General features: G+C 69.9%; 57 protein-coding genes, 3 tRNA genes and 1 other RNA gene (1 of these 61 only partly in view). 32 read left to right on the forward strand and 29 right to left on the reverse strand.

The features are described 5' to 3' along the window. Nucleotides 1-353: 353 nt before the first annotated feature. On the reverse strand, nt 354-2,972 hold the full coding sequence (locus tag IC605_RS25025; RefSeq protein WP_216321021.1) for a S8 family serine peptidase: 2,619 nt from the start codon (nt 2,970-2,972) through the stop codon (nt 354-356). 426 nt (nt 2,973-3,398) lie between these two features. On the opposite strand from IC605_RS25025, the gene metK reads away from it, so the two are divergent. Next, on the forward strand, nt 3,399-4,640 hold the full coding sequence (metK, locus tag IC605_RS07190) for a methionine adenosyltransferase (RefSeq protein WP_216321024.1): 1,242 nt from the start codon (nt 3,399-3,401) through the stop codon (nt 4,638-4,640). Between the two features lie 408 nt (nt 4,641-5,048). After that, nucleotides 5,049-6,812 carry a hypothetical protein gene (locus IC605_RS07195; protein ID WP_216321027.1) on the forward strand — a complete coding sequence of 588 codons (1,764 nt, stop codon included), beginning with the start codon at nt 5,049-5,051 and terminating at the stop codon, nt 6,810-6,812. A 315-nt stretch (nt 6,813-7,127) separates the two neighbouring features. Here IC605_RS07195 and coaD read toward each other — a convergent pair whose 3' ends face one another. The 5 genes from coaD to IC605_RS07220 form a co-directional block, all read right to left on the reverse strand. After that, nucleotides 7,128-7,655: a pantetheine-phosphate adenylyltransferase gene (gene coaD / locus IC605_RS07200; RefSeq protein ID WP_216321029.1), complete on the reverse strand. Its 528-nt coding sequence runs from the start codon at nt 7,653-7,655 to the stop codon at nt 7,128-7,130. Further along, nucleotides 7,652-8,200, reverse strand: a complete 549-nt coding sequence (locus IC605_RS07205; RefSeq protein ID WP_216321032.1) for an RsmD family RNA methyltransferase — start codon at nt 8,198-8,200, stop codon at nt 7,652-7,654. Before IC605_RS07205 ends, coaD begins: the two co-directional genes overlap by 4 nt. Nucleotides 8,201-8,267: 67 nt before the next feature. Then, nucleotides 8,268-8,708 carry a superoxide dismutase gene (locus IC605_RS07210; RefSeq protein ID WP_216321036.1) on the reverse strand — a complete coding sequence of 147 codons (441 nt, stop codon included), beginning with the start codon at nt 8,706-8,708 and terminating at the stop codon, nt 8,268-8,270. 216 nt (nt 8,709-8,924) lie between these two features. Beyond that, nucleotides 8,925-10,091, reverse strand: coding sequence for a S1C family serine protease (locus IC605_RS07215; RefSeq protein ID WP_216321040.1), 1,167 nt, complete (start codon nt 10,089-10,091; stop codon nt 8,925-8,927). After that, nucleotides 10,088-10,474, reverse strand: a complete 387-nt coding sequence (locus IC605_RS07220; RefSeq protein WP_216321043.1) for a hypothetical protein — start codon at nt 10,472-10,474, stop codon at nt 10,088-10,090. Before IC605_RS07220 ends, IC605_RS07215 begins: the two co-directional genes overlap by 4 nt. Nucleotides 10,475-10,691: 217 nt before the next feature. Here IC605_RS07220 and IC605_RS07225 point away from each other — a divergent pair, with 217 nt between their 5' ends. Both IC605_RS07225 and IC605_RS07230 read left to right on the forward strand, forming a co-directional pair. Then, nucleotides 10,692-11,393, forward strand: a complete 702-nt coding sequence (locus tag IC605_RS07225) for an XRE family transcriptional regulator (protein ID WP_216321046.1) — start codon at nt 10,692-10,694, stop codon at nt 11,391-11,393. 18 nt (nt 11,394-11,411) lie between these two features. Continuing rightward, nucleotides 11,412-11,873 carry a gamma-glutamylcyclotransferase family protein gene (locus tag IC605_RS07230; protein WP_216321050.1) on the forward strand — a complete coding sequence of 154 codons (462 nt, stop codon included), beginning with the start codon at nt 11,412-11,414 and terminating at the stop codon, nt 11,871-11,873. A 108-nt stretch (nt 11,874-11,981) separates the two neighbouring features. Here IC605_RS07230 and rpsO read toward each other — a convergent pair whose 3' ends face one another. Continuing rightward, a complete protein-coding gene (gene rpsO / locus IC605_RS07235; RefSeq protein WP_216321053.1) occupies nt 11,982-12,257 on the reverse strand; it encodes a 30S ribosomal protein S15 in 276 nt (91 codons plus the stop codon). Between the two features lie 192 nt (nt 12,258-12,449). On the opposite strand from rpsO, the gene IC605_RS07240 reads away from it, so the two are divergent. The 3 genes from IC605_RS07240 (at nt 12,450) to IC605_RS07250 (ending at nt 13,252) form a co-directional block, all read left to right on the forward strand. Then, nucleotides 12,450-12,534 (forward strand) — tRNA-Leu (locus IC605_RS07240). A gap of 84 nt (nt 12,535-12,618) precedes the next feature. After that, an RNA gene (ffs, locus tag IC605_RS07245) (signal recognition particle sRNA small type) lies at nt 12,619-12,717 on the forward strand. Between the two features lie 31 nt (nt 12,718-12,748). Further along, nucleotides 12,749-13,252: an arsinothricin resistance N-acetyltransferase ArsN1 family A gene (locus tag IC605_RS07250; protein ID WP_216321057.1), complete on the forward strand. Its 504-nt coding sequence runs from the start codon at nt 12,749-12,751 to the stop codon at nt 13,250-13,252. A 13-nt stretch (nt 13,253-13,265) separates the two neighbouring features. On the opposite strand, the gene IC605_RS07255 is transcribed toward IC605_RS07250, so the two are convergent. After that, nucleotides 13,266-14,222, reverse strand: a complete 957-nt coding sequence (locus IC605_RS07255) for an aminoglycoside phosphotransferase family protein (RefSeq protein WP_216321060.1) — start codon at nt 14,220-14,222, stop codon at nt 13,266-13,268. Nucleotides 14,223-14,397: 175 nt separating this feature from the next. Here IC605_RS07255 and IC605_RS07260 point away from each other — a divergent pair, with 175 nt between their 5' ends. Then, complete coding sequence (locus IC605_RS07260; RefSeq protein ID WP_216321063.1) at nt 14,398-14,757, forward strand: tRNA-binding protein; 360 nt, start codon at nt 14,398-14,400, stop codon at nt 14,755-14,757. A 120-nt stretch (nt 14,758-14,877) separates the two neighbouring features. Here the strand turns inward: IC605_RS07260 and IC605_RS07265 are convergent, their stop codons facing one another. Next, the gene (locus IC605_RS07265) at nt 14,878-15,258 is read right to left on the reverse strand and encodes a hypothetical protein (protein ID WP_216321064.1); all 381 of its coding nucleotides are present in this window, start codon (nt 15,256-15,258) and stop codon (nt 14,878-14,880) included. Nucleotides 15,259-15,481: 223 nt separating this feature from the next. Here IC605_RS07265 and IC605_RS07270 point away from each other — a divergent pair, with 223 nt between their 5' ends. From IC605_RS07270 to IC605_RS07280, 3 genes are all read left to right on the forward strand, one after another. Then, nucleotides 15,482-16,129: a carbonic anhydrase gene (locus IC605_RS07270; RefSeq protein ID WP_246580573.1), complete on the forward strand. Its 648-nt coding sequence runs from the start codon at nt 15,482-15,484 to the stop codon at nt 16,127-16,129. A 126-nt stretch (nt 16,130-16,255) separates the two neighbouring features. Next, on the forward strand, nt 16,256-17,029 hold the full coding sequence (locus IC605_RS07275) for a transporter substrate-binding domain-containing protein (RefSeq protein WP_216321066.1): 774 nt from the start codon (nt 16,256-16,258) through the stop codon (nt 17,027-17,029). A gap of 68 nt (nt 17,030-17,097) precedes the next feature. After that, a complete protein-coding gene (locus tag IC605_RS07280) occupies nt 17,098-17,763 on the forward strand; it encodes an amino acid ABC transporter permease (protein WP_216321069.1) in 666 nt (221 codons plus the stop codon). Nucleotides 17,764-17,830: 67 nt separating this feature from the next. On the opposite strand, the gene IC605_RS07285 is transcribed toward IC605_RS07280, so the two are convergent. Next, a complete protein-coding gene (locus IC605_RS07285; protein ID WP_216321070.1) occupies nt 17,831-19,027 on the reverse strand; it encodes an MFS transporter in 1,197 nt (398 codons plus the stop codon). Nucleotides 19,028-19,057: 30 nt separating this feature from the next. On the opposite strand from IC605_RS07285, the gene IC605_RS07290 reads away from it, so the two are divergent. Together IC605_RS07290 and IC605_RS07295 are read left to right on the forward strand one after the other, a co-directional pair. Continuing rightward, nucleotides 19,058-19,750 carry a hypothetical protein gene (locus IC605_RS07290; RefSeq protein ID WP_216321073.1) on the forward strand — a complete coding sequence of 231 codons (693 nt, stop codon included), beginning with the start codon at nt 19,058-19,060 and terminating at the stop codon, nt 19,748-19,750. Nucleotides 19,751-19,813: 63 nt separating this feature from the next. Further along, the gene (locus IC605_RS07295) at nt 19,814-20,518 is read left to right on the forward strand and encodes an IclR family transcriptional regulator (protein ID WP_216321076.1); all 705 of its coding nucleotides are present in this window, start codon (nt 19,814-19,816) and stop codon (nt 20,516-20,518) included. 142 nt (nt 20,519-20,660) lie between these two features. On the opposite strand, the gene IC605_RS07300 is transcribed toward IC605_RS07295, so the two are convergent. From IC605_RS07300 to IC605_RS07315, 4 genes are all read right to left on the reverse strand, one after another. Next, nucleotides 20,661-20,736 (reverse strand) — tRNA-Phe (locus tag IC605_RS07300). 16 nt (nt 20,737-20,752) lie between these two features. Next, a tRNA-Asp gene (locus IC605_RS07305) sits at nt 20,753-20,828 on the reverse strand. A 103-nt stretch (nt 20,829-20,931) separates the two neighbouring features. Continuing rightward, nucleotides 20,932-21,693, reverse strand: a complete 762-nt coding sequence (locus IC605_RS07310; RefSeq protein ID WP_216321079.1) for a metallophosphoesterase — start codon at nt 21,691-21,693, stop codon at nt 20,932-20,934. An 11-nt stretch (nt 21,694-21,704) separates the two neighbouring features. Further along, a complete protein-coding gene (locus IC605_RS07315; RefSeq protein ID WP_216321082.1) occupies nt 21,705-22,304 on the reverse strand; it encodes a single-stranded DNA-binding protein in 600 nt (199 codons plus the stop codon). A 478-nt stretch (nt 22,305-22,782) separates the two neighbouring features. Between IC605_RS07315 and IC605_RS07320 the strand changes: the two genes are divergently transcribed. The 6 genes from IC605_RS07320 (at nt 22,783) to IC605_RS07345 (ending at nt 28,694) form a co-directional block, all read left to right on the forward strand. After that, a complete protein-coding gene (locus IC605_RS07320) occupies nt 22,783-23,673 on the forward strand; it encodes an ABC transporter ATP-binding protein (RefSeq protein ID WP_216321085.1) in 891 nt (296 codons plus the stop codon). 35 nt (nt 23,674-23,708) lie between these two features. After that, nucleotides 23,709-24,506 (forward strand): ABC transporter permease, encoded by a 798-nt coding sequence (locus tag IC605_RS07325; RefSeq protein WP_216321088.1) that lies wholly within the window; start codon nt 23,709-23,711, stop codon nt 24,504-24,506. Between the two features lie 26 nt (nt 24,507-24,532). After that, nucleotides 24,533-25,114, forward strand: coding sequence for a DUF1349 domain-containing protein (locus tag IC605_RS07330; RefSeq protein ID WP_246580558.1), 582 nt, complete (start codon nt 24,533-24,535; stop codon nt 25,112-25,114). After that, nucleotides 25,111-26,268: a sensor histidine kinase gene (locus IC605_RS07335; protein ID WP_216321092.1), complete on the forward strand. Its 1,158-nt coding sequence runs from the start codon at nt 25,111-25,113 to the stop codon at nt 26,266-26,268. The genes IC605_RS07330 and IC605_RS07335 overlap by 4 nt, the downstream gene beginning before the upstream one ends. Next, nucleotides 26,265-26,867 (forward strand): response regulator transcription factor, encoded by a 603-nt coding sequence (locus IC605_RS07340; protein ID WP_216321095.1) that lies wholly within the window; start codon nt 26,265-26,267, stop codon nt 26,865-26,867. The genes IC605_RS07335 and IC605_RS07340 overlap by 4 nt, the downstream gene beginning before the upstream one ends. A gap of 114 nt (nt 26,868-26,981) precedes the next feature. After that, the gene (locus IC605_RS07345) at nt 26,982-28,694 is read left to right on the forward strand and encodes a P-loop ATPase, Sll1717 family (RefSeq protein ID WP_216321099.1); all 1,713 of its coding nucleotides are present in this window, start codon (nt 26,982-26,984) and stop codon (nt 28,692-28,694) included. Between the two features lie 114 nt (nt 28,695-28,808). Here the strand turns inward: IC605_RS07345 and IC605_RS07350 are convergent, their stop codons facing one another. Further along, nucleotides 28,809-29,921, reverse strand: a complete 1,113-nt coding sequence (locus IC605_RS07350) for a YbfB/YjiJ family MFS transporter (RefSeq protein ID WP_216321102.1) — start codon at nt 29,919-29,921, stop codon at nt 28,809-28,811. A 35-nt stretch (nt 29,922-29,956) separates the two neighbouring features. Continuing rightward, nucleotides 29,957-31,186, reverse strand: a complete 1,230-nt coding sequence (locus IC605_RS07355; protein WP_216321105.1) for a cytochrome P450 — start codon at nt 31,184-31,186, stop codon at nt 29,957-29,959. Nucleotides 31,187-31,256: 70 nt separating this feature from the next. On the opposite strand from IC605_RS07355, the gene IC605_RS07360 reads away from it, so the two are divergent. The 3 genes from IC605_RS07360 to IC605_RS07370 are packed head-to-tail and all read left to right on the forward strand — an operon-like array spanning nt 31,257 to nt 33,362. Next, on the forward strand, nt 31,257-31,817 hold the full coding sequence (locus tag IC605_RS07360; protein WP_216321108.1) for a UbiX family flavin prenyltransferase: 561 nt from the start codon (nt 31,257-31,259) through the stop codon (nt 31,815-31,817). Further along, nucleotides 31,814-32,497: a 2-C-methyl-D-erythritol 4-phosphate cytidylyltransferase gene (ispD, locus tag IC605_RS07365; protein WP_216321111.1), complete on the forward strand. Its 684-nt coding sequence runs from the start codon at nt 31,814-31,816 to the stop codon at nt 32,495-32,497. Before IC605_RS07360 ends, ispD begins: the two co-directional genes overlap by 4 nt. Then, nucleotides 32,487-33,362 carry a 4-(cytidine 5'-diphospho)-2-C-methyl-D-erythritol kinase gene (locus tag IC605_RS07370; protein WP_216321114.1) on the forward strand — a complete coding sequence of 292 codons (876 nt, stop codon included), beginning with the start codon at nt 32,487-32,489 and terminating at the stop codon, nt 33,360-33,362. The genes ispD and IC605_RS07370 overlap by 11 nt, the downstream gene beginning before the upstream one ends. A 44-nt stretch (nt 33,363-33,406) precedes the next feature. On the opposite strand, the gene IC605_RS07375 is transcribed toward IC605_RS07370, so the two are convergent. Then, entirely contained in the window at nt 33,407-34,204 is a 798-nt protein-coding gene (locus IC605_RS07375; protein ID WP_343216535.1) for a peptidylprolyl isomerase, read from the reverse strand. A gap of 101 nt (nt 34,205-34,305) precedes the next feature. On the opposite strand from IC605_RS07375, the gene cmk reads away from it, so the two are divergent. Next, nucleotides 34,306-34,935, forward strand: a complete 630-nt coding sequence (gene cmk, locus IC605_RS07380) for a (d)CMP kinase (RefSeq protein ID WP_216321117.1) — start codon at nt 34,306-34,308, stop codon at nt 34,933-34,935. 115 nt (nt 34,936-35,050) lie between these two features. Here the strand turns inward: cmk and IC605_RS07385 are convergent, their stop codons facing one another. From IC605_RS07385 to IC605_RS07410, 6 genes are all read right to left on the reverse strand, one after another. Next, nucleotides 35,051-35,449, reverse strand: coding sequence for a hypothetical protein (locus tag IC605_RS07385; RefSeq protein WP_216321120.1), 399 nt, complete (start codon nt 35,447-35,449; stop codon nt 35,051-35,053). Between the two features lie 87 nt (nt 35,450-35,536). Beyond that, nucleotides 35,537-36,985: a S8 family peptidase gene (locus tag IC605_RS07390; RefSeq protein ID WP_216321124.1), complete on the reverse strand. Its 1,449-nt coding sequence runs from the start codon at nt 36,983-36,985 to the stop codon at nt 35,537-35,539. A 9-nt stretch (nt 36,986-36,994) separates the two neighbouring features. Continuing rightward, the gene (locus IC605_RS07395) at nt 36,995-38,656 is read right to left on the reverse strand and encodes a hypothetical protein (protein WP_216321127.1); all 1,662 of its coding nucleotides are present in this window, start codon (nt 38,654-38,656) and stop codon (nt 36,995-36,997) included. A gap of 374 nt (nt 38,657-39,030) precedes the next feature. After that, nucleotides 39,031-40,284, reverse strand: a complete 1,254-nt coding sequence (locus IC605_RS07400) for a M16 family metallopeptidase (protein WP_216321130.1) — start codon at nt 40,282-40,284, stop codon at nt 39,031-39,033. Next, nucleotides 40,281-41,543, reverse strand: coding sequence for a M16 family metallopeptidase (locus IC605_RS07405; RefSeq protein WP_216321133.1), 1,263 nt, complete (start codon nt 41,541-41,543; stop codon nt 40,281-40,283). The genes IC605_RS07400 and IC605_RS07405 overlap by 4 nt, the downstream gene beginning before the upstream one ends. A gap of 43 nt (nt 41,544-41,586) precedes the next feature. Then, on the reverse strand, nt 41,587-42,504 hold the full coding sequence (locus IC605_RS07410) for an RluA family pseudouridine synthase (protein WP_216321136.1): 918 nt from the start codon (nt 42,502-42,504) through the stop codon (nt 41,587-41,589). Between the two features lie 158 nt (nt 42,505-42,662). Here IC605_RS07410 and IC605_RS07415 point away from each other — a divergent pair, with 158 nt between their 5' ends. Next, complete coding sequence (locus IC605_RS07415) at nt 42,663-43,298, forward strand: M23 family metallopeptidase (protein ID WP_216321139.1); 636 nt, start codon at nt 42,663-42,665, stop codon at nt 43,296-43,298. Here the strand turns inward: IC605_RS07415 and IC605_RS24495 are convergent. From IC605_RS24495 to IC605_RS07425, 3 genes are read right to left on the reverse strand one after another with little or no spacing between them, the layout of a single operon-like run. Continuing rightward, nucleotides 43,182-44,144 (reverse strand): NUDIX domain-containing protein, encoded by a 963-nt coding sequence (locus IC605_RS24495; protein WP_246580559.1) that lies wholly within the window; start codon nt 44,142-44,144, stop codon nt 43,182-43,184. The genes IC605_RS07415 and IC605_RS24495 overlap by 117 nt on opposite strands. After that, nucleotides 44,141-44,773, reverse strand: coding sequence for a nucleoside deaminase (locus IC605_RS24500; RefSeq protein WP_343216536.1), 633 nt, complete (start codon nt 44,771-44,773; stop codon nt 44,141-44,143). Before IC605_RS24500 ends, IC605_RS24495 begins: the two co-directional genes overlap by 4 nt. Before the next feature lie 29 nt (nt 44,774-44,802). Beyond that, nucleotides 44,803-45,408 carry a GGDEF domain-containing protein gene (locus IC605_RS07425; RefSeq protein ID WP_216321142.1) on the reverse strand — a complete coding sequence of 202 codons (606 nt, stop codon included), beginning with the start codon at nt 45,406-45,408 and terminating at the stop codon, nt 44,803-44,805. Nucleotides 45,409-45,673: 265 nt separating this feature from the next. Between IC605_RS07425 and groES the strand changes: the two genes are divergently transcribed. Together groES and groL are read left to right on the forward strand one after the other, a co-directional pair. Beyond that, entirely contained in the window at nt 45,674-45,961 is a 288-nt protein-coding gene (gene groES, locus IC605_RS07430; protein ID WP_216321144.1) for a co-chaperone GroES, read from the forward strand. 121 nt (nt 45,962-46,082) lie between these two features. Further along, the gene (gene groL / locus IC605_RS07435; protein WP_216321146.1) at nt 46,083-47,729 is read left to right on the forward strand and encodes a chaperonin GroEL; all 1,647 of its coding nucleotides are present in this window, start codon (nt 46,083-46,085) and stop codon (nt 47,727-47,729) included. A gap of 153 nt (nt 47,730-47,882) precedes the next feature. Here the strand turns inward: groL and IC605_RS07440 are convergent, their stop codons facing one another. From IC605_RS07440 to IC605_RS07450, 3 genes are all read right to left on the reverse strand, one after another. After that, nucleotides 47,883-48,182 carry a hypothetical protein gene (locus tag IC605_RS07440; RefSeq protein ID WP_216321148.1) on the reverse strand — a complete coding sequence of 100 codons (300 nt, stop codon included), beginning with the start codon at nt 48,180-48,182 and terminating at the stop codon, nt 47,883-47,885. A gap of 82 nt (nt 48,183-48,264) precedes the next feature. Then, nucleotides 48,265-49,092, reverse strand: coding sequence for a DUF72 domain-containing protein (locus IC605_RS07445; RefSeq protein ID WP_216321150.1), 828 nt, complete (start codon nt 49,090-49,092; stop codon nt 48,265-48,267). A gap of 80 nt (nt 49,093-49,172) precedes the next feature. Beyond that, nucleotides 49,173-49,589 (reverse strand): response regulator, encoded by a 417-nt coding sequence (locus IC605_RS07450; protein WP_216321153.1) that lies wholly within the window; start codon nt 49,587-49,589, stop codon nt 49,173-49,175. Nucleotides 49,590-49,746: 157 nt separating this feature from the next. Between IC605_RS07450 and hisF the strand changes: the two genes are divergently transcribed. The 6 genes from hisF to IC605_RS07480 form a co-directional block, all read left to right on the forward strand. Further along, nucleotides 49,747-50,538 (forward strand): imidazole glycerol phosphate synthase subunit HisF, encoded by a 792-nt coding sequence (hisF, locus tag IC605_RS07455; RefSeq protein ID WP_216321156.1) that lies wholly within the window; start codon nt 49,747-49,749, stop codon nt 50,536-50,538. Then, a complete protein-coding gene (hisIE, locus tag IC605_RS07460) occupies nt 50,535-51,197 on the forward strand; it encodes a bifunctional phosphoribosyl-AMP cyclohydrolase/phosphoribosyl-ATP diphosphatase HisIE (protein ID WP_343216537.1) in 663 nt (220 codons plus the stop codon). The genes hisF and hisIE overlap by 4 nt, the downstream gene beginning before the upstream one ends. A 26-nt stretch (nt 51,198-51,223) precedes the next feature. Beyond that, a complete protein-coding gene (locus IC605_RS07465; protein ID WP_216321159.1) occupies nt 51,224-52,015 on the forward strand; it encodes a phosphodiesterase in 792 nt (263 codons plus the stop codon). A 141-nt stretch (nt 52,016-52,156) separates the two neighbouring features. Next, complete coding sequence (locus IC605_RS07470) at nt 52,157-52,987, forward strand: DUF4394 domain-containing protein (RefSeq protein WP_216321162.1); 831 nt, start codon at nt 52,157-52,159, stop codon at nt 52,985-52,987. A 71-nt stretch (nt 52,988-53,058) separates the two neighbouring features. Next, nucleotides 53,059-53,631: a 5-formyltetrahydrofolate cyclo-ligase gene (locus IC605_RS07475; protein ID WP_343216538.1), complete on the forward strand. Its 573-nt coding sequence runs from the start codon at nt 53,059-53,061 to the stop codon at nt 53,629-53,631. A 90-nt stretch (nt 53,632-53,721) separates the two neighbouring features. After that, nucleotides 53,722-53,760: the 5' end (the start) of an ABC transporter ATP-binding protein gene (locus IC605_RS07480; protein WP_216321166.1), read on the forward strand. The gene runs 759 nt beyond the window's last position; the window shows 39 of its 798 coding nt (coding positions 1-39); it begins with the start codon at nt 53,722-53,724; its stop codon lies beyond the right edge, outside the window.

The raw sequence follows: 53,760 nt of genomic DNA on the forward strand, positions 1-53,760 counted from the left end.
GTCAACCTTCGCTGGCAACGCCGACTGCACCTCTCCGCGATCTGAAGCCAAGGGCAGGACAGCGGGGCGACGGTTCACGTCGCCCCGCTGCCTCTTCAGCTACTGCGCAACAAGTCTTCAGTTCCAGCAAGGCTTCGGGCGGCGCGTCCAACCTCAGAATCCACCCGTCCGCCCACGCGACCACCTCCTCCCAAGTCACGGTCCCAAGCTGAGCGGCCCAGGCGAGCGCGAGGGCTTCGGTCGGCAGCGGACTTGCGGAAGGCACGCCGCAGATTAGAGCGGCCCCTCCCCGTCGCTAACAAGGAGACGCAGCTCCCCCCAGTGGAGGAACTGCGCCGGAAAGAGGCTCTACCTCAGGGCCGCGCGATGGTGATGACGGGTGAGGTCCAGGTCTCCAGGTGGGCGGGGTTGTTCTCGTCGCCGAGAGCCTTGAGGACGGTGAGCCTGACGACGTACTGCCCGTTGGGCACGTCCTTGCGCTTGTCCTTGTCGTTGCCCACGCCGTTGCTGCCGCGGCTGTGGCTGACGGTGCCGTCCCAGTCGTAGGCGAGAAGGCCGGTCGCGGTGCTGTTGCGGCCCAGGTACTCCTGGGTGAGCAGGTTGAAAAACTGGGGATGCACGGGCTTGCCGCTGGCGGCGTCGTACACGTCCATCTTCAGGAAGCGGGCGAAGTGGTCGAGGTGCAGCAGGAAGGAGGGCACGTCGCCGTTCTGGAGGGTGAAGGTCCCGCCTTCCGCCGTGGGCGTGAAGGTGCCGTCCGCGTTCGCCCGGGCAAGGCGGGGCGGGGTGGTCAGGACCTTGAGGGCCTGGTAGTCGCCCTTGAAGCCCGCGTAGGGCACCCGCAGCGTGGTGCCGCCGCCCTGGGGCGTGAAGACGAGGTAGCCGCCGTACTGGCTGAGGTCGGGGCCGTTCGGGGTGATCGTGACGGTCACGGTCGCGCTGCCGCCGGGCTGCACGGTGACGGTGTTCGTGTTGAAGCTCACGCCCGCGGGCGCGTTGGCGAAGCTCACCGTGTAGTTGCCCGTCGTGCTGATCGCCCCGACGTGCGAGAGCGTGTAGGTCACCGCGCTCCTGCCCGTGTTGGTGACGGTCAGGGTCTGCGTCTTGCTCGCGCCGTTCTCACTCTCGCCCAGGGAGAGCTTGCTGGGGGTGACAGTGGCGGTCGTCCCCACCGCCTTCACGATGTTGATCATGCCCGCGCCCTGACGGTGCACCATGTCGAGCAGCCTCGTCGCCGGGTTGCCCGACCACAGGTGCGGCTCAGCGGTGTTCTGGAGCAAGGTCCGCACGTCGGCGGCCTTCACCGCCACGCCCGCGTCCCGCTTGGCCTGGAGCAGCAGGGCGACCGCGCCCGCCACGTGCGGGGAGGCCATGCTCGTGCCGCTGATGGTGTTGTACCCGCCGCCGGGGAGGCTCAGCGGCCAGGTCGAGCGGATCAGGCCGCCGGGGGCACCGAGGTCGGGCTTGAGGCTCAGGTCGGCGGCGAGGCCGTACGAGGAGAAACTGGAGATCAGGTCACCCGTGGGGTTGCGGTACGAGCCCTGCCCCGGGGTCCAGGTGAGGGTCGCGCCGCCCGCCGTGATCGCGGCGTCGAGGGCCTTGCCGTCGGTGTCCGAGATGCCCACCACGGGAACCGTGATCGCGGGCGTGCCCGTCACGCTGGCGGCGAGGGGTCCGGCGGCGTTGTTGTACAGCACGACCGCCGCCGCGCCCGCCTGCTGGGCGTTGTAGGCCTTGACGTAGAAGGAGCAGGTCCCGCGCCGGATCAGCACGGCCTGGCCGCTCAGGCTGTTCGCGGGCAGGGCCGCGCAGCCGTCGGCGGTGCTGGTCGGGGTGCCGGTCTTGGCGAGCGGCAGGCTGCCCGAGGTGGGCGGCGTGGGCGAGGGCGAGGCAGGCTGGTAGCCGATCTTCTGGCCGTTCACCACGAACTCGCCCAGCAGGACGTGGGTGTTGTCGAAGGACGCCACGCCGATGACCTTTTCGCCCACGCCGGGGGCCCCCGCCGCGAACGCGCCGCCCGTGCCCGAGTTGCCGATGGAGGCGGTCACGACGACCCCCTGATCGACGAGGTTGGAGGCCGCCACGGCGGTGGGATACTGCGGCCACGACTGGAAGGCCGCCCCGATGGACATGTTCAGCACGTCCATCCCGTCGGCGAGGACGCGCTCCATCGCCTGAATCATGATGTCGGTCTGGGTCGAGCCCTCGCAGCCGAAGACGCGGTAGGCGCCGAAGGTCACGTCGGGCGCCACGCCAGTCGCCCCACCCGCGCTGGCGGCCTTCGCCCCGATGATGCCCGCCACGTGGGTCCCGTGCCCCCCGCAGTCGTCCGGGGTGTCCTGCCCGGGCACCGGCTGGTTCTCGCCGGTGAAGGCGTCGCCCACGAAGTCGTAGCCCGCCACGATGCGCCCCCGGAAGTCGGGGTGGTCGAGGTCGATCCCGGTGTCCATCACGGCGACCTTGATCCCCTTGCCCGTCAGGCCCAGCTCGTTCTGCGCCACGTCGGCGCCCGTCTGGGCGAGGGCGGTGGCGAGTTCGGGCTCGTTCACGATCTGCTCTTCGGGCAGCGTGACGTTGAGCACCGGGAACACGCCGCGCACCGTGGAGAGGTCCTTGAGCTTGCCCAGCTCGGAGGGCTTCACCCGCACCGACACGCCGTTCCACAGCCGCTCGAAGGTCAGGCGCTCCTGGAACTTCACGCCCAGTTGCCGGGCCTGATCGCGGAAGGCCTGCCGCTCGCGGGCGATGGCGGCCCCGTTCCCGCCCTTGCTGGTGGGGCGCTCGCTGAGTTCCACGAACCACAGCTCGGGCGTCTCGTTCTGGGCGGGGGTCGTCGGGGTAGAGAGGGCACCCAGCGACGCCTGGGCCGGGGCTGCCCCACCGGGCCCGGTCGCCTGCTGGGTCCCGCAGGCCGCAAGCGTCAGGGAAAGGAGGGTGAGGGCGGCGCCGCGTCTGAACGGGGTTGAAGGCATGTCTTCTCCTCGGGAAGGCCAGCGACGGCCCTTCCCCCAATAGCGAATACAGGGGCGAACATATGGACGAACGGGACCACGGGGGTCCCACCTGGCGGGTGTCTCCGAACGGCTGTTTGAGCTGCGGCCGACTATAGAGGCTGGGGAGACTGAGAAGCATGAAGTCTGCCGGTCAGCTTCTCATGCTGGGGGGAGGAGGCGCGGGGAGACGGCTTCTCCACGTGAGGAGAATCGAGGTCGGATGAAAGCGCCCGGTCCGGACCGTTCCCCGGGGCATGGGCGCCTTTCGTCCTTTTCCCGGTCGCCCGGGTGCGTTAGGCTGCCCCGGTGCCGCCTCCCACCTTGGGGCGGACCGTGCGGGGACCGGGGCGACATCCCTCTCCAGGCCGTTCTGCGAGACGCCTCCCCGCGCGCACAGGAGCAAACATGCGGAAGTTTTACACGTCGGAGTCGGTGTCAGAAGGCCACCCGGACAAGCTCGCGGATTTCATCTCGGATTCCCTGCTCGACGAGTTCCTGCGGCAGGAGCCTTCGAGCCGCGTCGCAGTCGAGACGCTGGTGACCACGGGCATGGCCGTCGTGGCGGGCGAGGTGCGGGCGGACAAGGCCCACGTGGACGTGCAGAAGATCGTCCGCGAGGCCGTCAAGGCGGTGGGCTATACCCGCGCGATCTACGGCTTTGACGCCGAGTACAGCGCGGTGCTGACGACCATCCACGAGCAGTCCCCGGACATCGCGGGCGGGGTGGACCACTCCGAGGAGTGGCGCGCGATGACGCCCGAGGAACGCGCCCGGCCCGAGCACCGCTTCTCCGAGGTCGGCGCGGGCGACCAGGGCCTGATGTTCGGCTACGCGACGGACGAGACGCCCGAGCTGATGCCGCTGCCCATCTCGCTCGCGCACGGGCTGACCCGGCGGCTGGCCGAGCTGCGCAAGGCGGGAAGGCTGCCCTACCTCCGCCCCGACGCCAAGGCCCAGGTGACGGTCGTGCGCGACCTTCCCGCCACTGCGGCGGGCGTCCACGACGCCACCCGGACCTTCGTGGACACGGTGGTGATCAGCACCCAGCACGGTGAGGACGTGAGCCAGGAGCGGATTCGGGCGGACATGATCGAACACGTGATCCGCGCCGTGATTCCCGCGGGGCTGCTGACGGACGAGACGAAATACTTCATCAACCCCAGCGGCAAGTTCGTGCTGGGCGGGCCGCACGGCGACACGGGCCTGACCGGGCGCAAGATCATCGTGGACACCTACGGCGGGGCGGTGCCGCACGGGGGCGGGGCCTTCAGCGGCAAGGACCCCACCAAGGTGGACCGCTCGGCGGCGTACTACGCCCGCTACATCGCCAAGAACGTGGTCGCCTCGGGGCTGGCGCGGCGGGCGCTGGTGGAGGTCGCCTACGCCATCGGGCGGGCGCACCCCGTCTCGCTGCGGGTGGATACGTACGGGACGGGCACCGTGAGCGACGACCTCCTCGCCGACCTCGTGCGCGAGCACTTCGACGCGCGGCCCCAGGCGATCATCGACCAGCTCGACCTGCTGCGCCCGATCTACGCGCAGACGGCGGCCTACGGGCACTTCGGGCGGCCCGAGTTTCCCTGGGAGCAGACCGACCGGGCGGAGTTGCTGAGAGCGGCGGCGGCAGGGCGCAAGCAGCTCGTCTGAGGTTCAGCCTGGAGGGGGCGGCGACCGGGAAGGGCCCTGGTCCGCCGCCCCCTCTTGTGGTCCCCCGGCCCGCGCGGGCCAACAGTCGCCGGGCCTCACGGGGCCGATCCGGCGGGTCTAGTGGAGAACGCGGATGGCGGGAGGACAGCGCGGCAGTATGCTGATCGTATCGACGGCCCAGGGGTCCCGGCGGGGGGCGGAACCGGGCCGGACAACCGGGAAAGGAGCGTGAGGACGGTGAACACCGGACTTGGCCCTTGAGGGCCGGGCCCCTCCGTTTGGACGCCTTCCCTCCGGGGAGGGGGCGTCGTTCTCGGGGTCGCCGTCGAGGGTTCGGCGCAGCCGCCGCCCGCGTCGAGCCTGACGGGGTCCGCCGGAAGGACAGGCGCGGCACGACAGGAGGCGATCATGATCTCGGCAACGCAACGTCTCGACGACCTCGGCCTGAGCAACCGCGAGCTGCTCGAACTCAACCTCCAGCGCCGTCAGAAGTTCCGGAAGTCGCCCGAGGCCATCTACCACTGGTGGCGCCGCTGCACGGTCAGGGTGCTGCTGGTGACCGACGGCGGCCTGAACTTCGGCCCGGGCGACTTCGGCCTCTCCACCTTCGTTCACATCCTGCAAAACGACGCGCCCACCCGCGTGCGATTCGAGCTGACGCTGGCTCACATCCGGCCTAACGTGACGGACGCGGACGTCATGCTGGGGGCCCCCGGCATCGCCCGCAGCCTCAAGGGTTTCCGCTTCGACGACCCGGCGCATTTCAGGCCCGACATGTACGACCAGGTCTGGCTGTTCGGGATCGAGACGACCTACGCCGGGATGCCGGGGCGGGGCACCTTCCTGGCGAACGCCGAGGTGCAGAACATCGCCGACCACATGAACCGGGGCGGCGGGGTCTTCGCCACCGGGGACCACGGCTTCCTGGGGCGGGCGCTGTGCGGGGCGCTGCCGCGGGTGCGCGGCATGAGGCACTGGGGAGACTTCCCGTCAAGCGCCGACGCGACCAATGAGGTCAGCATGACCGGCCCCCGCCGGAACGACACCAACCAGAGCGGGAACGACCCAGGCACCCAGTTCAGCGACCAGAGCGACGACCTGCCGCAGCGGCTGGAGCTGGTGCTGTACAGCACTTTCGCGGGCTTCCTGCGAAACGCGCGTTACCCGCACCCGGTGCTGTGCGGGCGGCTGGGCCGCATCGACGTGCTGCCCGACCACCCGCACGAGGGGGAGTGCCGGGTGCCGGACGACGTCACCCAGGCCTTCGGCGGGAGGGACGAGTACCCGCCGGACGGCGCGGGCACGCGGATCGTGCCGGAGGTGATCGCCCACAGCCGGGTCCCGGCGGGCAACACCGCCGACAAGGCGGGCAGCAAGACCGCGACCATCCCACACACCTTCGGGGCGATCAGCGCCTACGACGGGCACCGGGCCGGGGTGGGCCGGGTGGTCTGCGATGCGACCTGGCACCACTTCGTGAACGTCAACCTGATCGGCGTGCTGGAGGGCGGTATTTTCGACCAGTTCGACACCCTGGGCGGCGACCAGCATATCGGCGAACATACCTCGAAGCACGACGGGTTCCTCAGCTCCGACGCCGGGCGGGACATTCTGGACCGGATCAAGAACTACTACACCAATATCGGCGTGTGGATCGCGCCGCGTGAGCGCCACGCGTGCTTCAACCTCTACGCCTGGTGGCAACTGGTGTACGCCGACCGCATCATGGAGGCGGCCCTGGCGGACCCGGAGGTGCCCCTGCAACAGGTTTCGGCGGCCACCCTGCTCTCCATCGGGATTCACGCCCGCGACGCGTTCGGCCGCCGCGCCAGCCGCTGTCAGACCCTGGAATGGTTGATCGACTGGCTGCGGAAGCCCTGGCCGGAGGTCGTGCTGTGGATTGACCCCTGGGACCCGGTGACGAGACTGCGGCTCGACAAGGAGGAGGGCCCCCTGCCGGTCGTGGACCCCATGCCGCTGGTGGACGTCGCCCTGGGGGCCGCGCTGGTGTCCCTGCGGCAGGCCTTTCCCTACCCCCCGGCTAAGCTCACGGAACGAGAGGACCGGCGGGCCCTGGAAATTACCCTCGCGGGCGCCCGCGCCGGACTGGACCTGGCCTTGCGGGACGTCGCCCCGCACCTTGAGGCCTTCAACCGGCTGGTGAGGCGTTAGAGCATCGGACGAAAGAGGAGGTGTCACCCTGACTTGTCAGGCGGCGAAGCAGAGTGAAGCGAAGGGTCCCCTCCAGGGCAGAGGAGAGGCTTCGCTTCGTCGGGCATGACCGCGTTCTTGTGTCACACGCTTCAGGGCGACGCACCCAATGCGTCGCCGCAGGTCTCAGGCGCCGACTCCACGGCGCGCCGCCCACTTTTTCGCCACTCGCTCTGCTGGGCGGCTTCGCAGGTCCGCTCTGAAAGGTTGCCGTTGTCTGGCGACCTTGACCTTTCTGCGGTTTGCCCTGGGCGGCACCGAACGGCCCGAAAACCCTCAGCCCCCCGCCTGTTCCCCGCGCATCTCGGTCTCCCGCCCCTCGTACACCTCGGCGAACTTGCGCCTCAGGGCGGCGGCGCTCGCGCGGGGCACCATCTCGGAGATGTCGCCGCCGTAGCTGGCGATCTCCCTCACCATCGTGGAGCTGACGAAGCTCCAGCGGGTCGCGGCCATGATGAACACGGTCTCGACCTCGCCGATCTGGCGGTTGAGGTGGGCGATCTGGAGTTCGTACTCGTAGTCGCTGACCGCCCGCAGGCCGCGCACGATGATCCCCTTTTGCTGCTGGCGCATGTAGTCCACGAGCAGGCCGCCGAAGGAGTCCACGCTGACGTTGCCGAAGTGGGCGGTCGCCTCGCGCAGGATGCCGAGCCGCTCGTCGAGGTCGAAGAGGTGGCGGCCCTGCTTGCGGGCGTTGTGCATGACCGTCACGGTCACCTGATCGAAGATGCGCGACGCCCGCGTCAGCACGTCCATGTGCCCGCTCGTGATGGGGTCGAAGGAGCCGGGAAAGACGGCGTTCATGTGAGGTCGAGTGTATCCCCCACCACAGGCCGCGTGTACAGCGTGAGGACGTTGCTGCCGTACACCCGCTCCTCGCGCCGGGAGCCGGGGTGCTCGGGCAGACGCACCTGACCCGGATGCTGGCACACGAGCAGGCCGCCGGGCGCCACGACCCCCGAGGCGAGCAGCCTCCCCGTCAGCCGCCCGATATCCTGCACGTAGGGCGGGTCGCTGAACACCACGTCGAACTCGCCCACGCGCCCGAGCAGGGCCTCCGCATTCCCGCGCAGGATGCGGACGGTCAGCCCCAGGCTCTGGGCGTTCTCCTCCAGGGTGCGGACGGCGCGGGCGTCCTTTTCGATCAGCGTGACCTCGTAGCCCCGGCTGGCCGCCTCCAGCCCCACGGCCCCGCTGCCGCCGTGCAGGTCGAGGAAGGTGCCCTCCGGCTGCCGGGTGGCGAGGAGGTCGAAGAGGCTTTTGCGGATGCGGGCGCCGCTGGGCCGGGCACTGGGGGGCACGTGCAGAACGCGGCCCTTCGCGCTGCCGCCCAGGATTCGCAGGCTCATGGGGGGTAGGGTAACGCAGGCGCGCCCCGAAGTCCGCAGGGGACCGGGGCGCGCAGAGGGGCGGGCGTTACCGCATCATCTTGACGGCGGCGCAGGCCACGCCCGCGTCGGCCGGGGTGCCCGCCGCGTCGCTGGCCGTGTGCACGTTGAAGTACGTCGCGCTTACCACGTCGGCGCGCGGGGCGTCGCCCATCAGGGTGAGCCTCCCGCTCGCGTCGGTCTGCCCGACGACCTTGCTGCTCATGATGGCCGGGCCGTTGCTGCTGCACGGATCGGCACTCGCCGTGCCCTGGTTGTGGTAATGCGCCACGTAGACCTGGTTGGGGAGCAGGCCCATGACCTTCGCGTCCGTCATCACCCGCTCACCGGACACCTTGCTCATGACCGTGCCGCTCGGGGTGAGGGTCCCGGCGGCGGGCTGCTTGCCGAGGGTCGCGGTCGTTCCGCCCATCATCATGGTGCAGGAACCGAGGGCGAGGGGCAGGGCGAGCGCGAGAAGCTTATGCATGGGTGAAACCCCTTTGGAGAGAACGTCGAAGATCGGGCGAACTGGACGTGAGCAGTCTGCCCCTCTTCCAAGCTCGACAGTGTTGGCCCGCGTTCATTGTCGGGGAGGGGTGAATGTCCGCCGGGGGGGTCTCTTCGGGGGTGCCGTGCAGGCCGCCCGGAAGAGGAGGCGCCGGACGGCGAGGCATCCTCCCATCCGGCGCGGGGTGTGGGCACGTCAGTTCTGAATCTGCGGCCGGGCGGCCAGGGTGAGCCTGACCTCGATCCTCTTGCCGCCGCGCAAGACGGTGAGGGTGACCGTCTCGCCGGGGCGGTAACGGCGCACGGCGTACTGGAAGTCCGAGAAGTTGGCGATGGCCTGACCGTTGACGGCGGTCACGAGGTCGCCGGAGACGCGCTTGCCCTGCTCGTTCAGGGTCAGGGGCTGGAGGCCCGCGCGGGCGGCGGGGCTGCCGGGCACCACGTTCGTGAAAAAGGCGCCGGGCGTGTCGCCGAGGCCGAGGTCGAAGACGCGGTTGAACTCCGAGAAGCGGTCGGCGGGCAGCGCAAAGGCGAAGTCGAGCTGCGGGTTGAGGGCGATCCCGATAACGGGGGCGTCGAGCTTCTCGCCCCGGCGCAGGGCGGCGAGCTTGGCGCTCGTCCTCGTCACGGGCACGGCGTAGGCGGTGATGCGGCCCGCGCGCGCGCCGGGGCCCACGCTGATGTAACTCACCACCCCCATCACCTCGCCCTGCGCGTTGATGATCGGCCCGCCGCTGTCTCCCGGCACCAGTTGCGCGTTCAGCTCCAGCGTGCCGGGCGGGAAGTCCGCGCGGCCCGCGTCACTGTCGAGGCCGGTGAGGCGACCGGTTTTCTGAACCAGGAAGTCGCCGCCGCCGTTGCCGATGGCAAGCGCCGTGTCCCCCACCCGGGGTCCCGTCGCGGCGAGCGGCATGGAGGGCGTCCCGGCGGGCACGTTCACCCGGATCAGGGCGAGGTCGGACTGGTCGTCGTAGCCGACCACCTGCACCGCGTAACGCTTCTTGTCGAGCGTCTGCGCACTCAGCGTCTTCGAGGCGAAGACCACGTGGTACGCCGTGAGCGCGTAGCCGTCGCCGATCAGAAAGGCGGTGCCCACCCCGTTCGGCTCCCGGCAGTTGGTCGGCGGGCAATCCTCGATGCGCAGGGTAGCCGGGCGCAGCTTGCGGTACAGGTCGTCGAGGGTGACCCTCTCCGCCTGGCTCAGCGGCGCGGGGGTGGCGGCGCGGCGCTCGGCGGGCGTCGTGCCGGAGGAGGGGGCCGCCGTCTGCGCCCGAGCAGGGGAAGTCGAAGAAACCACACCGCCGAGCAGCAGGGCGGACAACACCATCAGGCCGCGCGCGGCGGCGGGGCGTACGACGTTCATGCTTCAGTGTGATTGTTTGACTCCAGGTGGTATGTGCCATGTCTCCCCTTCCGGCGCGGCGGGTCCCCCGGGTCCAGGGCAGCCAGCCCCAGCCGCCGCTCGATCACGCCCCCGAGCCGCGTCAGGATGCCCGGCCCGCTCCAGCCCGTCACGCACGCGGCGGCGAGCAGCAGCGCCGGAGCGGGGGCGGGCCGCCACAACACCGTCAGCAGCGCGACCACCGTCAGCGCCGCGATCCCCGCCGCCGCCGCGTGCGCCAGCACCCGCCGGGCCCGCGGCGGCGCAGGGCGGGCGAGCTGCCGCGCGAGCTGCGTCACACTCCCCGCCCCGAACGCGGTGCCCAGCAGCGGAAGAAGATCGAGGAGGGGGGCAAGGTCGCTCATGGAAAGCCTCCTGGGGCAGGTGAGGGTGAGACCGGCGCCCCCCTCCCCCGCGCAGGAGGACGGGTCACGCCGGACGAAGGGGAGGACGGGAGGCGGGGTGTGGGCGCGGCCGCGAAGCGGGGCGGCGGGGATACGCCATCAACATAATATGCCTAGAGTCATATCGTCAAGCTCCACCATTCCAGTTGGGGCATTTCGCACAGGCTAGACTCGGTGCATGACCGCTCCCCTCTCCGACCTGCCCCGCTGGCTGCGCGAGCGCCGGGCGGGCCTGGGCCTGCGCCAGGACGAGGTGGCCCGCCTGACGGCCCTGCACGGGGGCGAGGCGGGCAGCGTGACCCAGCCGTATCTCAGCCGCCTGGAGCGCGGGACGAGGCCGCTGGGGGCCCTGACCCCGGCGCGGCAGGACGCCCTGCGCCGCGCCCTGGAGATCAGTGCGGGCGAGTGGGTGGCGCGCACGGGGCTGCCGCTGCTGACCACGCCGGGAGCCGGGGGCGAATTGCTGGGCACCCTCGACCTGATCCGGGTGCCGGTGCGGGCGCTCGCGTCGGCGGGCTTGCCGCTCTCGGAAGACCACGGCAGCGTGATCGACCACGAACTCGTCCCGGCGCGCGAGCACCGACCAGGAATGCTCGTGCTGGAGGTGCAGGGCGACTCCATGAGCACGGGCGAGGGCGGCGCGGGCGGCATCCGTCCCGGCGACCGCATCTACGTGGACCCCGGCGACCTCGACCTGCGCGAGGGCCGCGTCTACGTCCTGCACGTTCCCGGCCTGGGCCTGACCGTCAAGCGGCTGCGGCGGTACGGCCCCCACGTCTGGCTCACGAGCGACAACCCCGACCACCCCCCCGTCAAACCCGAGGAGGCCACCGTCGTCGGGCGGGTGTACTTCCACCAGCCCCGGGGCAACCGCCTGTGACCCCGCTGCCCCGCTAGCATGGCCCGCGTGCCCGAACAGCCCCTCACCCGCGTCTTCGTCTACGGAACCCTGATGCCCGGCGAGCGCAACGCCCACGTCGCCGCCCAGGGTGGGACCTTCGAGGCCCGGCCCGCCCGTCTGCCCGGCTTTCGCCTGCTGCACCTCCTCCCCGAGGCGTACCCGGCGGTCGTGCCCGGCGGCGCGGGGGAGAAGGTCTGCGGCCAGGTCCTCACCTATGCCCGGGAGGACTGGGGGGTCGCCCTCCCCTTCCTCGACGCGCTGGAGGGCGTGGACGAGGTGCCGCCCCTCTACACGCGCGAAGAGGTGACGGTGACGCTGGAGGGGGAGGAGACGTGTGCCGCCTGGGTCTACGTGTATGCGAACGCCGCGCGCCTCGCCCGTCCCGGCGTGGTCCCGATCCCGGACGGCGACTGGCGGGGGGCGCCGGACCGCGCCCGTCCTCGTCCAGAGGACCGCTAGGCCGAGTTCCAGGGTCGATCCCGGCGACTGGAAGCTGGCGACTGGCGACCCCACACCAAAGGAAAACCGCCCCCGGACGAGCCAGGAGCGGTGGGGCCGGGACAGCCTTCAGCGAACGATGCGCTGGCCGCGGCGGATGCTCAGGCGGTCGGTGAGGGCGATGTAGCCGTCGTAGTCGGTGCGCTCCAGGTACTTCAGGAGGCGGCGGCGCTGGCCGTTGAGGAGTTGCAGGCCGCGCTGGCCGTGCTTGTCCTTTTTGTTGGCGGTCAGGTGCGTGGAGAGGTTGTTGATGCGCTCGGTGAGCAGCGCGATCTGCACGGTGGTGCTGCCGGTGTCCTTCTCGCTCTGGGCAAAGGTCTGGATGGTCTGCTTCTTGTCGATCATGTGGTCCCTCTCGTGTTGTGAAGTCCCGCGCGGACCAGCCGGGCCAAAGGGTCTGTCGGAAGAAGTTCCACGGACAGACCTGCCCGACCGCTCACGGCGGCAGCGGGTAGCTTAGCACGCCGGGGCCGGGAGGCACGTTCGGCAGTTGACAAGGCGGGGGGCGGCCCCTATCATTCCTTTCGCTTCACCGTTGCTGGGGTGGCGGAATTGGTAGACGCACTAGCTTGAGGTGCTAGCGCCGCGAGGCGTGTGGGTTCAAGTCCCATCTCCAGCACCAACGGGCCGCCGGAATCTTCAGGGTTCCGGCGGCAGCCTTTGGCCCCACCGCGTCGCCGGAACGTGTGCTACACTCCGCGTCGCATTGCTGGCGCAACGCAGCGGGGACGCCTGAACCTGGTCAGGGCCGGAAGGCAGCAGCCATAAGGGATGATCTCTGGGTGCCGTTGCTCACCGGCAATGCTTTTTTGTGCTCCCCGTGCCATCCTCCCCACATGCCTGCCACCCGCGCGGCCACGCCGGACGACGCCCCCGCCGTCACCCGCATCTACAACGAGGGCATCGCCGACCGGATCGCCACCTTCGAGACGAGGAACAGAACAGAGGATGAGGTGGCCGAACGCCTGCGCGGGCCGCATCCCGCCGTGGTGGCGCTGGACGGGAACGGGGAAGTCGTCGCCTTCGCGTGGAGCGGCCCCTACAGCACCCGGGAAGTGTACGCGACCATAGGAGACCACGGAGTCTACGTGGCGCGGGAGGCGCGGGGGCGGGGGTACGGCGAGACCGCCCTGCGCGAGCTGATGACGGCGGCCCGGGAGGCCGGATTGCACAAGCTCACCAGCCGCGTCCTCGTGGAGAACACGGCCAGCCGCCGCCTCCATACGCGCTGCGGCTTCCGCGAGGTCGGGACCCACCGCCGCCACGCCCGTCTGGACGGCGAGTGGCGGGACGTGGTGACGGTGGAGGCGCTGCTGGACGAGGTGGAGGGACCGCCATGAGCAGGGGAGTCAATCATGTCCCTTTGAGCAACCTTCCGGCCACGGCCAGAAACGGGGCGCCGAGGTCCGGCAGGCCGTGGTGCCCCAGGTAGAGCCCGGAGGAGACCCGTTCCAGATACGCCCACTGCCAGATCGCCTCAGCGTCGGTCGCAGTCGCCTGTGCCATCTGGTCGCACCAGGAGCGCAGTTCCGAGTGCGGATGTCTGAAGGCCAGAAGCTCCGTGTTCCAGCCGCGCAGGGCGACCCCGAGGTCGTACTCCGGTTCGCACAGGAAACCCTCGGGGTCCACGAACACATAACCCGTCTCCGCACCTGGACGGGCCCGCTCCACCCGCAACAGGTTTCCCGCGTGGGGGTCACCGTGGACCACGACCTGTCGCGCGGGGTCACGCGCCTCCCACCTCTCACGGGCGTAGCGCAACGCCTGGTCGACCGCCGCCTGAAGACCCTGCTCTCCCCTCTCCTCGGCGAGGTCGCGCACGAGGGCGAGGAGCCCGGCGGCCTTGTGGCCGGATTCGCCCGGCGGGGGCAGGCAGAGTTCTCGCGGCACCTGCCAGGCCTGCCGCAGCGTCCCGGCGGTGATGGACAGCACGGCGGACACGCTCTGCACCACCTCATCCACAGGTGCCCCGAGGGATTCCAGGAGGAGGGCGCCCCGGTCGAGGTCGTGGGCCAGAACCTGAACGTACCCGTGACCCCGCGCCGCCACGAGGGTGGAGACCTGGGTGGTCAGGATGGGTTCCGGCAGGGCCAGCTTGAGGACGGCCCGCCGCCCGTCACGGGTGGTAACGCGGCGGACAGAGGAACGGCTGCCGCCGGGCAGCGGGTCGCCCAATCCAAGCTCCCACTCGCAGCATTGTCGCCGCAGCAGGCCGGGCAGCGCGTCCAGCCACAGGCGGCCGTGCGCCCCCAGGCTTTCCGCGTAGGCGCGCACGGTGGGCTGCACGGTGACCGCAGGGGCCTCTTCCACGATGGCGAACCCTACCACGCGCGGGCGAGACCGGACTCTGGGAGGACCACGGATGTTCCCGCACTGGTCCTGCTGTCTCTTGCCCAGGCTGGTCCACCTCCGGCTAATGTTCGGACGGCGGATTCGTCCAGGTAGCGTGCTTTCAAACGAGAAGAACCAAGGAGCGTGATGTGGCATGGCGACGGAATTGAAAACCACCGTGACGTACGAGGACACCCTGGGTCGGCTGGACATCCGCCTGGGGCGCGTGGTGGAGGTCGAGGTGGAGCCGAGCGCCCCGAAAGCGTCCTACCGGTTGACCGTGGACTTCGGGAAGTACGGGCGCCGGGTCAGCGTGGGCCGCTTCACCGGGCACCCGCCGGGGGAGCTGCTGGGGCGCCAGGTGGTGGGGGTGCTCAACTTCGAGCCGCGCCAGATCGGCGACGTGACCTCGGAGGTCCTCATTCTTGGGGTGCAGGTTCCAGGGGCCGCGAGCGGGGAGGCGACCGTCCTGACGCCCGCTCGGGAGGCCAGGCTCGGCGGCAAGGTGTTCTGAGAGAGGTAGCCCCGTCAGTTGAGGGGCTACCTCCCACCTCACCAAAGCTGCTCGGTTGGGATGACTTGGGGGATAGGCCCTCGACTTGTTGAAGACGTGTGCGGAGGGGCAGCCTGGCCCTCACCGCGTTTTTGGGATCAGCACCAGCGACTGCGTTTCCTTCACCAAGGCGAGTCCTCGCAGCCGCTCGGGGTCAAGGTCACCCGCCTTCGCCAGCGCCTCGGCCTTCTTGCGGTCGATGGTGGCGACCTCCAGCGCGGCGGCGTCGCCAAACACGTCGCGGAAGGGCTCGACGGGGTACTCCACCCGGCGCGAGACCTTGAGTTCGGCCCGGTAGAGGTCCGTCTCGGCGCGGGCCCCGGTGGCGAGGGCCGCCTTGATCCGGGCGGCGAGTTCGTCGCGCTCCAGTTCCAGCCCCAGCAGCGTGTCGCGCAGGGTGGCGTAGCGTTCGAGCAGTTCGTCTAGCGTCAGGTCCACGGTGGGGTCGAGCGGCGCCGTCATGGACCCAGCCTAAAACAGCCGCGCTCCCTTGGCAGGCGTGGACGCACGTTATCCCGGGTCAGCCAGGTTGAACGGCGGGCCAGGGACAAACTAGTTCCGTCATCCCGGGCACCGCCCGTCTTAAGATGGGCGGGTGAGCGACTCGGCGCCCGACAGGCCCTCTCCCCCTCCGACCTCCGACCTCGAACGGCGCGTGCTGGCCGCCATCCGCCGGGGCGCGAGCATGGCGGACATCGCGGAGCTGCGCCCGGCGCGGATGGCCTCGCCGGAAGACGCCATCCAGGCCCTTCAGGACGGCAACGCCCGCTTCTTCTCCGGGCAGGCCACCCGTCCCGAGGTGGACGCCAACCAGCGCCGGGCACAGATCATGGGCCAGACGCCCTTCGCGGCGGTTCTCGCGTGCAGCGACAGCCGGGTCCCCGTGGAGATCGTCTTCGACCAGGGCCTCGGCGACCTCTTCGTGGTGCGGGTGGCGGGCAACGTGGTCGGCGACGCGGGGCTGGGCACGCTGGAGTACGCGACCGAGCACCTCGACGTTCACCTGATCGTGGTGATGGGGCACGAGGGGTGCGGGGCGGTGGCCGCCGCCATGCTGCCGGAGGAACAGGTCGCCCGGGAGCCCGAGAACCTGCGCAAGCTCATCGCCCGCATCCAGCCCTGCGTGCGGGACCTTCCCCCCATCCGCGACAAGAAGGCCCGGATGCGCGAGGCGGTGCTGAACAACGTCCGCTGCCAGGTCGCCATGTTGCGCGAGCAGCCCGTCATCCAGGCCGCCGAGGCGCGCGGCCAGATTCGCGTCATCGGCGCCTACTACGAGATCGGCTCCGGCGCCGTCGATTTCCTGATCGAGGAGGAAGACCTGCGACCGTGAACGTTGCGTCAACCCACTAACCGAAGCAAAGCACTTTACAAAACAGAGCGTGAGGACTAGAGTGGGAGGTCGCGTGGCGCCCTATCTCAGACGAGCGGCGCCCTCTGCATCTGTAACGGAGGAACCATGCAGCGGACCATCCTGACCATTCTCGCGCCCCTGCTTCTGGTGGGCGGCGCCCAGGCCCAGACCAAGCCCAGCACCCTGACGCCCGGCGTGCTCAAGATCGGCATGGAGGGGACGTACGCGCCCTTCACCTACAAGGACGAGAAGGGGCAGCTCGTCGGCTTCGACGTGGACATCGCCAAGGCGGTGGCGGCGAAGCTGGGCCTCAAGCCCGAGTTCGTGCTCACCGAGTGGAGCGGCATCCTGGCCGGGCTCCAGGCGAGGAAGTACGACGTGATCGTGAACCAGGTGGGCATCACGCCCGAGCGGCAGCAGGCCATCGGGTTCAGCCGGGCCTACGCCTACAGCAGCCCGCAGATCATCGTGCGGAAGAACGCTAACACCTCGTTCAAGACGCTCACCGACCTCAAGGGCAAGCGGGTGGGCGTGGGGCTGGGGAGCAACTTCGAGAAGCAACTGCGGGACGCGGGCGGCATCAACGTGGTGACGTACCCCGGCGCCCCCGAGTACCTGCGCGACCTGATCTCGGGCCGCCTCGACGCCGCGTACAACGACCGCCTGCTGGTGGGTTACCTGATCAAGCGCGACAACCTCCCCGTCAAGGGCGCGGGCGTGATCGGCCAGCCCGAGCCCGTGGGCATCGCCCTGCGCAAGGACAACACGGCGCTCAGGGCCGCCGTCGACCGGGCGCTGACCCAGATCAAGGCGGACGGTACGTACGCGAAGATCAGCCGCCAGTGGTTCGGGCAGGACGTGAGCCAGCCCGGGAAGTAAGCCCTCTGGGCGGCGGGACGCGGGGAGGAAATGCCCCGGGCGTCCCGTCGCCGTTTAAGGTGAGCCCCGTGGACCTCTCCTTCATTCTGCAAAGCGCCCTCCAGGCCCTGCCCGTCCTGATCCAGGGGGCGGGCGTCACGCTGGCCTTCGCGCTCGCGGCGATGGTGCTGGGGCTGCCGCTGGGCTTTCTGGTGGCCCTCGCGCGGCTCTCCAGGTTCGCCTTCCTGCGAGGGTTGACGGGCCTGTACGTGTCCTTTATCCGGGGGACGCCCCTGCTGGTGCAGATTTTCGTCATCTACTACGGGCTGCCGAGTTTCGGGATCACGCTCAGCCCGGTCGTGGGCGGCGTGCTGGCCCTGACGCTCAACGCGGGCGCCTACCTCTCGGAGACGATCCGGGCGGCGATCCTGTCGGTGGGGCGGGGGCAGCGGGAGGCGGCGTACAGCCTGGGGCTGACGGGGGCGCAGACGATGCGCTTGATCGTGCTGCCGCAGGCGCTCCGGGTGGCCGCGCCCAGCCTGGGCAACAGCCTGATCGGGCTGGTCAAGGACACCTCGCTCGTCTCCGTGATCACGGTGGTCGAACTGCTGCGAAGCGCCCAACTGGTGATCGCCCGCACCTTCGAGCCCTTCGGCCCGTACATTATGGCGGCCCTGCTGTACTGGGCGATCAGCGGGATACTGGAGGTCGTGCAGCGGCGGGTGGAGCGGCGGCTCTCTCGCGGGACGGTGTAGGAAAGGAAGAAACAGGGGGAGGGGGACGCAGGTCGACGTGTCCCCCTCCTCCTTGTTTTGATCCCCGTCAGGTCGCTGCCCGCCGCGCCTGCGCCCGCACCGCCGCCGTCCAGGTCAGCGCGAGGAGGGCGAGCAGGGCGGTAAGGGTGAGCATCAGCGTTCCCGTCTCGACACGCCACGCCGCCAGCGCCGCGCCGAGGGTCAGGCCGACCGCGTTCACACCCATCAGCGCGCCGATCACCCGGCCCCGCAGACCGTCCGGCACGAGTTGTTGCGAACGGGTGGTGGCGGCGACCTCCAGCAGGCCCAGCCCCAGGCCGAAGACGGCGGCGGCGCCCCACCACGCGGGCACCGGGGTCAGCGCGAAGCCCAGCGTGCCCAGAACGAGGACCCAGCGGCCCGTGCCGATCAGCAAGTCCAGACTCCGCCGGGCGGCGAGCGGAGTGACGAGGGCGATGCCGACGAGGACACCGCCCGAGATCAGCATCTCGAAGACGGCGTAGTCGGGCGCACCCCGCCCGAAAGCCGTCATGTGGAGGGGCGCGCGGACGTTCATCACGTTCATGGCGAGGTTGAGCGCGAAGCTCATGGCGAGGAGGGCGAGCAGGAGGGGCGAGCGGCGGATCACCCGCAGGCCCTCCAGAGCGTCACTCAGCGGCTGAATCCTTCCGCCCGCCGCCCCCTCCAGCCGGGGCAGGGCGAGGGCGGCGACGAGCAACCCCAGGATGAGGGGTGTGGCGACGAGCAGCGTCCCTCCCGCACCGAACCCGTGGACGAGCACCCCTCCGACCCCGTAGCCCACGAGGGGAGCGCCCATCAGCGCCCCGCTGTTCAGGCTGTTGGCGCGCGGCAGCGGGGCGGCGGGCACCAGACGCGGCACGAGCGCGGCCCCCGTGGCGTAGGCGAGGGTGGAGAGCAGGCCGTTCAGGAAGGCCAAGGCGGCGAGGAGCGAGAGCGGAGCCGTTCCCACCAGGGCCAGCCCGCCCACCGCCCCCACCGCGAGCGCCCGCAGTCCGGCGCTGAGGGCGAGGAGGAGGCGCGGCGGCAGCCGGTCGGCGAGCCCGCCCAGCAGCGGCGCCAGGAAACGCGGCAGGCTCCCGCACAGCACCACAAGGCCGACGGCCCCCGCGCCTCCCCCGGCGTCCAGCGCCAGGAACGGCAGGGCGACGGCGACGGCGGAGTCGCCCAAGGCAGTCGCGCTCAGCCCTGCCCAGTAGGTCCAGAACGAGCGCGGCAGCGTGGTCGTCGCATGGGTGGTGGTCATGGCCCCAGCGTCCGGCGTACCCTGCCGAAAATGCCGCAGACGATTTTGGGTTCCTTCGAGGGCGATTGGTTCGAGGTGGGCACGCCGGAGCAGGCCCGGTTGCTGAGCGATCCCGTGGCCCTGCGCCACCTGGAACCCTTCCTCGGGCGGACGTTGGGGGCGGGGGCGGCGGCGCGGGAGGCGGGCGTGAGCGTGGAGCGAATGCTCTACCGGGTGCGGCAATTTCTGGGGGCCGGGCTGCTGGAGGAGGTGGGCATGGAGAGACGCGCCGGGCGACCCGTGCGGCTCTACCGCGCGCCCGCCGGGCTTCGGGTGCCCTTCCACCTCACCCCCTTCGCGGACCTGGAGGCGCAGATCGCGCAGCACGGTCGGCCCTTCGACCGCCTGCGGGCCCGTGCCGGGGCAAGGCGCCTCGCGGAGTTGGAGCTGGGGACCCGCCTCCTCTACCGCGACTCCAGCGGCGAGGTCCATTCCGAGGTCCTCCTCCCCGAGGGCCGCACGCTCGCCGAGGTACGCGGAAAGCACTTTGGCGGCGACTACATGGGGGTGCTGTGGCTGGACGACGACGCGGCGCGGCGAGTGCAGGCCCACCTCGACGCCCTGCGCGAGGAGTTGAGCGGGCAGGGCACCGAGCGGGAGGGCACCCGGCCCTACCTCGTCCAGACGGCCCTGCTGCCGCTCAACCCCAGGGACCGGGAGGAACTGCTGGGGCCGCCCGGGTGACCGAGCCTTCGGGCTTCCGTCATGATCACGGCTTAAGCATGGTCGTCCCTGTAGGCTGGACGGGTGCTGTCCTTACAGAAAGCCGCGAGCATCCTGGGAGCCTTCAGCGCCGAGCAGCCCGAGTGGGGGGTGCGGGCGCTCGCGGCCCATCTGGGGGTGCCCCGGGCGACGGCGCACGCCTATCTGGCGGGGCTGACGGAGGCGGGCTTCCTGCGGCGCACGCCTGCCGGGCGCTACCGGCTGTCGTGGCACATCGCGGAGATGGGGGCGCAGCTCACGGCGGCGCTGCCGTGGTTTCCGGCGGCGCGGGCGCTGATCACCCGGCTGGCCTTCGGGGTGCGGGCGGTGGCCTTCTTGTGCATCCTGGAGGGCGAGGAGGTCGTGTGCGCGATCCGCGAGCGCCACCCCGACGCGGACATCGACCTGCCGCTCGACATCTACCTGCCCGCCACGGCCACGGCGAGCGGCAAAATCCTCTATACCCACGCCGACATCCAGCCCCGCGAGTTCAGCGCCTGCACCGAGAGCAGCATCACCACCCCCGACGAGTGGCGCACCGAGGTCGCGCGGGTGCGGCGGCGGGGCTACGCCTACTCCATCGAGGAGTGGGTCGAGGGGCAGTGCACCCTGGGCGTGCCCTACCGCCACGGCGATCAGGTCGTCGCCGCCATCGGCGTGCAGATGAGCGCCGAGCGTTACCTGCGCGAGGAACGCCTCGTCCGCGAGCACGTGCTGGGCATCGTCCGTGAGGCGCAGGAGCTGTTGTGATCCCCGACGACCCGACCCGGGGCCCACCTACCACGCCGTTTCCCGGCAGGTCCGTCTAGCCAGGCCGCCCCTTCCAGATGGGACTGGACCAGCGCCGACCACGATACAAATGGAAAACCCCGCGCGGGGCGGGGCTTGTTCTTGGTGGCCAGGGCCGGACTTGAACCGGCGACCCAACGATTTTCAGTCGTTTGCTCTACCAGCTGAGCTACCTAGCCGCGCCCCGGGGGGCGTTGGCGGTCCGGACGGGATTTGAACCCGCGACCTACTGCGTGACAGGCAGTTATGCTAACCGCTACACTACCGGACCCCATGCGCCGCAAAAGCAGCGGGGTTAAGGATAGCCGCGCCCCCCGGGCTTGTCAACACGCCCACAGTTCATCCCCCGTGGCAGGGCACTCAGGCCCCCCTCCTCAGAAGGGGACGGCGCGCACGCCCTGGACAGGCTCGGGCAGCGCGGGGTCGAGGAGCAGCTCTAGGTACTCCCGGTGGGGGAGCGCGTCGATGATGGCAAAGCCCGCCTCGCGGTCGAGGAGGATGCCGCCGCCGGGCTGGGTGTGGCCGTACACGCCGAACCTCAGGCCCGCCCGGCGGACATACTCAGGGGTCTCGCGAAACCAGCGTTTGGTACTGGGGTCGGCGTAGAAGAGGTCGTCGTAGTGGGTGTGCGCGGGCAGGGGCGAGACGTGCGCGAACTGCACGCTCCCCACGCGGAGTTCGCGGGGAAACCCCCCCATCCAGCCGCGCAACTCTCCGGGCAGGGGCTGGCCCCCGTGCGCCGGGTCGAATTCCACGTGAACGAGCCCGCCGCTCGTGCCGAGGACGAGGCGGGGGTCGAGCACCGCGTCGTCGTGGTTGCCGAGCACGCTGTGGACGGCGTGGGGCGCGGCCGCCTGATAGGCACGCAGCCGCTCCAGATGCCTCACCTGTTCGCGCGCCGCGAGAAAGAGGTGCTCCGGATCGCGGGGGTTGAAGCGGGGCAGCCCCGTCAGGCGCTCGTAGTCCCGCGTGCTCTTGGGGTGAACGAGGTCGCCCATCAAGACCACCTGATAGAGCCCGGCCTCCACCGGGGGCGTCGGACGAAAGTGCGCGTCCACGCAACTCGCCGCCCTGAGTGCCCCCCACAGGCCCTCCCAGTCGGCGTGAACGTCCCCGACAGCGATGAACTTGCGCACGCGAAGCCTCCCTAGCCCTTCAAGATCGCCTGGAGTTCCTTATAGATGGCGCGGCTTTCTTGCACCGTCTCGCCGTAGCCGCGCAGGAGCACCCGGGTGGCCTCGCCCCCCTTGCCCGCCGACTTGAGCTGTTCGAGCAGCTCCTCGATGTGGCGCCGGGCCTTGTCCATCTGGGGATCGCGGGGGGGCTCGGGTACTCGGGCCGGGGCGCGTTGGGCGGGCGCCTCCCCCATCTCCGCGTCGAGATCGCTGGTGTTCGCGCCGTCCTCCGGGTCGTACTCCACCCACTGCCCCTCGGCCGGGGTGGGCACGCCGAAGAAGCGCGCCGCGTCGGCCAGAGCGCGCAGCTTGGCGTCTTGAAGGGTGTGGCCGCCGCTCATTCCCTCGCGCGCCGCGCCCCCCACGGTCAGGCGGGCGCGGACCACGGGGGGCTGAACGCTCTCGCAGGCCCACCCGAGAGACCAGCCCTCGTCCACGGGGTCGAGGTGGGCGGCGAGGGCGTCGGGGTCGGGGGCGAGGGTCACGCGGGCCTGGTCGCCGCGCACCTCGGCCACCGCCCAGGCGGTGAGGGTGGCGCGCAGGGCCTCTCGCGTACGGTCAGGGTCGGCCATAGGTCCCGAGTCTAGCGGGCGCAACCGGGGGACGGAAAAGGCGAAACCCCGACCTGGGGCCGGGGTCGCCGCCATGCGGGTCTGGACGCGGCGGGCACGCACGGGAGGCTTCAGCTCAGGTGAGGGGCTGGATCAGTTCGAACAGCAGCTCGAGCATAGTCAGGATTGCTGTGATAAGCAGCACCCATTCCAAGATTCGCTTCGGTTGAACCGGTTTCCTTTTCCTGGTAGGCTTCTTGTGAGGCAAGAGAGCACCACCTTTCCGGGCATTCGCTGTTGTCGCAGCGTTTGCCCTTTCCTCTTTGTCGAGGAGTGGCCCCTCTCGCTCCCGCTTGTCATGCAACCCGCCCGCAGGCCAGGGCAGTCTATCCCACCAGGGGCCCGGCGTTGGGACGAGGATGACCGCCTGACAATTGTCACGCCGCCCCCCTGACGCCCGGCACTGGGGACCTCCAGCCGGGCGGCGCACCATACGTCCATGAACGCCATAGAGCTGAGCGGGGTGGACAAGCGGTTCGGGGCGGTGGAGGCGCTGCGCGGCCTGACGTTGGACGTGCGGGCGGGCGAGCTGACGGCGCTGCTGGGACCCAACGGGGCGGGCAAGACGACCGCGATCAGCCTGATGCTGGGGCTCGCGCGACCCACGGTGGGCACGGTGCGGGTGCTGGGCGGCGATCCCCACGCCGGGGGGGTGCGCTCGTACATCGGCTCCATGCCGCAGGAGAGCGCCATCCCGCAGGCCCTCACGGTGCGCGAGGCGGTCACGCTGTTCGCCCGGTTGTACCCGGAGCCCCTGACGGTGGACGCGGCGCTGGAGTTGGCGGACCTGCGCCCGATGGCGAACCGCCGGGCGGGGGCGCTGTCAGGCGGGCAGGCGCGGCGCCTCGCCTTCGCGCTCGCGGTCGTGGGCGACCCGCAGGTCCTCTTCCTGGACGAGCCAACGACGGGCATGGACGCCGGGAGCCGCCTCGCGTTCTGGCACGCCGTCGAGGGGCTGAAGGCCGAGGGCCGCACCATCCTCCTCACCACGCATTACCTGGAGGAGGCCGAGCGCACCGCCGACCGGGTGGTCGTGATGAACGCGGGCGCCGTCCTCGCCGACGGCACGCCCGAGAGCCTGCGCGGGCGGGTGGCGACGGGGCGGGTGCGCTTCACCTCCGACCTCGTGCTGAGCGAGCTGCGCGCCCTGCCCGGGGTCGAGGCAGCGGAGGTCGATACGCGCGGCCACGCTGACCTCCGGACCCGTGAGCCGGAGGCACTGGTGCGGGCGCTCGTCGTGTCCGGCGTTCCCTTTACCGAGCTGGAGGTCACCCGCGCGAGCCTGGAGGACGCCTTCCTGAGCCTGACCACCCCGACCGTCCGCGCCTGAGCCTGCCTCTCCCCTTTTCTCAAGAGGTGACTCCCATGACGACCCTGACGACCGCCGCCCCCGCCACCCGCCGCGCGCCCCTCCTCCCCGCCCTGGGGCAACTGGTCCTGGCCGAACTGCGGCGGATGCGGCGCAACCCCCTGTTCTTCATCGGCACGGTCGGCTTCCCGATCATGTTCTTCGGGCTGTTCGGCCTGCCCGCCGTGAGGGAGACGACGGACGCCGGGGTCAACGTGGGCCAGCTCCTGCTGGTGAACTTCGGGACATATTCGCTGCTCAGCCTCGCCATGTTCTCGTTCGGGTCGGCGGTCGCCACCGAGCGGACGGGTGGGTGGCTGCGATTGCTGCGGACCTCGCCCATGCCGACGTGGATGTACCTCGCGGGCAAGGTGGTCGCGGCCCTGTGCTTCAGCGCCCTGAGCCTGACGCTGCTGTACGCCTTCGGGCACTTCGCGGGGGGGATCACCCTCCCGCTGGGGCTGGCCCTCAGCCTGCTCGTCAAGCTGCTGGCAGGCATGGTCGCGCTGATCGCCGTGGGGCTGAGCATCGGCTTCCTGGCGAACCCGCAGGCCGCGCAGATTCTGGCGAACATCGTCAGCGTCATCATCGCCTTCGCGTCGGGGCTGTTCGTGCCGCTGGACCAGCTCCCGGGCTTCATCCAGAAGATCGCGCCGTACCTGCCGAGCTACCACCTCGCGCGGATCGGGTGGGGCACGGTAGCCGGCCAGACGGGCGGCGAGGGGACGCACTGGCTGTGGCTGGCCGGGTACGTGGTCGTCTTCGGGGCGCTGGCGATCTGGGCGCTGCGGCGGGACGAGGCTCGCGGGCAGTGAGCAGAAGAGCGGAGGATACTGTGCCCATGTGGCGCGAGATGACGTGGCACGCCCCGCCGCCCCACGCGGCGATAGGTGAGGACGGCGCGCTGGAGGTCCGCACGGGGAACCGGACGGACTTCTGGCGCGCCACCCACTACGGCTTCACCCGGGACGACGGCCACGCGCTCCTGGCGGACGCGCCCCCCGAGTTCACGGCGAGCGTGCGGGTGCGCGGCGAGTACGAGGAACTGTACGACCAGGCGGGGCTGATGGTCCGTGCGAATGAGGCCCACTGGCTCAAGGCGGGGGTGGAGTTCGTGGGCCGCCAGCAGTGGAGCGCGGTGGTGACCCGGGACGCCTCCGACTGGAGCGTGACGCCCACCGGGGACCACCCCGAGACCACCTTCCGCGTCACCCGCCGCGCCGACGCCCTGATCGTCCACGCCAGGCCGGAGGGGCAGGAGAGGTGGACGCTGCTGCGGGTCGCCCTCTTCCCGCCGGAGTTGCCCGCCCGGGTCGGGGTGATGGCGTGCAGCCCCCAGCGGGCGGACTTCCACGTCACCTTCCGTGACTTCCGGCTGACGGCCCCCGACCCGCGCCCCCTGCACGAGATGGCGGGACCATGAGCGCCCCGGCCTCTCGCCCGCGCCGCCGCGCGCTGATCTGGGACCTGTTCCCGTTGTTCTGGCTGGCGTTCCTGGCCTTTCCGGTCGCCGGGTTTCTGGAGCACCGCCGGACGGCCGGGGAGACGCTGCTGTTCGTCTCGCTGATCACCCTGTTTCTCGGGGTGTACGTGATCGTCTTTCGCTTTCGCCTCCCCTCCAACCGGAGCGCCGCCCTTCAGGAGCGGTGGGCCGTGGCCGGATGGGTCTTGAGCCTGGTGACCTACTTCGTCCTCTTCCCCATTACGGACGGCACGGGCAGCGCCTTCCTGATCTACGGGGCGAGCATGATCGGTTTCCAGCCGAGGACGGCCCTGGCCCTGTGGTTGGCTTTCCTCAACATGGCGGTGATGGTCTTCCCCTTCTGGACGGGTACATACCAGCCCGAAGACCTGTGGTGGCTGGCGCCCAACCTCGTGTTCACCCTCGTCGCCGTCTACGCTAACCACGCGAGCTACGGGCAGCGGATCGCCCGCGCCCAACTGGAGGTGGTGCAGCGCGAGAAAGAAAGGCTGGCCGCCGACGCCGAGCGCGAACGGATTGCCCGCGACCTGCACGACCTGTTGGGGCACACCCTCTCGGTGATCGTGCTCAAGAGCGAGCTGGCGGGCAAGCTGGCCGAACGTGACCCCGCCCGCGCCGCCCAGGAAATCCGCGAGGTCGAGCGCATCAGCCGGGAGGCGCTGACGGAGGTGCGCGCCGCCGTCCACGGCTACCGGGGCAGCGGCCTGAACGCCGAACTCGCCCGCGCGAAGGTGGCCCTCGACGCGGCGGGCGTGCGGCTGAACGTGACGGGGCCCCTTCCCGACCTCCCCGCCCCCACCGAGGCGGGCGCCGCCATGCTGCTGCGCGAGGCCGTGACGAACGTGGTCCGGCACGCCCACGCGCAGGAGGTCGAGGTCACGCTGACCCGCACCAAGGGGGGCCACCGCCTCGTCATCCGCGACGACGGCGTGGGCGGCGAGGGGCCCGAGGGCAGTGGCCTGACGGGGATGCGCGAGCGGCTGCGGGCGCTGGGCGGCCAGCTCACCCGCGACGGCACGCGCGGCACGACCCTGACCGCCGACTTTCCCGACGAGGTGGGCGGCGAGGCGAGCCCCGGCCTGGTGACCGCATGATCCGCGTCCTGCTGGCCGAGGACCAGTCCCTCGTGCTGGGGGCTCTCTCCGCGCTGCTCTCGCTGGAGGACGATCTGGAGGTCGTGGGCACGGCGACGGACGGGGAGGCGGCGCTGGGGCTGGTGCGGACCCTCTTGCCCGACGTGCTCGTCACCGATATCGAGATGCCGCGGCTGAGCGGGCTGGACCTCGCCGCGCGGGTGCGGGAGGACTTTCCCGGGGTGCGGGTGGTCATCGTCACGACCTTTGCCCGGAGCGGCTACCTGCGGCGGGCGCTGGACGCCGGGGCGCGCGGCTACCTGCTCAAGGACGCGCCCGCCTCGGAACTCGCGGAGGCCATCCGCCGCGTCCACGCCGGGGGCCGCGCGATTGCCCCCGCGCTGGCCGAGGAGGCGTGGGGCGAGCGTGATCCGCTGACCGACCGCGAGCGTCAGGTGCTGCGCGAGGCCGAGGCCGGGGCGAGCACCGCCGCCATCGCCGCGCGGCTGGGGCTGTCGGAGGGCACGGTCCGCAATTATCTGTCGGAGGCGATCAGCAAGGTGGGCGCTGGAAACCGAGCCGAGGCGGCGAGAAAAGCGAGAGAGAAGGGGTGGTTGTGAGGGGGTAAAATTTGCGAATCTGGCGAACCTGCTCATTCCGGTGCAAAGTTCGCCCTGAGGTACAATTAATGATTAGTTTGTTGACATCTCTCCTTACTTGATATAGTACGCCATATGGCGAAAAAGGGCAGGCGGGGACAAGGCAAATCCTCCATCATAAATGTTAATCGTCAAGCAAACGACTTTAGATTTGGGGGTACTACTAATGTTGGTACAGCAGACGCAGAACAGGATCGTCTTCTGTCCGATACATTCTATGATAACGGAGCTCTTGAATTAGTTCTTCAAGTCGATTCACCAGAGAGTATTATTGTTGGAAGGACCGGAGCCGGAAAAACGGCTTTGATAGAACGTTTAAATGACATAAAACCTAGGGTCATCAATATTAATCCAGAAGAACTAGCTTTAGGCTATTTAGTTGATAGCACTTTACTAAGATTCTTTTACGACTCTGGAATAAAAATGGACATGTTTTATAAGCTTTTATGGAATCATATATTTATTGTCGAAATTCTAAAAGTCAGATATGACATTAACAATGAAGTATCCCGTGCTGGTATATTAGATCGTTTTAAAGACCTTTGGACGCGCAATAGGGGCAGGAGTGAAGCCGTGAACTACCTGCTAGATTGGGGAGATAAATTTTGGCTTGGTACAGAAGCTAGGGTAAGAGAAGTGGTGAATAAGCTTGAGAATCAAGTGCAAGAAAGTGTTAGCGCAGACGCCAAAAAAGCAATACCAGGATTGATAGATCTATCTGCAAAAGCAGACAAAAAGAACGATACTAAAGTAGGAGAGGAGATTAAAGCCGAAATTATTACTAGAGGCCGAGAGGTAGTGTCAAGGATACAGACACAAAGAATACAAGAGTTGATAAGACTGCTTCAGGACGAGGTCTTGTCGGACAGACAAAAGCAATTCTTTATAACAATTGATAAGCTAGATGAAAACTGGGTAAATGACGAGCTGCGCTACCAACTTCTGAAGAGTCTTATTGAGGTTTCAAGAGACTTAAACAACAGAGTAGATAACCTTAAAATCGTGATTGCACTAAGACAAGATTTGATTGCACGTGTTTTTGAAAAGACTCAAGATTCTGGGTTCCAAGAGGAAAAGTTTAAATCTTTGTACATAGACTTGTTTTGGTCTTCCAGAGAATTAGAGAATTTATTGGAGTTAAGAGTAAATAAGGTTATTTCCAACAGACCCACGGCAAGAAGTATTACAATGCGTGATGTTCTTCCTCAATTGGTAGGGGGAAAGAAGCCTCTTGAATATCTGATTAACAGAACCATGCTCAGACCTAGGGATTTAATTATTTTCTTCAATAACTGCGCTAGGGCAGCGGCTGGCAAATCCGTGATTGGAGCACAAGATATTTTCCAAGCCGAGATTGAATACTCACAAAGTCGATTTGAAGCATTAGGTTATGAATGGGGCACGGACTATCCGAATATTACAAATTTGATAGAATTGCTGAGGAAGTATCCTGCTAGTTTTACCATAAGCGATGTCGCAGATAAGTTTCGAGAATCGGCATTAGATTTTGTTACCCGCAATCCCAAGCACGACTACATATACAGCCTAATCAATGATAGATACACAGATAACGATCCAAGAATAGTTGTCGAGTTGTGTTTCGATATTTTATACAAAATAGGTGTTCTGGGAATTAAACCCTCGGGTCAATCCAATATATACTGGTCATTTAAAAGACCCTCTTATGTTTCACCCTCTGCAAAGGCGAAGGCAATCTACTATATTCACCCCTGTTTATGGAGTGCACTATCTATCATACCAATAGAGGCGAAAGTTGGCGTGTATTAGGGCGTAAATCGATCAAAAAACAAGTCGATAGTTCTTCACCATTCATACTCATCTACAGAGAGCCAATAATTTAGGCAACAAAATTATACTGACGAAGTAAAAGGTTGAGGACTTTCACCTCTGCCCCCACGCCAGCCCCGCTCCCGCCAGCAGCACGAGCGCCGAGACCCCCAACCCCAACCTCAAGCCGCCCGCGCCGTCCGACAGGGCGCCCGTCAGCAGCGGCCCCAGCGTCTGCCCGGCGGCGAAGATCACCGTGAAGGCGGCGATGCCCCGGCCCCACGCGGGTTCGGGCAGGGTGCGCCGCGTGAGGATCGTGGTGAAGGTGACGACGGCGAGGAAACTCCCGCCGAACAGCAGGCCCGACAGCAGCAGCGCCGCCGGGTGGGTGGAGAGCAGCGGCAGCGTGGCCCCGACCGCGAGCGTGAGCATCTGCGCCGCCATCGCCCGCGCCCCGGGCAGGTGCGTGGCGGGCCGCTGCCACGCGAGCGGGTTGAGGATGACCGCCACGCCGAGCACCGCCCAGAACGGGGTGATGAAGTTCCCCTCCCCCACCGAGCGCAGGAATGCGACGATAAAGGTCATGTAGGCGATGTACCCGACCCCGAAGCAGGCATAGGCGGCAAAGGCCCGGGTCAGAGGGGCGAGAGAGGCACGGCCCGACCCGGAGGCGGAGGCGGCCCGGTCCGGCAGACGCGCCAGGGCGGGCAGCGTGGCCCCCAGCGCGAGGAGCGACACGGCGCCGAGGGCCGCCCACGCTCCCCTCCACCCGTGGGCCAGCAGCGGCGGCAACAGCAGGGCCGAAGCGAGGATGCCCACCCCCGCCCCGCCGTAGAACACGCCGAGGAGGAGGGCGCTGCGCTGTGGATGCGCCCGCGCAGCGAGCGAGGCAAGGGCCCCGCCCGTCACAAAGATGAAGGCGCCCCCCAGCCCCGCCAGGAATCGCAGGGCGAGGAGCGCCGGGGCCCATCCGGTGAGCGCGCAGGCGAGCAGGGCGAGGGCGGTGACCCCCATGCCGAGCGTGAAGACCCGCCGCAATCCAAGCCGGGCGGCGATCCCGGTGGCCGTCAGCGCCCCGGCGAGGTAGCCGACGGCGTTCGCGGCGTTCATCGCCCCCGCCAGCGTGAAGGACCAGCCCAGGTCCGCGCGCATGGCGGGCAGGAGCAGGGCGTAGGCGAAGCGGGCGAAGCCCAGGGCGACCGCCCCGCCGAGGGAGAGGAGGGCCATTCTCCACAGGGTCCGGGAGAAGGGTTCGGGAGCGGTCAACGGAGGTGCAGGCGCAGTTCCCGCAGCCCGCGCAGGGTGAAGTTCGGACGGTAGGCGAGGGGCTGCTCCGGCACCCGGTAATGCGGAAAACGGGTGAGCAGCCGGGTCAGGAAAACACTTCCCTCCAGCCGCGCGAGGCCCGCGCCCAGGCAGTAGTGCGCCCCCGCCGCGAAGCCCAGGTGCGCGCGGGCGTTCGGGCGGGCGAGGTCGAGGGCGTGGGGATCGGCGAACACGCGCGGGTCGCGGTTGGCCCCGGCCAGGCTGACGCTGAGAAAGGTCCCCGCCGGAAGCTCGGTCTCCCCGAGCGTGAGGGGCCCGGTCGTCACCCGCCCCGTCCCCTGCACCGGGGAGAGGAAGCGCAGGAGTTCCTCGACCGCGCCCCCCGCGCGCTCCCCCGGGTTCTCGGCCAGCCACGCGCGCTGCTCGGGCTGTTCGTGCAGGGCGTGGAGGCTCCCCGAGATCAGGTTGCTCGTCGTCTCGTGCCCCGCGACGAGGAGCAGGACGGCGTTGGCAAGGAGTTCCTCGCCGCTCAGCCGCCCGCCCTCGTCCTGGGCGGCGGCGAGGGCGGACAGCAGACCGGGCTGGGGGTGCGCGCGCAGGTCGTCCGCCAGGGTGCGGAAGTACCCGCGCATCGCCCGCGCGTCGGCCTCGACCTGGGCCCAGCGTTCAGGGGTGACGTCCAGCCCGCCGATCAGGTCTGCCACGGAGGCCGACCACTCGCGGAATCTCTCGGCGTCCGTGCCGCTCAGGCCCAGCATCCGCACGATCACGGTGACGGGCAGGGGCACGGCGAGGGCGGCCACCCCGTCCACCTCCCCCTGCCGCCGCGCCCCGTCCAGCAGCTCGTCGGTCAGCGACCCAATGAACTCCCGGCTCTCCTCCAGCACGCGCGGGGTGAAGGCGCGCCCGGCCAGCGAACGCAGGCGGGTGTGGCTCGGCCCGTCGTGGAAGAGCATCATCGGGCTCATCAGGGCATGGCTCTCGCTGGCGCGGAAGGCCTCGCCGCCCTCGTACTTGGTGGTGCGGACAAGGGGGCTTTTCAGCGCCGCCGAGACCTCCGCGTGGCCGGTGAGCAGGGCGTGGCCGCGCGCGGGGTCGAAGAGGACGGGCGAGACCTCCCGCGCCCGGTCGAGGAAGGCGGGCGGGTCGGCGAGGTGGGTACCCTGCCAGAAGGCGTCGAGGAGCGCCGCCGGGCCGCTCCGGAGTGCGGGGTCCTGAAGGGTCATGGGGACAGGCTACCCCCCCGCGCCCCTGCTAGCCTGCCCCCATGAGGTTGCCCCCCCTGAGGTTGCGGAGTTGAGGCTGGTCGTGGGCGTCAGCGGCGGAAGCGGAATTCCCTATGCCCTGGGTGTGCTGCGCGCCCTGCACGGGCTGGGGGTTGAGACGCACCTGATCGTGAGCAGCGGCGCCAAGCGGGTGATGACGGCGGAGGGGGGGCCGACTCTGGGCGACCTCACCGCCCTGGCGAGCGTCACCCACGAGGACCGCGACCTCGCGGCGAGCGTGGCGAGCGGGTCTTTCCGCACCGACGGGATGCTGGTCGTGCCGTGCAGCGCCGGGACGCTGGCGAAAGTCGCCCACGGTTTCGCCGACAACCTGCTCTCGCGGGCCGCCCACGTCACCCTCAAGGAACGCCGCCGCCTCGTCCTCGTCGTCCGCGAGGACCCGCTGCCACGCCCGATGCTGGAGAACATGCTGGCGGTCTTCGATGCGGGCGCCACCGTCATGACCGCCAGCCCGGGCTTCTACCACGCGCCGGACAGCGTGGAGGAGCTGCTGCACTTCGTCACGGCGCGGGTCCTCGACCAGTTCGGGCTGGACGTGCCGGGCTTCAGGCGGTGGGGGGAAGGGGAGTGACGGGCGCGTGCCTGCTGGCGGGCCGCACCGCCGCGCTGATTCCCGCCGCCGGGTCGGGCACGCGGCTGGGACTGGGACCAAAAGCCTTCGTGGAGGTCGCGGGCGTGAGCCTCCTCGCCCGCAGCGTGGCCGCCCTCGCCCCGCTGGTGGACGAGGTGCTGGTGGCGCTGCCGGAGGGGACGGAGATGCCGGAAGATGTTCCGGCCCGGGCCATCACAGGGGGCGCGACCCGGCAGGAGAGCGTCCGGGGCCTCCTGCGGGCGACCTCGGCGGAGGTGGTGCTCGTCCACGACGCGGCGCGGCCCTTTCTGCCCACGAAGGTCACTCACGCCCTGCTGGAGGCGATTCCCGAGACGGGAGCCGCCACCGTCGCGCGGCCGGTCGCCGACACGCTGGTCCGGGGGGGAGCGGGCCGCTGGGGCGGGCTCGTCCCCCGCGAGGGTCTGTGGGCGGTGCAGACGCCGCAGGGCTTTCGCCGCGAGCTGCTGCTGCGAGCGCACGAGGCCGCGCGGGCGCAGGGCTTCACCGCCACGGACGACGCGGGACTCGTCGTCTGGCAGGGCGGGAGCGTGACGCTGGTGCCCGGGGACGCGCGGCTGTTCAAGGTCACCACGCCCGGCGACCTCGCCCTGGCCCACGCGGTCGCGTCGCTGTGGGATGCTGGGGGGGATGACGCCTGAGCAAGGGGCCGCCGCCCCCCCCTCCCCCCCGACCCCGCACACCTACTTCGCGCCCGCCAAGGTGAACCTGGGCCTGAGCGTGCGTGACCTGCGCGCGGACGGCTACCACGAGCTGCACTCGGTCATGGTGCCCCTGGCCGTCGGCGACGACCTGGAGATCGCCCCCGCCGAGACCCTGAGCCTGCGGGTGGAGGGGGCAGAGGGCCTCCCCGCCGACGGGCGCAACCTCGTGTACCGGGCGGCGCGGGCGTATCTGGACGCGGCGGGAGTGGGGGGCGGGGCGCAGATCACCCTGCACAAGCGGCTGCCCCTCGCGTCGGGCCTGGGCGGCGGCAGCAGCGACGCGGCGACCACCCTGATGGCGCTCGCGCGGTTGTACCCCTCGGGCGTCTCCCTGCCCGCGCTCGCCCGCTCGCTGGGGGCGGACGTGCCCTTCTTCCTGCTGGGCCGCGCGGCGATGGCCCAGGGCGTCGGCGAGGTCCTCACCCCGCTGCCGGTGCCGCCCGTGCCCCTCGTGCTCGTCAATCCCGGCGTAGAGGTCAGCGCGCAGGGCGCCTACGCCTGGCTCGACGAGGAGGAGAGCTACACCCCCGAACTCGACGTGGAGGGCATCCTGGTGGCCCTCACGGGCGGGGGGGACGTGCCGTACCTCAACGCCCTGCAAGGGCCCGTCGCCGCCCGCCACGCCCCGATCCGGGAAGCGCTCGCCGCCCTCTCGGGCCTGGGCCTGCGCTCGCCCCTGATGAGCGGCAGCGGCGCGACCTGCTTCGCCCTGGCGAGGAATGACGACCACGCCCACGACGCGGCGGCGGCGCTCCGGGCGCGGCACCCGGGGTGGTGGGTGGAGGCGACGCGGACGCTGTAGGGCCGGGGTGTCCTCCTCCCCCCGGCCCCGGCGGAGAGCCGACCTCAGCCCTTCGTCAAAATCCGCACGGTCAGGATGCGGTCGGGGGTGACGCCCTCGATGGGGGCCTCCTGGCCGCCGCTCGTGTCGGAGGTGCGGGTGAGCTTGGGCAGCACGTCGTCGCCCTGCACGACCTTGCCGAAGATGGTGTGCTTGCCGTTGAGGAAGTCGGTGGGCGCGAAGGTGATGAAAAACTGCGAGCCGTTGGTCGCCGGACCGCTGTTCGCCATCGCCAGCAGGCCCGCACTGTCGAAGGTCAGCCGGGTGCGGAACTCGTCGGCGAAGGAGTAGCCGGGGCCGCCCGTGCCCCACTCGTCCTTTTTGCCCTCGTCCACGCTCTTGGGGTCGCCCGTCTGGGCCATGAAGCCCTCGATCACCCGGTGGAAGCGGATGCCGTCGAAGAAGTGGTTGCGGGCGAGCGTCACGAAGTTGTTGACGGTGACGGGCGTTTCCTGCTCGAACAGGTCGGCGAGAATCTGGCCCCGGTTGGTGTCGATCAGGGCGTAGTAGTCCTTGCCCTCTTGCAGGCTCAGGGCGGGCTCCGACGTGAACTCGCGCACGGGCTGGTCGCTCAGGGCGGGCACCAGGGTGTACCCGGCGGGAATCGGGCCGGGCTGGGTGACCGCCGGGGTCTGCGCGGCCGAGGACTGGGCCGCCGAGGTCTGGGACGCCTGGGTCTGGGCGGTGTCCGGCGTCGCGGCGGTCTCGGTCTGCTCGGTCTGGGTGCTGGTATTCGACTCGCCCCTCGTCTGGCACGCGGTCAGGGCGAGGAGGGCGGTCAGCATGAGGGCGGCCTGTTTCACGCGGGCAGTCTAGAGGGTTTGGGTGAGGGAAACCCGGGTGCCCGCACGGTCGGGGGACGGGGCGGTGGCCTCCCCCGCAGCGCATCTCCTAGACTGGGCGGATGATCGTGACCATTGACGGCGTGGCCGCCAGCGGCAAGTCGAGCGTGGCCTCGGGCGTCGCGCGGGCGCTGGGCATTCCCTATATCAGCAGCGGCTTTCTCTACCGCGCGGCGACCCTGCTCGCCCTGGAGGCGGGCCTTCCCCTCTCCGACCCGGCGGCCCTCCTGGCCCTGCTGCGCGAGCGGCCCCTGCGGCTCGAACCCCTGGCGCGGGGCAACCGGGTGTGGCAGGGGGGGCGCGACCTCACCCCGGGGCTCCACTCCTCGCGGGTGGACGCGGGTGTGAGCGCCGTCGCCCGGCTGCCCGAGGTCCGCGCGTGGGTGGACGCCCAGCTCCGCGCCCTGCCCGCCCCCTTCGTCGCCGAGGGGCGCGACATGGGCACGAACGTCTTTCCCCAGGCGGACGCCAAGTTCTACCTCACCGCCAGCCCCCGGGTCCGCGCCGAGCGCCGGGCCCAGGAACGCGGCGAGGACGCGGGCACCATCGAGGCCGCCCTGACCGAGCGTGACCGCCGCGACGCCGCGCAGAGCGCCCCCGCCCCGGACGCCCGGGTGATCGACACCGGGCCCTTGACGCTGGACGGCGTGATCGCGGCGGTCCTTGCGGCGCTGCCCGCCCGGACGGCGTAGCTCTCCGGCGTTTGACGGGAAAAGAGCGTCACCCTGAGCCGGGCGGAGGGTCCCCCGCAAGGAAGAGGGACTGCTTTCCTCCCCGCTCAGCAGGACACCTTGTTCTCCCGCGCGCTCAGCGCCCCGGCCCGGCGGGCACGCTAGCGGCCACGACCCGCAGCCGGAAGGTCGCCGCGCCGACCCGCACGACCTCCTCGCCCAGCGGCAGGAGCACGAGCAGGTCGCGCCCGGGGTCGGTGAGCTGCACCAGCAGGGGCGTGCCGGGGGGCAGCGTCAGCGAGGCGGTGCCGTCCGCGCCGCTGCGGGCGAGCAGGGGACGGCCCGGCAGCGGCAGCGGCCGACCCGCCACGCCCCGCCGGAAAAGCTGCATCAGCACGCCCGGTCGGGGACCGTCCGCGTCGCTCACGGTGAGGACGACGCGGACCTGCGGCGCGGGGAGCAGCGGCTCGCCGGGCGGCTGGGGCGGCGGCACGACGTTGAGCAGCAGCGCGGCGACCAGGGTGGGGAGGGTCAAGGGCGGGCTCCTTTCACAAAGGGGCGGGCGGGGGGCTCCGAGGATACCCCCCGCCCGCGCCCGTGAGGCGTCAGGCCGTCTGCCTGGTTACCGCAGCGACTCCCGCGCGTACTGCACGGCCGCCGCCGCGTCCACGATGCCGTAGCCGAAGAAGCCGCCCGTGGGGTAGTCGGGCTTGCTGTTCTGGCCGGTGATCGTGCTGTTCGCGCTCCAGGTCAGGGTCTGCCGCACCTGCTCGGGGGTGATGCCGGGCCTCGCCTGGTAGATCAGGGCGACGACGCCGGACGCGTTGGGCGCGGCCATCGAGGTCCCCTGGAGGAAGGCGTAGGGGTTGTTGGGCGCCTGCGAGCGCGGCACGGTGGAGAGGATCGTGCCGCCGGGCGCCCCGACCGTCACGTAGTCGCCCGCGCTGGAGAAGGCGGTGCGGCGGTTGTCGTTGCTCGTCGCGCCGACCGAGATCACGCCGGGGAGCTCGGTGCTGTACGAGGCGGGCCACGAGGGACGGTTGTTGTCGCGGTAGGCGTTCCCGGCCGAGAACACGTAGGTCACGCCCTTGGCGGTGCCGTACTCCAGCACGTCCCGGAAGGCGCGGGTGCGCGTGCTGCCGCCCCAGGAGTTGTTCACCACGTTCGCCCCGCAGTCGGCGGCGTACTTCAGCGCGCGGGCGAGCATGTAGTTCGTCCCGCCGAAGTAGCCGAGCCCGCGCAGCGCCATGATCTTCGCCTCGGGCGCGACGCCCACCACGCCCTGCCCGTTCGCGGCGGCGGCGATGGTCCCCGCCACGTGCGTGCCGTGGCCGCCCGTGTCGGAGGGGTCGGCGTCGTCGTCCACGAAGTCGTAGCCGTTCGCGCCGGGGCAGGTCGTGGAACCGGGGTTGGGGTTCTGCCACAGGTTGGCGGCGAGGTCCGGGTGCCCGAGGTCCACGCCCTGGTCGATGACGGCCACGACCACGCCCTTGCCCGTGAAGCCCGCGTCCCACGCGGCGGGCGCCTGCACGCGGTAGATGCTCCAGAGGTACTTCTCGTTCGTGTACGCCGTGCGCCCGTTCGCCGACTGGGCCGCGGTCACGTCGAAGGGATTCTTGCCGTTCGCGTCCACCGGGCTGTTGACGAAGTAGGGATCGGTGACGCCCGCCGTGAAGCCGGTCGCCGCGGCGCGCAGCCCGCCCGTGCGCACGCTGTGGGTGGCGAGCGAGACGCTCTCGGCACTCGGGCTCTCGACGCGGTAGTTGGGCTCGGCGTACTCGACCCCGCCCTGGGCGGCGTAGCGCTCGGCGTAGGCGGCCTCCTGGCCCTCCGGCACCGACACGAGCGCGAGGCGGCCCCAGGCGTCACCCGCCGTGGCCGAGAGCACCCGGGTGTTGCCCAGGGGCTGCACGGTCGATGCCGTCAGGCCCGCCTTGTACTTCACGACGATCTGGCCGGGCATCAGCGCGCCGGAGGGGGCGGCCCCGTCCGTGGCGGTGGTCGTGGGTTGGGTGCCGCAGGCGGCGAGCAGGGCCGTCAGCCCCAAGAGAGAAAAGAACCGTTTGTTCATGGACGCTCCTCAGTTCCCGGTCTGGAAGAAGAATTCCTGGCTGTCCGCGCTGCGGTAGCCCGTCTCCTGAAGCCGCTGGTAGGCGGCGTTCGGCCCATCGAACCGCTGCGGCACCTGCCCGGTCGCCTGGAGGGCGCCCGCCGCGACCTCACCGCGCCAGGTGTTCAGGGCGCTGCCCAGGCCACGCGCCCTTGCCAGCGTGCCCGCGCTCTTCCAGCGGGCGGCCTCCGCGCTGAGCGGGTCCTTGCCGATGTAGTCGAGCATCTCGGTGCTGTCGTCGGTGCTGACCTGCCACACGTACTCGGTCCCCGCCTCCAGCGTGAGCGGCACCCGCACGCTGGTGTTGGTGGTGTAGCCGACCCAGACGGGCGTGGCGCCGGTCTCGGTCAGGCGGTACAGCCCCACCGTGTAGGTCTTGGCCCGCGCCACGCTGTTCCAGCTCAGCGTGGGCGTGCGCGAGGCGCCCTCCTCCTCCTGGGCGGGCGCCTGCGGCGCCGGAATCCCGAGGAAATCCGCCGTGAGGGCGTCGCCCAGGTTGTCGCCGTCGCGCCAGGCGGCGAAGTAGGAGGTGCCGGTCAGGGTCTGGCCGTCGGCGCTGGAGCGGTAGAGGTAGGTCTCGACGCTCACGTTCTGGGCGCGGTTGCCGTCCCCAAGGTTCATCACCCGCAGGTTGTGGCTTCCCGCCGGGTCCAACGTGTAGTACTGCCCGAGCGGGAAGGTCCCCGACGTGATCGCGGGCTCGAAGGCGGGCGAGGTCAGCACGTCGTAGAGCGCCCCGCTGGGCTTCTCGATGGCCCCCGCGTCGTAGCGGATGGGCTGGGTGGTGACCCGGGGGTTGGTGGCGGGGTCGAAGTCTTCCAGCGTGAGGTCGCGCGTGTCGGTCGCGCCGCTCGTGAAGACCGGGACCTCGGGGACGTACTGGAACTTGCTCCAGAAGACGGAAGCCGAGGTCTCGCTCTCCTCGCTGCCGTCGAAGTTCCCGGCCCACATCGCGCCGGACACGGCGTTCAGGTTCTGGGTGGTCTGCACCGGCATCAGATAGCGGCCCTGGGCGTCGGTGCGCACGACGCGGCTGCCGCCGTAGATGACCAGCCCCGTCTCGCCCGGTTGCGGCAGCGTGGCGGCTCCGGCGGCGAAGTTCGGGATCGCCGTGAATTCGGTCGCGCAGTTGGGATAGAGCGGGCGGGGGACCGCCTGGGTCGCCGACACGGGCACGACTTCCAGGGCGTTGCTCACCACCGGCTGCCCGGAGGTGTCCCTCAGCAGGCCGGTGACGCAGCCGCGCCGCGCCGCCGCGCCGGGCAGCGCCGCCGACGGGCGGGTGGTGCCGAGGTAGATGCTCAGCTCGTTGGCCGCCCCGTACGGCGAGCGGTAGGCCTCCAGCGGCACGTTGTCGTACGTGGAGGCGTAGAGGTTCGAGCCCGCGGGCGGCTCGACCGTCAGGGTAAAGGCCTGCGCCGTCTTCGCCGTGTTCAGCTTCAGGCTGAATCGCCCGTCGGGCCCGGTGATCACGCTCTGGGCCGAGTCCCCCAGGTTCGCCGTCACCCGCGCCCCCTGCACCGGCGCCCCGCCCGCCGTGGCGCTGGCGAACACGTTGCCCTGAAGCGTCGTTTCCTGGGTGGTCGGCTGGGGCGTTCCGCAACTGCTCAGCGCGAGAAGTCCCGAAACCAAGACCGTGGCTGCTGCTCCTGTTCTCATGATGCCTCCGAATGAGAGAACGAGTCCAAGCCTGGGGCTGGACGAAGGGAGAAAGATTCTCTTTACCGTGGATCCGGTGGAGGCGATACTAGCGTTCACCCCGCCCTGTTGCAACAATTCCCACGCCGCTGTCAGCCCGGCCTCATACTTCATGAGTCCGTCAGACGGGCATCAGGAATGAGAGGAGCTGAGACTTCCTTGAAGTCGACCGGGCGGCTTGCCCGGCGGACACACGACCCACCCGGCCCTCGACGTGATTCAAGATGAAGACGCAGCTCATCCCGCTCATCCGCCGGTTCAGTGGCCCCCCTTCCCGGAATGGGGGACGGCTGAGGTGGGTGAACGGCCTAGCGCAGCCCCTCCACCGGACCGAGGGCTACGACCGTCGGGGACGTGAGGGGGCAGGCCTCCAGCACGGCGCGCACGTCGGCGGCGGTCACCCGCGCGAAACGGTCCACGAGTTCGGCGGTGCCCACCGGGCGGCCCAGGGCGAGGTACTCCATCCCGAGGGTGAAGAGGCGGCCCTGGGGAGTCTCGGCGCGCAGCAGGGTGCCCACCGCGAGCTTGCGGGCGGCGCGGCGCACGGCGGCGTCGGTGACGCTTTCCCCGGCGCCCGTCAGCACCGCGCGGTAGCGGTCGAGGACCGTCTGGGCCCGCTCCGGGTCGCACGAGAAGCCGCCCTCGAAGGTCCCGCAGTCCCGGTACTCCAGGTGCGCGAGGTCGGCCCCGTCGGCGAGGCCGGTGTCCAAGAGCGCCCAGTGCAGCAGGCTGTTCTCTCCGCCGACGAGTTCGGAGAGCACCACGGCGGCCTCCCGCAGCGGGTGGGCCGTGCCCAGGCCGGGCAGCGCGAGCGCGACCTGCACCCGGGCGAGGCTGGGGTCGTGGACCGTGCGAACGGTGCCGGGGTGCCGCGGGGTGGGGAGGGAAGCGGGGCCGGGGCGGGGTCCGGCGGGCCAGCCCCCCAGCTCCTCCTGCGCCCAGCCCAGCACCCGGGCTGGGTCGAAGGCGCCCACCACCGTGAGGGTCACCCGCCCGGCCCCGTAGCGTTCGCGGTGGTTGCGGGCGAGCGCCTCGCGGGTCAGGCCGCCCACCGTCCGGGGCGTGCCCAGGACGAGGTGGCCGAGGGGGTGGGTGCCCCAGTAGTCGGCGTGCAGCTCGTCCACGGCGCGCACGGCGGGCTGCTCGGCGTACATGGCGATCTCCTCGAGGATCACACCGCGCTCGGGCTCGATGTCGTCCGGGCGCAGGGCCGGGCGCATGAGTTCGGTCAGGGTGTCTAGCAGCTCGCCCTCCTGCTCGGGCAGGGTCGCCGCGTGGTAGACGGTCGCCTCCTCGCTCGTGAAGGCGTTCGCGTTGCCCCCGAGGTCGTCGAGGCGCCCGTTGAGGTCGGCGGCGCTCATGCGCTCCGAGCCCTTGAACATCAGGTGTTCGAGGAAGTGCGAGGCGCCCAGCTCCTGGGGGCGTTCGTCGCGCGAGCCCGTCGCCACGAAGTACCCGGCGGCGACGGTCTGGGCCCCCGGGTCGGGCTCCAGCAGCAGGGTCAGACCATTTTCCAGCGTGTGGGTCAGCGTTTCCCGGAGGATCGGAGGGGAGGACGTCATAGGCGGGGCTCCTGGGGGCCGAGGGATACGACGGTGGCGGCCTCGGCGGGGCGGTACCCGGCGAGAAAGGCGTTCACCCCACTCAACGTGAGGGCGGCGAGCTGCGTTCTCAGTTCGGTCACGCTCCTCACCCGCCCGAAGACGGCCACGTCGCGGGTGAGGCTGGTCGCCCGGGCGCGGGCGCTCTCGGCCCCGAAGACGACGCTGGCGGTCAGGCCCGCCCGGGCTCGGCCGAACTCAGCCTCCGTCAGCCCCTCCGGGAGCCGGGCGAGTTCGGCGAGCAGGACCTCCAGCGTCTCGGGGGCGCGCGCCGGGGTGCTGCCCGCGTACGCCGCGAGAAAGCCCTGCCCGCCCAGCACGACCGGCGAGGCGCTGACGCTGTAGGCCAGGCCGCGTTCCTCGCGCACGGCTTGGAAGAGGCGGCTCGCGCTTCCGCCCGACAGCGCGGTCAGGGCCACCTGCCACGCCAGCCAGTGCGGGTCACGCGGGGCGACGCCGGGGGCGGTCACGCTCAGGTGGGTCTGCTCGGCGTCCGCGTCGGGCAGGTGGGCGCTGACCCCGGAGCGGAAGCGGGCAGATACGCCCCCGTCGTCCCCCGGGCGCCACCCGGCGAAGGTCCGCTCCACGAGCGCGCGCACCTCCCCCGGCTCGGCGTCCGCCACGAGGCCGAGCACGCTGCCCCGGGTGCCGTAACGCCCCAGGAAGGCGCGCAGGCCCGCCGCGCCGAGCTTCGCCAGCCCCTGGGGCGTGCCGCTCGCCGGGTGGGCGAAGCCCGCGAAAGGCGACTCCGGCGGGCGGGGAAAGGCCACCCGCCGCGCCTCCACCGCGAGGCGGTCGGGCGGGCTGTCCTCCAGCCCCTCCAGGTCCTGCCGGGCGAGGTCCACGAGGACGGGCAGCTCGTCCTCCGGCAGTTCGGGCCGCAGCAGGAGGTCGGCGGTGAGGGAGAGGGCGCCGGGCAGGTCGGCGGCCAGGCCGCTCATCCCGACCCGCGTCGCCTCGGGGCCGACCCCGCCGCCGCGCCGCACGCCGAGGTCGTCGAGCGCGTCCTGAAGGGCGCGGGCATCCCGGCCCCCCGCCCCCTTGTACAGCCACTCCTCCAGCACGCCCGCCGAGCCCTCGCGACCCACGGGGTCATGGGCGCTGCCGACGGGAAGGCGCAGGTCGAAGGCGAAGCCCGGCCCCCGGCGGCGCTCGAACGCGACCCTCAGCCCGCCCTCCAGGGTCCACACGTGCGCCCCAGGCGCGGTCACAGTCGTCACCGGGGGAGTCTAGCGCCCACCCGGCGGAAGACCGGGAGCGAGGTCACGGGGCGAGGCGTTCCTCTCCCATCCGCAGTTCGGGGGGCGGCGGCGCGTGCAGGGTCAGCCGCTCCCCTGTCAGCGGATGGATGAAGCTCAGCCGCTCCGCGTGCAGGAGGTAGCCCCCGTCCCCGGGCAGGCCCGGCAAGTCGGGGAGCACACCCCCGCCCGGCCCGTACAGGGGATCGCCGACCAGGGGGTGACCGACCGAGGCGAGGTGAATGCGAATCTGGTGGGGGCGCCCCGTGTGGATGTCCACCTCGAAGAGGGTTGCCCCCTCCCGCCGTTCGAGAACCCGGGCGTCGCTGCGGGAAGGCTTGCCCGCCGGGCTCGCCGCGTACACGGTGCCCAGCCGGGGATGCGGCACCGGGCCGATGGGGGTGGTGACCCGGTACGTCTCCCGCCCGGCGAGGCCGGAGGCGAGCGCCCGGTAGCGTTTCTCGACCTCGTGCCCGCGCCAGGACCGGGACAGGGCGGACGCCGCCGCGTGCGTCCGCGCGAACAGGACCAGCCCGGAGGTGCCGCGTCCCAGGCGGTGCAGGGGGCTGGCTTCCGGAAAACGCTCGCGGACCCGGGTGAGCAGCGTGTGACTCAGGAACCCGCCGCCCGGCAGCGTGGGGAGGCCACCCGGCTTGGCGACGGCCACGAGGGCCCCGTCCACGTGGATCACGTCGAAGGCGAGGGGTACGTCCTCCTCCTCCCAGGGGGGACGCCGCCATTCGAGCACCTGCCCCGCCCGCACCCGCTCGTCCGCCCGGCCCACGGTGGCCCCGTCCAGCCGCACCTCACCGCCTTCCAGCCGCGCCCGCCACTCGGCTGCGGTGGAGTGCCCGTACTGCCGGGTCAGGTACGCGAGGACGCTCAGGCCGTCGGCGCGGGGACCGAGCTGCTCGCGGTAGGTGTGGCCGCCGTTGAGGGTCATGGGGGAAAGGCCCTCACGGGAAGACGGGCAGGGCAGAGCCGAACCCGTGCGGGCGGAGGACCGGAATGCGCTTCACCCCCCGAGGATACCCTCCCCACGATTGTAAAAAGCCTTACCAGCACGGCGAATCTCTCATTCCCTCCCGCGATGCTGGGGGGGTGCGCCGTCTGCTCCGCCTCGTGATCGTCCTCGCCCTGCTCGCGGGGGCCGCCTATCTGCTGTGGCCGTACCTGGAGAATGCTCGGCGCTACTCGGCCCTGCTCGCCGCGCCCAGCCCCGCCGAGGGCAGCCTGCCCAATCCCCTGCCGGGCCAGTCCTTCGTGGACACCTGGGGCGCGGCCCGCAGCGAGGGGCGGCGACATGAGGGGGTGGACATCTTCGCGCCGCGCGACACGCCCATCCGGGCGACCACGCCGGGCGTCGTGCTCAACGTGGGCGAGAACCGCCTCGGCGGGCGCACGGTCATGATCCTGGGGCCGGGCGGGCAGCGGCACTACTACGCGCACCTCGAACGCTACGCCGACGTGCGGGAGGGCGGGTGGGTCGAGGCCGGGGACGTGATCGGCTACGTCGGCGACAGCGGGAACGCGCGGGGCACGCCGCCGCACCTGCATTACGGCATCTACGCGGCGGGCGGGGCGATCAATCCCTACCCGTTCTTGCAGCGGGAGGACCGTTCAGGCCCTCCTCGTCGCCAGGATCACGCATTCGCGGCGGCTGACCGGAACCTCGGCGCAGAGCAGGCGCGGGTGAGAGAACAGGCGGTCGCGTTCGGGGTCGCCGCCGTGCAATGAGGCGGGGAGGGAGGCGGCTGGGCTGAAGTTGTCGAGCACGAGCACCCCGCCGGGGCCCAGCGCGTCCACCAGCACCTCCAGGCTCTCCGTCTCCCGCTTGGCGGGCGCGCAGTCGCTGAAGATCAGGTCGAAGGGGCCGTAGGTCAGGACTTCGCGCCAGTCGCCGCCCAGCACCTCGGCGCGGGGGTCGTCTCCCAAGACGCGGCGAGCGACGTCCGCCCGCTCCGGGTCGAGTTCGGTCGTGAAGAGCCGCGCCGTGTCGTTCATTCCCGCCAGCAGCCACGCCGCTCCCACCCCCGTCCCCGTGCCCAGCTCGGCGAGCCGACCACCGGGGCGCGAGGCGGCCAGCGTCCGCAACAGCCGCCCGACCTCCAGGCTGCACGAGCGGCCGAAGCCCAGCCGCTCCGTCTCCGCGAGCGCCGCCCGGACCCGCTCCGGGAGGGCCAGGACGGCGGGCGTCTCCCCCATTCCCGCGAGTACCTGCCGGAGCTGCACGTCGTCCGCCCAGGGCAGCGAGCGAGGGTTGACCCAGGCGACGGGGCGGCCTTCCGGGCTGGGGTCGAGGGAGAGGAGCCGGGCCGGGTAGCACAACGATTCCACCCCGGACTGCCCCCAAATCGTCACCGCCTCGCCCACAATCTCCACCCGCGCCCCGCACTCCTCCCACGCCTCGCGCTCGGCGGCCTGCGCGCCCGTCTCGCCGGGGTCGATGCCGCCGCCCGGCAGGGTCCATCCGCCCCACTCCAGGCCGACCATCAGCACCCGGCCCGCATGCTCGATCCAGACGCAGGCGCGGCCCGTGCGGTGGGGGGACGGCGAGAGGTTGACCCGTGGCGCGGAGGTCATGCGAGCACCGCCAGCGCCTCGTCCAGGGCCGCTCCACGGGAGCGCAGGGCGCGGAGGGTGCCTCCCACCCACAGGCGCTCGGCGTGGGCGAAGTCGTCGGCGTGGACGGCGAAGGCGCGCAGCACCGGGTCGTCCGGCGCATTCCACGCCTCCATGAAGCCCGTCAGGGCCAGGCGCAGCGCCGCCCGCTGCACCCCTTCCGGCGCCCGGCCCACCCGAATGCCCTTGCGCGACACGTAGGGATCGTGGGTCAGGATGTGGGTCGAACCCGCCCACGGATCGGGCGCCGCATACTCCAACGCCCGCAGGCCGCTCATGGCGACCGCCCCGGCACACTGCGGGCAGGGCTGCACGGTGGTGAGTAAGGTCCAGGTGCGGACCTGCGGGCGGGGCGTCCCCGCGAGGTCGAGCAGCGCGTTGATCTCGGCGTGCGCGAGGTCGTGCCCGCTGATGACGCCGCCCGCCACTCCACGGGGCTCCCCCAGCCGGTTGCGTCCCCGCGCGATCACCTCGCCCTGAGCGTTCACCACGACCGCGCCGATGGGATACGAGCCCTGGCCGTAGGCGTCCCAGGCTTCGGAGAGGGCGGCGTGCCAGCCGACCGTCCGTGGATCGCCTTCTCTTTCCACGTCCCACTGACCACTTCCCACTTCCCGGTTCACAGCGCCCCCCGGTGCCGCTCGATCAGGTCGTCCAATGCCTCGCGCAACAGGCTCGCCTCCGTTCGGCCCAATGCCCCCGAGAGCTTGGCGAGGCGTTCGAGCTGGCTTTTGGGGTAGTAGTTGCTCTTCAGGACCATCTTGCTCTCCACGTAGATACAGGCCCGGCCCCGCCCCTCGCGTTTGGCACGCAGCAGGGCCTCGTCGGCGGCGCGGGACAGGTCGGCGTAGGTGTGGGCATGGGCGGGCCGGGCGGCGAGGCCCACGCTCAGCCCCAGCGTGCGCGGCCAGTGCGGGTCGCGGTGAATGTGGAAGTGCCGGATCACCTCGTCGAAGAGGATCAGCGCCGTCTCGGGCACCGTTTCGGGAAGCAGCGCCGCATACTCGTCCCCGCCTAGCCGCCCCACGATGCTCCCCGTCGGCAGGCTGCCCGAGAGCAGCCGCTCCAGGCTCCGGAGCACCCGGTCCCCCTCGGTGTGCCCCAGGGCGTCGTTGAGCGTCTTGAAGTGGTCGAGGTCCAGCACGGCGAGCGTGACCGGGGCTCCCCTCAGCCCTTCGAAGGCTGCCTCGAAGGCGGGCCGGGTCAGAATGTCGGGTCGGGGCATACCATCCTCCTCACGGTGACGGGACCCTACGTTCGGGTCATACGTATACCTTAACCACGTATATATGTCACCGCTATGACATACTCGGCCCCGGTTGAAAAGCGACGTGTCAGACGGCCTTGAGCGTCCCACACTCAAATTCCCAGACTACGGCAGTTGACATTTCCGGCCCATTGCGCCTAGCATTGCGTCTGGAACGGCAAAAACCGCCGGATAGCCCGGCCGGTGCCGCCACATCCCACTTCACTTCACAGGAGGTACACCCATGTTGAAACCATTGGGCGACCGCGTTCTCGTTGAGATCATCGAAGAAGCCGAGCAGAAGACCGCCGGGGGCCTGTTCGTCCCCGACACCGCCAAGGAGAAGAGCCAGCGTGGCCGGGTCATCTCCGTAGGCAGCGGCAAGATGCTCGACAACGGAACGCGCGTCGCGCTGGACGTGAAGGAGGGTGACACGGTGTACTTCGCCAAGTACGGCGGCACCGAAGTCAGCCTCGACGGCAAGAACTACTCCATCCTCAACGAGCGCGACATCCTCGCCATCGTGGAGTGAGGCGGTCAGCTGTCAGCTCTCAGCCTCAACGGCAGAAGCTGACGCGTCCGCCCGAGCCCCATCCTTCTTTTCCTGACTGCTGAAAGCTGATCGCTGACAGCCCCTTTCGAAGGAGAATCCCATGCCCAAGCAACTCGTCTTTGATGAAAACGCCCGCCGCAGCCTGGAGCGCGGCGTGAACGCCGTCGCCAACGCCGTGAAAGTGACCCTCGGGCCGCGCGGCCGCAACGTCGTGATCGAGAAGAAGTTCGGCAGCCCCACGATCACCAAGGACGGCGTGACCGTCGCCAAGGAAGTGGAGCTGGAGGACAAGCTGGAGAACATCGGCGCCCAGCTTCTCAAGGAAGTCGCCTCCAAGACCAACGACATCACGGGTGACGGCACGACGACCGCCACCGTGCTCGGCCAGGCCGTCGTGAAGGAAGGTCTGCGCAACGTGGCCGCTGGGGCGAACCCCCTGGCGCTGAAGCGCGGCATCGACAAGGCCGTCGCGGTCGCCGTCGAGGAGATCAAGCAGCTCGCCGTGCCCGTCGAGGACAGCGACGCGATCAAGAAGGTCGCCGGAATCTCCGCGAACGACGAGCAGGTCGGCCAGGAAATCGCCAACGCGATGGACAAGGTGGGCAAGGAAGGCGTCATCACCATCGAGGAGTCCAAGGGCTTCGACACGGAAGTCGACGTCGTGGAGGGGATGCAGTTCGACAAGGGCTACATCAGCCCCTACTTCATCACCTCGCCCGACACGATGGAGGCCGTGCTCGAAGACGCCTACATCCTGATCAACGAGAAGAAGGTCTCCTCGCTCAAGGACCTTCTCCCCGTGCTGGAAAAGGTCGCGCAGACGGGCCGGCCGCTGCTGATCATCGCCGAGGACGTGGAGGGCGAGGCGCTCGCCACCCTGGTCGTGAACAAGCTGCGCGGCACGCTGAACATCGCCGCCGTGAAGGCCCCCGGCTTCGGTGACCGCCGCAAGGAGATGCTGCGCGACATCGCCGCCGTGACGGGCGGGCAGGTCGTGTCCGAGGACCTCGGGCACCGCCTGGAGAACGTCGGCATGGACATGCTGGGCCGTGCCGCGCGCATCCGCATCACCAAGGACGAGACCACCCTCGTGGACGGCCGGGGCAACCAGGCCGAGATCGACGCCCGCGTGAACGCGATCAAGGCCGAACTCGACACCACCGACTCCGACTACGCCCGCGAGAAGCTGCAAGAGCGCCTCGCCAAGCTGGCGGGCGGCGTGGCCGTGATCCGCGTCGGTGCGGCGACCGAGACCGAGCTCAAGGAGAAGAAGCACCGCTACGAGGACGCCCTCAGTACCGCCCGCTCGGCGGTCGAGGAAGGCATCGTCGCGGGCGGCGGCACCACGCTGCTGCGCGTGATCCCCGCCGTGCGCAAGGCCGCCGAGAGCCTGGAGGGTGACGAGGCGACGGGGGCGCGCATCCTGATCCGCGCGCTCGAAGAGCCTGCCCGCCAGATCGCCGCGAACGCGGGCGAGGAAGGCAGCGTCATCGTCAACTCGGTCATCAACTCCGACAAGCCCCGCTTCGGCTTCAACGCCGCGACGGGCGAGTACGTGGACGACATGGTGCAGGCGGGAATCGTGGACCCCGCCAAGGTGACCCGCACGGCCCTTCAGAACGCCGCGAGCATCGGCGCGCTGATCCTGACCACCGAGGCCATCGTCTCCGACAAGCCCGAGAAGGCTGCGGCGGCTCCCGCTGGCGGCGGCATGGGCGGCGGCGACATAGGCGGGATGGACTTCTAAGGAGCGGTCAGCCGTCAGCGAGAAGCTGTCAGCAAGAAGGGAGGCCGGGGCGTGATGCTCCGGCCTCTCTCTGTATTCAGGCGGTGTGAGGGCGAGGAGGCGGATAAAGTTCACGCAGGACCGCTTGAAGTTATGCCCTCGTGCTGAACATAGTCATTCGGAAGGAGTTGCCGAATGAAGGAGATTCTTCGGCGTGTCCTCGTCCTCGGGCATGAACGAATAGCCACGTTTCCCGTCCAGGCTATCTACGTGCAACCGTCCGCACTCCGGGCATTGGTAGATGTGGCGAAACGCCTCTCCCCAAAGCAGGTCTACCCCATGCCGCAACTTGTTCCGTAAAGGTACAACCTGCACGGTTGCCGTTGCTCCTCGTCCATCGTCGGGGCTCACCATGCGGTCGATCAACTCATCCCAATGATCTAAAAAGGCGAAGGCATCCTCATCCGGAAGCAAGTACGCTTTATAAGGTAAAAAGTCCGTTTGGTCTCTAATAACCGCGCCACATTCGCATACGAACCTCACTCGACGACTCCCCTCACATCAACCGCCCGTCGTCCGCCGGGTCGGGCGTCTTCACCGGAATCCCGCGCGCGTTCAGGGCGTCTCGCAGCATGGGGATGTTCTTGAGGGCGTGCCCCTTCGTCGTGTTCTGGAAGAAGACGTACAGCTCGCTCAGGTCATCCGCCACGAGCGCGATCTTCTCCGCCCACTCGTCCATCTCGGCGCGGTTGTAGAGGTAGTCGTGCCGCTCGGCGGCGCTTCCGCCCTCCCACCAACTGCCCTTGTTGCGGCCGTGGAGCCGCAGGTAACCCACGTCGGTCGTGACGTGGACCTGGGGCTCGGGCATCCCGCCCACGACCGGGTAGTCGGGGCTGACCCAGATCAGGCCGTACTCGGCCATCGCCTCGCGGACCTCGGGCTTGTCCCAACTGGCGTGGCGGAGTTCGACGGCGAGTTCGTGCCCGGCGAAACGCTCGGCGAGGCCCAGCAGGTACTTGCGGTTGTCCCCCGTGCGGTGGAAGGAGTACGGAAACTGAGCGAGGTAAGGCCCCTTGAGCCCGGCCTCCCGCAGCGGCTCGGGGCTCTGGAGCATCCGGTCGAAGTCGGCGTCGGTGGGGGCGCGGTCGTGGGTGAAGACCTTGTTGACCTTGACGGTGAAGCGGGTGCGCCCGGCGCTCTTGCGGGCCATGCCCTCGAAGGCCTTGAGGCCGGGGATGGCGTAGAAGGAGGAATTGAGTTCCACCGCGTCGAAGGAGCGGGCGTAGGTCTCCAGGTAGGCGTCTTTCTTCACGCCCTCGTAGATCAGGCCGGGAGCCGCCCACTCGTCGTTGCTGTAGCCGCCGCAGCCGATCCATACACGCATAGGGGCAGCCTAATGCGGCGGCAGGGGCGCGGGGATGAACGGGCCCTCAAGCCCAGCCAGGTCGCCCGGCCGGGTCGTGCTCAGCCGAAGCGGGGATGGCGGTTGAGCCGTGCCCAGAAGTCGGTGATCGTCTGCACCGCCTCCTGAAACTGCCCGAAGTCGAGCGGCTTGACCACGTACGCGCTCGCGCCGTGGGCGTAGCTCGCCTGGATGTCGCGGTCCTCGCCGCTGGTGGTCAGCATGACGACGGGAATGTCGCGGGTCGCCACCTCGCTGCGGATCGCGTCGAGCACGGCGAGCCCGTCCATGTGGGGCATCTTGAGGTCGAGCAGGATCAGGTCGGGCAGACTCTTCGTGCAACGGAGCGCGGCGAGCGCCTCGGAACCGCTGCCCGCCACCTGCACCTCGTGCCCGTCGCCGCCCTCCTGAAAGGCGTTCAAGGCGAGTTCCACGTCGTGGGGATTGTCGTCTACGAGCAGGATGCGTCGGCGTTCCACGGGTGTTCTCTCCCCCTTGCGACCTCAGCTTAACGGGTCCGAATATGAAGATTCTATCAAGCTGACCGGCGAGGAAGGGCGCCTGCGCACCCATTCGTCTACACGCCGGGTGCCCCGGCAAGAGACGCTGTGGGGCCCCCCGCGTAGACTGACCCCCATGCTCACGAAGCGCATCATCCCCTGCCTGGACGTGCAAAACGGGCGGGTGGTCAAGAATGTCCGGTTCTTCGAGAACCACCGCGACGCCGGCGACCCCCTCGCGCTCGCCCGGGCCTACGAGGCGCAACAGGCCGACGAACTCGTCTTCTACGACATCACGGCGACCCACGAGGGCCGTCATCTCATGCTGGACGTGGCTGCGCGCGTCGCCGAGCAGGTCATGATGCCGCTGACCGTCGGGGGAGGGGTCAACGCCGTGTCCGACTTCCGACAACTGCTTCTCGCCGGAGCCGACAAGATCAGCGTGAACAGCGGGGCGGTGCGGCGCCCGGAGGTCATCCGCGAGGCCTCGGATCACTTCGGCGCCCAGTGTGTGGTGCTGAGCATCGACGTCAAGCGGCGCGCGGGTGGAGCAGGCTGGACCGTCCACGTCGGCGGCGGGCGGGTGGACACCGGGCTCGACCTGCTGGAGTGGGCCGAGCGGGGCCAGGCGCTGGGGGCGGGCGAACTCTGCTTGAACGTGATGGATGCCGACGGCACCCGGGCGGGCTTTGACCTCACGGCCACGCGCGCGGTCGCCTCGGCGGTGGACCTCCCCGTGATCGCCTCGGGCGGGGCCGGGAAGTTGGAGGACTTCCGCGACGTGCTCGGCGGCGGCGAGTCGGGCGGCCACGCGGACGCGGCCCTGGCGGCGAGCGTCTTCCACTTCGGCGAACTCACCGTGCCCGAAGTCAAGACCTACCTGGGGCGCGAGGGGCTGCCCGTGCGGCCCGACTGGCGGGACCTGTGACGGCCCCGGGTCTGGGCGAGTTGAAGTTCGGCGCGGACGGCCTGATTCCGGTGGTGACCCAGGACGCGCGGACGGGCGCGGTGCTGATGCAGGCGTACGCCGACCGGGCGGCGGTGGAGCGGACGCTCGCCACCCGCGAGGCGACCTACTACAGCCGCTCGCGCGGCGAGCAGTGGGTCAAGGGGCTCAGCAGCGGCCACACCCAGCGGGTCGTCTCGGTCGCCCTCGACTGCGACGGGGACAGCGTGCTCTACCGGGTCGAGCAGACGGGGCCCGCCTGCCACACCGGGGAGTATTCCTGCTTCCACCGGCCCCTCCTGGGGGAGGAGGCGACGCACACGGGGCTGGACGGCACGCTCGAACGGGTGTACGCCACCATCACCGAACGCCTCGCCACCCTGCCCGAGCACAGCTACGTCGCGCGGCTGCACGCCGGGGGCCTCGACCGGGTGCTGAAAAAGGTCGCCGAGGAGTCGGGCGAGGTGCTGCTCGCGGCGAAGAACGGGGACCGCGCCGAACTCGCCACCGAGGCTGCCGACCTGCTCTTCCACACCCTCTTCGTTCTCGCGGAGGTTGGCGTCAGTCCCGCCGACGTGGCCGCCGTCTTGCAGGGGCGGGAGGGGCGCAGCGGATTGAAGGGGCCGAAAGAGGTCGGGTAGGAGTAGGCCCGTGTCAGCATGGGCCCATGCTCGTCGCCCAGCTCAGTGACCCCCACATCAACCCCCAAAGGCCACACAAGGCCGAGGCACTGAGGCGGGCGGTCAGGCACCTGCTGGAGTTGCCCAGGCACCCGGGTGCCGTACTCGTCACGGGAGACTGCACGGACAACGGCACCCGGGAGGAGTACGCCGAATTCAGGGCGCTCGTCCAGCCGCTGCCCGTGCCTGTGTACATCATCCCCGGCAACCACGACGACCGCGACGTCATGCTGGAGGAGTTCGGCGAGCAGGGCACCTCCTCCCTGCCCGGCTTCGTGCAGTACGTGGTGGAGGACGGCCCGTTGCGCCTCATCGCCCTGGACACCCACGTCCCCGGCGAAAGCGGCGGTATGCTCGACTCTCCGCGCCTGCGCTGGCTCTCCGACCGCCTGGAGGAAGCTCCCCGGCGCCCCACGCTGATCTTCATGCACCACCCTCCCGTCGTCGCTGGCCTGAACGTCATGGACTCCATCGGTCTGGGAGGCTCAGAGGCGTTCCGCGAGGTCGTGGCCCGGCATGGACAGGTCGAGCGGATCGTGGCGGGGCACACGCACATAACCATGACAGGACGGTTCGCGGGAACATTGGTCATGACCTGCCCCGGCACGGACAACGCCTTATTGCCCGACCTGACACAGCCGGAGAAACTCGTGGTGCAGTTGCAGCCCCCTCTGTGTCTGCTGCACGCCTGGGACGACCAGACGGGATTCCTGACCTATACCAGCATCATCGCGCCATCCCCCCGGGTTACGCTGCACGACGGGGAACGGTGGGTGTAGCGTCTCCCTTCTCGCGGAGCGGAACACCAACCGGATGAAGGTGCCGTGAAGCCAACGTGATGATCCAAGTCCACCGCTTCCGCATACCCCCGGGTGAAAGACGGTGGGCGAGCAGGACCAGCCCACCGGGGAGGCTCACCCATGAACCGACTCGCCCTGCTGTCCGCCACCTGCGCTCTCGCCCTCTCCGCGTGCGGGATCAACTCGCCCGTCGCGCCCACGGGACGCACGGCCTACGGGCTGGACGCCCAGGGGCGGCTCGTGACCTTCGGGCTGGACAACGCCGCGTTCAGCGTCAGCCGCCTGACCCTGACCGGCCTGGGCGCGGGCGAGACCCTGGTGGACCTCGACGTGTTCAACAAGGACGGCCACCTCTACGCGCTGAGCGACACGGGCAGGCTGTACGGGGTGAACACGACCACGGGCGCCCTGACCCTGAACACGAGTGGCAACATGGGCGCGCCGCGCGTGATCGACTTCAACCCGGCGGCCCAGCGCCTGCGCGTCTTCAGCACCGGGGACATGAACTACCGCCTCACTCCCGGCGACGGCACGGTCACGGCGGACGGGACGTTGATGTACGCCGCCACTGACGCCAACGCGGGCAAGGACCCCAACCTCGTCGCGGCGGCGTACACCAATTCCTTCCAGGGCTACCAGCCGGTGATGGCGGACTTCAACCCGCCCACGACCCTGTACTCGGTGGACGCCGACCAGGACACGCTCGTCACCCACACGGTCGGTCCGGCCTTCAGCACCCTGAACACCGTCGGCGCCCTCGGCGTGAACGTGAGCGCCGAGATGACCGGCTTCGACATCGCCGGGACGAACGAGGCGTACCTGACCTCCAGTAGCGGCACGGACACCGTGCTCTCCACCCTCGACCTGAGCACGGGCAAAGCGACTTCCAAAGCCACGATCAAGGGGCTGGGCCTCAAGGCCTTTGCGGTCAAGCTCTCCCCGCGCCCGTAAGCCGTCTTCCCCGCGCCGCCAACGGCTTCGTCCGGACCGGGCGAGTGCTGCGGCGCTCTATGCTGCCGGGCGTGACGCCTCCTTCGGCCCCCGACGCCTCGAAGGCCGGGTGGCGGACCTGGGCCCGCGAGGTGCGTTCGGGGTTGCCGGATTATTCGGCGAAGATCACGGCGCACCTCGCCGCCTTCCTGCACTCGCGGGGTGCGCGGCGGGTCCTGGCCTACCGCGCCCTGCCGGGTGAGCCGGACGTGGGCGCCCTCGCACGGGAGTTCGAGTTGCTGGCCCCCCGCGCCCGCTTCCGGCCCGAGCCCCACCTGACGCTCCACCCCTGGGAGACGGCGACCGAGCCCAGCCGCTTCGGCGCCCTTCAACCCCCGGCGAACGCGCCGCGCGTGCTCCTCGACGCGGTGGAGGCCGTCCTCCTCCCCGCCCTCGCCTTCGACCACTCCGGCGTGCGGCTGGGGTACGGGGGCGGCTTCTACGACCGCCTGCTCCCCGGTTTCGCGGGGCTGGCGGTCGGCGTGATCGCGGAAGCCCTCGTCGTTCCCGCCCTGCCCGCCGAAGCCCACGACCTGCGGGTGGGCTTTCTGGTGACGGAGAGGGGGGTCAGGAGGGTGGACGCCACGACGTCTTCCAAACTGTAACGTCAGTGTGACGCGCCCCCGCTAGGCTCCCCCCCGTACCGAAATTCAGGAAGGGGGGAAGATGCCCGAACCCAGCATCGGCGCCACCGCATGACGGCCCCGCAGGCTGTTCAAACTGTGCAAGCAGGC

The organism is Deinococcus aestuarii (assembly GCF_018863415.1).
Classification (GTDB): domain Bacteria; phylum Deinococcota; class Deinococci; order Deinococcales; family Deinococcaceae; genus Deinococcus; species Deinococcus aestuarii.

What these genes read in the sequence shown, in the direction of transcription:
- IC605_RS25025 (WP_216321021.1), bottom strand. Translation starts at nt 2,972, where the DNA reads ATGCCTTCAACCCCGTTCAGACGCGGCGCCGCCCTCACCCTCCTTTCC.
- metK (WP_216321024.1), top strand. Translation starts at nt 3,399, where the DNA reads ATGCGGAAGTTTTACACGTCGGAGTCGGTGTCAGAAGGCCACCCGGAC.
- IC605_RS07195 (WP_216321027.1), top strand. Translation starts at nt 5,049, where the DNA reads ATGATCTCGGCAACGCAACGTCTCGACGACCTCGGCCTGAGCAACCGC.
- coaD (WP_216321029.1), bottom strand. Translation starts at nt 7,655, where the DNA reads ATGAACGCCGTCTTTCCCGGCTCCTTCGACCCCATCACGAGCGGGCAC.
- IC605_RS07205 (WP_216321032.1), bottom strand. Translation starts at nt 8,200, where the DNA reads ATGAGCCTGCGAATCCTGGGCGGCAGCGCGAAGGGCCGCGTTCTGCAC.
- IC605_RS07210 (WP_216321036.1), bottom strand. Translation starts at nt 8,708, where the DNA reads ATGCATAAGCTTCTCGCGCTCGCCCTGCCCCTCGCCCTCGGTTCCTGC.
- IC605_RS07215 (WP_216321040.1), bottom strand. Translation starts at nt 10,091, where the DNA reads ATGAACGTCGTACGCCCCGCCGCCGCGCGCGGCCTGATGGTGTTGTCC.
- IC605_RS07220 (WP_216321043.1), bottom strand. Translation starts at nt 10,474, where the DNA reads ATGAGCGACCTTGCCCCCCTCCTCGATCTTCTTCCGCTGCTGGGCACC.
- IC605_RS07225 (WP_216321046.1), top strand. Translation starts at nt 10,692, where the DNA reads ATGACCGCTCCCCTCTCCGACCTGCCCCGCTGGCTGCGCGAGCGCCGG.
- IC605_RS07230 (WP_216321050.1), top strand. Translation starts at nt 11,412, where the DNA reads ATGGCCCGCGTGCCCGAACAGCCCCTCACCCGCGTCTTCGTCTACGGA.
- rpsO (WP_216321053.1), bottom strand. Translation starts at nt 12,257, where the DNA reads ATGATCGACAAGAAGCAGACCATCCAGACCTTTGCCCAGAGCGAGAAG.
- IC605_RS07250 (WP_216321057.1), top strand. Translation starts at nt 12,749, where the DNA reads ATGCCTGCCACCCGCGCGGCCACGCCGGACGACGCCCCCGCCGTCACC.
- IC605_RS07260 (WP_216321063.1), top strand. Translation starts at nt 14,398, where the DNA reads ATGGCGACGGAATTGAAAACCACCGTGACGTACGAGGACACCCTGGGT.
- IC605_RS07265 (WP_216321064.1), bottom strand. Translation starts at nt 15,258, where the DNA reads ATGACGGCGCCGCTCGACCCCACCGTGGACCTGACGCTAGACGAACTG.
- IC605_RS07270 (WP_246580573.1), top strand. Translation starts at nt 15,482, where the DNA reads ATGGCGGACATCGCGGAGCTGCGCCCGGCGCGGATGGCCTCGCCGGAA.
- IC605_RS07275 (WP_216321066.1), top strand. Translation starts at nt 16,256, where the DNA reads ATGCAGCGGACCATCCTGACCATTCTCGCGCCCCTGCTTCTGGTGGGC.
- IC605_RS07285 (WP_216321070.1), bottom strand. Translation starts at nt 19,027, where the DNA reads ATGACCACCACCCATGCGACGACCACGCTGCCGCGCTCGTTCTGGACC.
- IC605_RS07290 (WP_216321073.1), top strand. Translation starts at nt 19,058, where the DNA reads ATGCCGCAGACGATTTTGGGTTCCTTCGAGGGCGATTGGTTCGAGGTG.
- IC605_RS07315 (WP_216321082.1), bottom strand. Translation starts at nt 22,304, where the DNA reads ATGGCCGACCCTGACCGTACGCGAGAGGCCCTGCGCGCCACCCTCACC.
- IC605_RS07320 (WP_216321085.1), top strand. Translation starts at nt 22,783, where the DNA reads ATGAACGCCATAGAGCTGAGCGGGGTGGACAAGCGGTTCGGGGCGGTG.
- IC605_RS07325 (WP_216321088.1), top strand. Translation starts at nt 23,709, where the DNA reads ATGACGACCCTGACGACCGCCGCCCCCGCCACCCGCCGCGCGCCCCTC.
- IC605_RS07330 (WP_246580558.1), top strand. Translation starts at nt 24,533, where the DNA reads ATGTGGCGCGAGATGACGTGGCACGCCCCGCCGCCCCACGCGGCGATA.
- IC605_RS07335 (WP_216321092.1), top strand. Translation starts at nt 25,111, where the DNA reads ATGAGCGCCCCGGCCTCTCGCCCGCGCCGCCGCGCGCTGATCTGGGAC.
- IC605_RS07340 (WP_216321095.1), top strand. Translation starts at nt 26,265, where the DNA reads ATGATCCGCGTCCTGCTGGCCGAGGACCAGTCCCTCGTGCTGGGGGCT.
- IC605_RS07345 (WP_216321099.1), top strand. Translation starts at nt 26,982, where the DNA reads ATGGCGAAAAAGGGCAGGCGGGGACAAGGCAAATCCTCCATCATAAAT.
- IC605_RS07350 (WP_216321102.1), bottom strand. Translation starts at nt 29,921, where the DNA reads ATGGCCCTCCTCTCCCTCGGCGGGGCGGTCGCCCTGGGCTTCGCCCGC.
- IC605_RS07355 (WP_216321105.1), bottom strand. Translation starts at nt 31,186, where the DNA reads ATGACCCTTCAGGACCCCGCACTCCGGAGCGGCCCGGCGGCGCTCCTC.
- IC605_RS07370 (WP_216321114.1), top strand. Translation starts at nt 32,487, where the DNA reads ATGACGCCTGAGCAAGGGGCCGCCGCCCCCCCCTCCCCCCCGACCCCG.
- cmk (WP_216321117.1), top strand. Translation starts at nt 34,306, where the DNA reads ATGATCGTGACCATTGACGGCGTGGCCGCCAGCGGCAAGTCGAGCGTG.
- IC605_RS07390 (WP_216321124.1), bottom strand. Translation starts at nt 36,985, where the DNA reads ATGAACAAACGGTTCTTTTCTCTCTTGGGGCTGACGGCCCTGCTCGCC.
- IC605_RS07400 (WP_216321130.1), bottom strand. Translation starts at nt 40,284, where the DNA reads ATGACGTCCTCCCCTCCGATCCTCCGGGAAACGCTGACCCACACGCTG.
- IC605_RS07410 (WP_216321136.1), bottom strand. Translation starts at nt 42,504, where the DNA reads ATGACCCTCAACGGCGGCCACACCTACCGCGAGCAGCTCGGTCCCCGC.
- IC605_RS24495 (WP_246580559.1), bottom strand. Translation starts at nt 44,144, where the DNA reads ATGACCTCCGCGCCACGGGTCAACCTCTCGCCGTCCCCCCACCGCACG.
- IC605_RS07425 (WP_216321142.1), bottom strand. Translation starts at nt 45,408, where the DNA reads ATGCCCCGACCCGACATTCTGACCCGGCCCGCCTTCGAGGCAGCCTTC.
- groES (WP_216321144.1), top strand. Translation starts at nt 45,674, where the DNA reads ATGTTGAAACCATTGGGCGACCGCGTTCTCGTTGAGATCATCGAAGAA.
- groL (WP_216321146.1), top strand. Translation starts at nt 46,083, where the DNA reads ATGCCCAAGCAACTCGTCTTTGATGAAAACGCCCGCCGCAGCCTGGAG.
- IC605_RS07445 (WP_216321150.1), bottom strand. Translation starts at nt 49,092, where the DNA reads ATGCGTGTATGGATCGGCTGCGGCGGCTACAGCAACGACGAGTGGGCG.
- hisF (WP_216321156.1), top strand. Translation starts at nt 49,747, where the DNA reads ATGCTCACGAAGCGCATCATCCCCTGCCTGGACGTGCAAAACGGGCGG.
- IC605_RS07465 (WP_216321159.1), top strand. Translation starts at nt 51,224, where the DNA reads ATGCTCGTCGCCCAGCTCAGTGACCCCCACATCAACCCCCAAAGGCCA.
- IC605_RS07470 (WP_216321162.1), top strand. Translation starts at nt 52,157, where the DNA reads ATGAACCGACTCGCCCTGCTGTCCGCCACCTGCGCTCTCGCCCTCTCC.